This window comes from Paraburkholderia sp. JHI869 (assembly GCF_038900775.1).
In the GTDB taxonomy this organism is placed as follows: domain Bacteria; phylum Pseudomonadota; class Gammaproteobacteria; order Burkholderiales; family Burkholderiaceae; genus Paraburkholderia.
Genome location: NZ_JAYMSC010000027.1, coordinates 56183 through 111212, shown reverse-complemented (window position 1 = coordinate 111212; position 55030 = coordinate 56183). Strand labels below are relative to the sequence as shown.

At 65.6% G+C, this 55030-nt stretch carries 58 protein-coding genes and 2 pseudogenes (2 of these 60 cut by a window edge); 27 read left to right on the top strand and 33 right to left on the bottom strand.

Annotated elements, in window-relative coordinates:
• The 4 genes in view from VSR72_RS33405 to VSR72_RS33390 are tightly spaced (at most 44 nt apart) and all read left to right on the top strand, a layout consistent with a single transcriptional unit that may run on beyond the window.
• Positions 1-350, top strand: partial view of an isovaleryl-CoA dehydrogenase gene (locus tag VSR72_RS33405; RefSeq protein WP_342956527.1) — the 3' end only. The gene continues 832 nt to the left of window position 1, outside the view; only the last 350 of its 1182 coding nucleotides appear in the window; its start codon lies beyond the left edge, outside the window; its stop codon occupies positions 348-350.
• Between the two features lie 25 nt (positions 351-375).
• On the top strand, positions 376-1983 hold the full coding sequence (locus VSR72_RS33400; RefSeq protein ID WP_342956526.1) for a carboxyl transferase domain-containing protein: 1608 nt from the start codon (positions 376-378) through the stop codon (positions 1981-1983).
• 18 nt (positions 1984-2001) lie between these two features.
• The gene (locus tag VSR72_RS33395; protein WP_342956525.1) at positions 2002-2790 is read left to right on the top strand and encodes an enoyl-CoA hydratase/isomerase family protein; all 789 of its coding nucleotides are present in this window, start codon (positions 2002-2004) and stop codon (positions 2788-2790) included.
• 44 nt (positions 2791-2834) lie between these two features.
• Positions 2835-4844, top strand: a complete 2010-nt coding sequence (locus VSR72_RS33390; RefSeq protein ID WP_342956524.1) for an acetyl/propionyl/methylcrotonyl-CoA carboxylase subunit alpha — start codon at positions 2835-2837, stop codon at positions 4842-4844.
• A gap of 155 nt (positions 4845-4999) precedes the next feature.
• Here VSR72_RS33390 and VSR72_RS33385 read toward each other — a convergent pair whose 3' ends face one another.
• Together VSR72_RS33385 and VSR72_RS33380 are read right to left on the bottom strand one after the other, a co-directional pair.
• Positions 5000-5845: a helix-turn-helix transcriptional regulator gene (locus VSR72_RS33385; protein WP_342956523.1), complete on the bottom strand. Its 846-nt coding sequence runs from the start codon at positions 5843-5845 to the stop codon at positions 5000-5002.
• A gap of 37 nt (positions 5846-5882) precedes the next feature.
• A complete protein-coding gene (locus VSR72_RS33380) occupies positions 5883-6440 on the bottom strand; it encodes a carboxymuconolactone decarboxylase family protein (protein ID WP_342956522.1) in 558 nt (185 codons plus the stop codon).
• Positions 6441-6776: 336 nt separating this feature from the next.
• Between VSR72_RS33380 and galU the strand changes: the two genes are divergently transcribed.
• The 3 genes from galU (at position 6777) to VSR72_RS33365 (ending at position 9967) form a co-directional block, all read left to right on the top strand.
• Positions 6777-7721 carry a UTP--glucose-1-phosphate uridylyltransferase GalU gene (gene galU, locus VSR72_RS33375; RefSeq protein WP_342956521.1) on the top strand — a complete coding sequence of 315 codons (945 nt, stop codon included), beginning with the start codon at positions 6777-6779 and terminating at the stop codon, positions 7719-7721.
• A 180-nt stretch (positions 7722-7901) separates the two neighbouring features.
• On the top strand, positions 7902-8639 hold the full coding sequence (locus tag VSR72_RS33370) for a response regulator (RefSeq protein ID WP_028202613.1): 738 nt from the start codon (positions 7902-7904) through the stop codon (positions 8637-8639).
• Positions 8636-9967 (top strand): ATP-binding protein, encoded by a 1332-nt coding sequence (locus VSR72_RS33365; protein ID WP_342956520.1) that lies wholly within the window; start codon positions 8636-8638, stop codon positions 9965-9967. The genes VSR72_RS33370 and VSR72_RS33365 overlap by 4 nt, the downstream gene beginning before the upstream one ends.
• Positions 9968-10060: 93 nt before the next feature.
• On the opposite strand, the gene VSR72_RS33360 is transcribed toward VSR72_RS33365, so the two are convergent.
• Positions 10061-10204, bottom strand: coding sequence for a hypothetical protein (locus VSR72_RS33360; protein WP_342956519.1), 144 nt, complete (start codon positions 10202-10204; stop codon positions 10061-10063).
• Here VSR72_RS33360 and VSR72_RS33355 point away from each other — a divergent pair.
• The 3 genes from VSR72_RS33355 to VSR72_RS33345 are packed head-to-tail and all read left to right on the top strand — an operon-like array spanning position 10194 to position 10859.
• Positions 10194-10355, top strand: a complete 162-nt coding sequence (locus VSR72_RS33355; protein WP_342956518.1) for a hypothetical protein — start codon at positions 10194-10196, stop codon at positions 10353-10355. The two genes, VSR72_RS33360 and VSR72_RS33355, sit on opposite strands and share 11 nt — an antisense overlap.
• Positions 10356-10415: 60 nt before the next feature.
• Positions 10416-10604, top strand: coding sequence for a hypothetical protein (locus tag VSR72_RS33350; RefSeq protein ID WP_342956517.1), 189 nt, complete (start codon positions 10416-10418; stop codon positions 10602-10604).
• Between the two features lie 27 nt (positions 10605-10631).
• Complete coding sequence (locus VSR72_RS33345; RefSeq protein WP_342956516.1) at positions 10632-10859, top strand: hypothetical protein; 228 nt, start codon at positions 10632-10634, stop codon at positions 10857-10859.
• Positions 10860-11095: 236 nt separating this feature from the next.
• On the opposite strand, the gene VSR72_RS33340 is transcribed toward VSR72_RS33345, so the two are convergent.
• Positions 11096-11572, bottom strand: coding sequence for a carboxymuconolactone decarboxylase family protein (locus VSR72_RS33340; RefSeq protein WP_342956515.1), 477 nt, complete (start codon positions 11570-11572; stop codon positions 11096-11098).
• A 66-nt stretch (positions 11573-11638) separates the two neighbouring features.
• Here VSR72_RS33340 and VSR72_RS33335 point away from each other — a divergent pair, with 66 nt between their 5' ends.
• Positions 11639-12145, top strand: coding sequence for a MarR family transcriptional regulator (locus VSR72_RS33335; protein ID WP_342956514.1), 507 nt, complete (start codon positions 11639-11641; stop codon positions 12143-12145).
• A gap of 13 nt (positions 12146-12158) precedes the next feature.
• Here VSR72_RS33335 and VSR72_RS33330 read toward each other — a convergent pair whose 3' ends face one another.
• From VSR72_RS33330 to VSR72_RS33290, 9 genes and pseudogenes are all read right to left on the bottom strand, one after another.
• A complete protein-coding gene (locus tag VSR72_RS33330) occupies positions 12159-12920 on the bottom strand; it encodes a CDP-diacylglycerol diphosphatase (RefSeq protein ID WP_342956513.1) in 762 nt (253 codons plus the stop codon).
• Between the two features lie 130 nt (positions 12921-13050).
• Positions 13051-13323: a DUF6587 family protein gene (locus VSR72_RS33325; protein ID WP_342956512.1), complete on the bottom strand. Its 273-nt coding sequence runs from the start codon at positions 13321-13323 to the stop codon at positions 13051-13053.
• Positions 13324-13354: 31 nt separating this feature from the next.
• Positions 13355-13632 (bottom strand): annotated as a pseudogene (locus VSR72_RS33320) (ferrous iron transporter B); the annotation flags it as partial.
• A gap of 12 nt (positions 13633-13644) precedes the next feature.
• Positions 13645-15099 carry an indoleacetamide hydrolase gene (gene iaaH, locus VSR72_RS33315; RefSeq protein ID WP_342956511.1) on the bottom strand — a complete coding sequence of 485 codons (1455 nt, stop codon included), beginning with the start codon at positions 15097-15099 and terminating at the stop codon, positions 13645-13647.
• 70 nt (positions 15100-15169) lie between these two features.
• Positions 15170-16090, bottom strand: a complete 921-nt coding sequence (locus tag VSR72_RS33310; RefSeq protein ID WP_342956510.1) for a ferritin-like domain-containing protein — start codon at positions 16088-16090, stop codon at positions 15170-15172.
• A gap of 63 nt (positions 16091-16153) precedes the next feature.
• Positions 16154-16381: a transcriptional regulator gene (locus VSR72_RS33305; protein WP_342956509.1), complete on the bottom strand. Its 228-nt coding sequence runs from the start codon at positions 16379-16381 to the stop codon at positions 16154-16156.
• Between the two features lie 356 nt (positions 16382-16737).
• Positions 16738-17436, bottom strand: a complete 699-nt coding sequence (locus VSR72_RS33300) for an NAD(P)H-dependent oxidoreductase (RefSeq protein ID WP_342956508.1) — start codon at positions 17434-17436, stop codon at positions 16738-16740.
• Between the two features lie 409 nt (positions 17437-17845).
• A complete protein-coding gene (locus VSR72_RS33295) occupies positions 17846-18178 on the bottom strand; it encodes a hypothetical protein (RefSeq protein WP_342956507.1) in 333 nt (110 codons plus the stop codon).
• Between the two features lie 242 nt (positions 18179-18420).
• Positions 18421-19740, bottom strand: coding sequence for a cyanate transporter (locus tag VSR72_RS33290; protein WP_342956506.1), 1320 nt, complete (start codon positions 19738-19740; stop codon positions 18421-18423).
• 183 nt (positions 19741-19923) lie between these two features.
• Between VSR72_RS33290 and VSR72_RS33285 the strand changes: the two genes are divergently transcribed.
• Positions 19924-20649: a GntR family transcriptional regulator gene (locus VSR72_RS33285; RefSeq protein WP_342956505.1), complete on the top strand. Its 726-nt coding sequence runs from the start codon at positions 19924-19926 to the stop codon at positions 20647-20649.
• A 16-nt stretch (positions 20650-20665) separates the two neighbouring features.
• On the opposite strand, the gene VSR72_RS33280 is transcribed toward VSR72_RS33285, so the two are convergent.
• A complete protein-coding gene (locus VSR72_RS33280) occupies positions 20666-20878 on the bottom strand; it encodes a hypothetical protein (protein ID WP_342956504.1) in 213 nt (70 codons plus the stop codon).
• 103 nt (positions 20879-20981) lie between these two features.
• Positions 20982-21605: a glutathione binding-like protein gene (locus tag VSR72_RS33275; protein WP_342956503.1), complete on the bottom strand. Its 624-nt coding sequence runs from the start codon at positions 21603-21605 to the stop codon at positions 20982-20984.
• A gap of 78 nt (positions 21606-21683) precedes the next feature.
• On the opposite strand from VSR72_RS33275, the gene VSR72_RS33270 reads away from it, so the two are divergent.
• From VSR72_RS33270 to VSR72_RS33255, 4 genes are all read left to right on the top strand, one after another.
• Complete coding sequence (locus tag VSR72_RS33270) at positions 21684-22352, top strand: TetR/AcrR family transcriptional regulator (RefSeq protein WP_342956502.1); 669 nt, start codon at positions 21684-21686, stop codon at positions 22350-22352.
• Between the two features lie 115 nt (positions 22353-22467).
• Positions 22468-22662: a DUF1653 domain-containing protein gene (locus tag VSR72_RS33265; RefSeq protein WP_342956501.1), complete on the top strand. Its 195-nt coding sequence runs from the start codon at positions 22468-22470 to the stop codon at positions 22660-22662.
• A 43-nt stretch (positions 22663-22705) separates the two neighbouring features.
• Entirely contained in the window at positions 22706-22900 is a 195-nt protein-coding gene (locus VSR72_RS33260; protein WP_028209664.1) for a YqaE/Pmp3 family membrane protein, read from the top strand.
• Positions 22901-23027: 127 nt separating this feature from the next.
• A complete protein-coding gene (locus VSR72_RS33255; protein ID WP_342956500.1) occupies positions 23028-23417 on the top strand; it encodes a hypothetical protein in 390 nt (129 codons plus the stop codon).
• A gap of 160 nt (positions 23418-23577) precedes the next feature.
• Here the strand turns inward: VSR72_RS33255 and VSR72_RS33250 are convergent, their stop codons facing one another.
• Positions 23578-23841, bottom strand: coding sequence for a DUF4148 domain-containing protein (locus VSR72_RS33250; RefSeq protein ID WP_342956499.1), 264 nt, complete (start codon positions 23839-23841; stop codon positions 23578-23580).
• A gap of 389 nt (positions 23842-24230) precedes the next feature.
• Here VSR72_RS33250 and VSR72_RS33245 point away from each other — a divergent pair, with 389 nt between their 5' ends.
• Entirely contained in the window at positions 24231-24521 is a 291-nt protein-coding gene (locus tag VSR72_RS33245) for a DUF4148 domain-containing protein (protein ID WP_342956498.1), read from the top strand.
• Positions 24522-24606: 85 nt separating this feature from the next.
• Here the strand turns inward: VSR72_RS33245 and VSR72_RS33240 are convergent, their stop codons facing one another.
• The 3 genes from VSR72_RS33240 to VSR72_RS33230 form a co-directional block, all read right to left on the bottom strand.
• Positions 24607-24912, bottom strand: coding sequence for a 2Fe-2S iron-sulfur cluster-binding protein (locus VSR72_RS33240; RefSeq protein ID WP_342956497.1), 306 nt, complete (start codon positions 24910-24912; stop codon positions 24607-24609).
• Positions 24909-26051, bottom strand: coding sequence for a VIT1/CCC1 transporter family protein (locus VSR72_RS33235; RefSeq protein ID WP_342956496.1), 1143 nt, complete (start codon positions 26049-26051; stop codon positions 24909-24911). Before VSR72_RS33235 ends, VSR72_RS33240 begins: the two co-directional genes overlap by 4 nt.
• 91 nt (positions 26052-26142) lie before the next feature.
• Entirely contained in the window at positions 26143-28098 is a 1956-nt protein-coding gene (locus VSR72_RS33230; RefSeq protein ID WP_342956495.1) for a sigma-54-dependent Fis family transcriptional regulator, read from the bottom strand.
• Between the two features lie 265 nt (positions 28099-28363).
• Between VSR72_RS33230 and VSR72_RS33225 the strand changes: the two genes are divergently transcribed.
• Positions 28364-28585, top strand: a complete 222-nt coding sequence (locus VSR72_RS33225; RefSeq protein ID WP_342956494.1) for a DUF2964 family protein — start codon at positions 28364-28366, stop codon at positions 28583-28585.
• A 354-nt stretch (positions 28586-28939) separates the two neighbouring features.
• The gene (locus tag VSR72_RS33220; protein ID WP_158759258.1) at positions 28940-29230 is read left to right on the top strand and encodes a DUF1488 domain-containing protein; all 291 of its coding nucleotides are present in this window, start codon (positions 28940-28942) and stop codon (positions 29228-29230) included.
• 101 nt (positions 29231-29331) lie between these two features.
• Here the strand turns inward: VSR72_RS33220 and VSR72_RS33215 are convergent, their stop codons facing one another.
• The 4 genes from VSR72_RS33215 to VSR72_RS33200 all read right to left on the bottom strand — a co-directional run bounded on the left by VSR72_RS33215 (position 29332) and on the right by VSR72_RS33200 (position 33042).
• The gene (locus VSR72_RS33215) at positions 29332-29865 is read right to left on the bottom strand and encodes a cytochrome b/b6 domain-containing protein (protein WP_342956493.1); all 534 of its coding nucleotides are present in this window, start codon (positions 29863-29865) and stop codon (positions 29332-29334) included.
• A gap of 184 nt (positions 29866-30049) precedes the next feature.
• Entirely contained in the window at positions 30050-31351 is a 1302-nt protein-coding gene (locus tag VSR72_RS33210) for an NCS2 family permease (RefSeq protein ID WP_342956492.1), read from the bottom strand.
• 327 nt (positions 31352-31678) lie between these two features.
• Entirely contained in the window at positions 31679-31948 is a 270-nt protein-coding gene (locus VSR72_RS33205) for a DUF4148 domain-containing protein (RefSeq protein ID WP_342956491.1), read from the bottom strand.
• A gap of 74 nt (positions 31949-32022) precedes the next feature.
• Positions 32023-33042 carry an AraC family transcriptional regulator ligand-binding domain-containing protein gene (locus tag VSR72_RS33200; RefSeq protein ID WP_342956490.1) on the bottom strand — a complete coding sequence of 340 codons (1020 nt, stop codon included), beginning with the start codon at positions 33040-33042 and terminating at the stop codon, positions 32023-32025.
• Positions 33043-33268: 226 nt separating this feature from the next.
• Here VSR72_RS33200 and VSR72_RS33195 point away from each other — a divergent pair, with 226 nt between their 5' ends.
• The 4 genes from VSR72_RS33195 (at position 33269) to VSR72_RS33180 (ending at position 38150) form a co-directional block, all read left to right on the top strand.
• A complete protein-coding gene (locus tag VSR72_RS33195) occupies positions 33269-34402 on the top strand; it encodes an acyl-CoA dehydrogenase family protein (RefSeq protein ID WP_342956489.1) in 1134 nt (377 codons plus the stop codon).
• 66 nt (positions 34403-34468) lie between these two features.
• Positions 34469-36193, top strand: coding sequence for an AMP-binding protein (locus VSR72_RS33190; protein ID WP_342956488.1), 1725 nt, complete (start codon positions 34469-34471; stop codon positions 36191-36193).
• A 19-nt stretch (positions 36194-36212) separates the two neighbouring features.
• Positions 36213-36998, top strand: coding sequence for an enoyl-CoA hydratase (locus VSR72_RS33185; protein ID WP_342956487.1), 786 nt, complete (start codon positions 36213-36215; stop codon positions 36996-36998).
• A gap of 3 nt (positions 36999-37001) precedes the next feature.
• The gene (locus tag VSR72_RS33180; protein ID WP_342956486.1) at positions 37002-38150 is read left to right on the top strand and encodes an enoyl-CoA hydratase/isomerase family protein; all 1149 of its coding nucleotides are present in this window, start codon (positions 37002-37004) and stop codon (positions 38148-38150) included.
• A 15-nt stretch (positions 38151-38165) separates the two neighbouring features.
• On the opposite strand, the gene VSR72_RS33175 is transcribed toward VSR72_RS33180, so the two are convergent.
• Together VSR72_RS33175 and VSR72_RS33170 are read right to left on the bottom strand one after the other, a co-directional pair.
• Entirely contained in the window at positions 38166-39554 is a 1389-nt protein-coding gene (locus tag VSR72_RS33175) for a chloride channel protein (RefSeq protein ID WP_342956485.1), read from the bottom strand.
• 163 nt (positions 39555-39717) lie between these two features.
• Positions 39718-40038 carry a pyrimidine/purine nucleoside phosphorylase gene (locus tag VSR72_RS33170; protein ID WP_254316758.1) on the bottom strand — a complete coding sequence of 107 codons (321 nt, stop codon included), beginning with the start codon at positions 40036-40038 and terminating at the stop codon, positions 39718-39720.
• A gap of 247 nt (positions 40039-40285) precedes the next feature.
• Between VSR72_RS33170 and VSR72_RS33165 the strand changes: the two genes are divergently transcribed.
• Positions 40286-42547 carry a TonB-dependent siderophore receptor gene (locus VSR72_RS33165; protein WP_342956484.1) on the top strand — a complete coding sequence of 754 codons (2262 nt, stop codon included), beginning with the start codon at positions 40286-40288 and terminating at the stop codon, positions 42545-42547.
• A gap of 90 nt (positions 42548-42637) precedes the next feature.
• Here the strand turns inward: VSR72_RS33165 and VSR72_RS33160 are convergent, their stop codons facing one another.
• Positions 42638-43438: a family 1 encapsulin nanocompartment shell protein gene (locus tag VSR72_RS33160; RefSeq protein ID WP_342956483.1), complete on the bottom strand. Its 801-nt coding sequence runs from the start codon at positions 43436-43438 to the stop codon at positions 42638-42640.
• Positions 43431-44516 (bottom strand): Dyp-type peroxidase, encoded by a 1086-nt coding sequence (locus tag VSR72_RS33155; RefSeq protein WP_342956482.1) that lies wholly within the window; start codon positions 44514-44516, stop codon positions 43431-43433. The genes VSR72_RS33160 and VSR72_RS33155 overlap by 8 nt, the downstream gene beginning before the upstream one ends.
• Positions 44517-44660: 144 nt before the next feature.
• Between VSR72_RS33155 and VSR72_RS33150 the strand changes: the two genes are divergently transcribed.
• Positions 44661-44933: a hypothetical protein gene (locus VSR72_RS33150; RefSeq protein ID WP_342956481.1), complete on the top strand. Its 273-nt coding sequence runs from the start codon at positions 44661-44663 to the stop codon at positions 44931-44933.
• 16 nt (positions 44934-44949) lie between these two features.
• Here VSR72_RS33150 and VSR72_RS33145 read toward each other — a convergent pair whose 3' ends face one another.
• The 5 genes from VSR72_RS33145 to VSR72_RS33125 form a co-directional block, all read right to left on the bottom strand.
• The gene (locus VSR72_RS33145; protein ID WP_342956480.1) at positions 44950-47052 is read right to left on the bottom strand and encodes a VTT domain-containing protein; all 2103 of its coding nucleotides are present in this window, start codon (positions 47050-47052) and stop codon (positions 44950-44952) included.
• A 269-nt stretch (positions 47053-47321) separates the two neighbouring features.
• Positions 47322-48536, bottom strand: a complete 1215-nt coding sequence (locus tag VSR72_RS33140; RefSeq protein ID WP_342956479.1) for a CaiB/BaiF CoA-transferase family protein — start codon at positions 48534-48536, stop codon at positions 47322-47324.
• Positions 48537-48585: 49 nt separating this feature from the next.
• Positions 48586-49722 (bottom strand): acyl-CoA dehydrogenase, encoded by a 1137-nt coding sequence (locus tag VSR72_RS33135; RefSeq protein WP_342956478.1) that lies wholly within the window; start codon positions 49720-49722, stop codon positions 48586-48588.
• A gap of 10 nt (positions 49723-49732) precedes the next feature.
• Entirely contained in the window at positions 49733-50929 is a 1197-nt protein-coding gene (locus tag VSR72_RS33130) for an acyl-CoA dehydrogenase family protein (RefSeq protein ID WP_342956477.1), read from the bottom strand.
• Between the two features lie 18 nt (positions 50930-50947).
• The gene (locus VSR72_RS33125) at positions 50948-53071 is read right to left on the bottom strand and encodes a 3-hydroxyacyl-CoA dehydrogenase NAD-binding domain-containing protein (RefSeq protein WP_342956476.1); all 2124 of its coding nucleotides are present in this window, start codon (positions 53069-53071) and stop codon (positions 50948-50950) included.
• 150 nt (positions 53072-53221) lie between these two features.
• Between VSR72_RS33125 and VSR72_RS33120 the strand changes: the two genes are divergently transcribed.
• The gene (locus VSR72_RS33120; RefSeq protein WP_342956475.1) at positions 53222-54130 is read left to right on the top strand and encodes a LysR family transcriptional regulator; all 909 of its coding nucleotides are present in this window, start codon (positions 53222-53224) and stop codon (positions 54128-54130) included.
• Positions 54131-54151: 21 nt separating this feature from the next.
• On the opposite strand, the pseudogene VSR72_RS33115 reads toward VSR72_RS33120, so the two are convergent.
• Positions 54152-54319: pseudogene (locus VSR72_RS33115) on the bottom strand (Na+/H+ antiporter subunit G); the annotation flags it as partial.
• Between the two features lie 546 nt (positions 54320-54865).
• Here VSR72_RS33115 and VSR72_RS33110 point away from each other — a divergent pair.
• Positions 54866-55030 carry the beginning of a muramidase gene (locus VSR72_RS33110; protein ID WP_342956474.1) on the top strand. Its footprint extends 2748 nt past the window's final position, so 165 of the gene's 2913 nt are visible here — the first part of the coding sequence; its start codon is at positions 54866-54868; its stop codon lies beyond the right edge, outside the window.

Sequence of the window (55030 nt, the reverse complement as noted above, 5' to 3'; positions counted from 1 at the left end):
GCCAGGCCATTGGCGAATTCCAGCTCATTCAGGGCAAGGTCGCCGATCTCTACACGACCTACCAGGCGTGCCGCGCGTATCTCTACGCGGTGGGCCGCCAGCTCGACACGCTCGGCCGTGACCACGTGCGCCAGGTGCGCAAGGACTGCGCGGGCGTGATTCTCTACACCGCGGAAAAGGCCACGTGGATGGCGGGCGAAGCCATCCAGATTCTGGGCGGCAATGGCTATATCAACGAGTATCCGGTCGGGCGTCTCTGGCGCGACGCGAAGCTCTACGAAATCGGCGCGGGCACGAGCGAGATTCGCCGCATGTTGATCGGCCGCGAACTGTTCGCGGAAACCATGTAATCCTAAGTGATTGAGGAAGCACGAGATGCCGATCATTGAATCGAAGCTCAATCCGCGCTCGGAAGACTTCAAGGCGAATACCGCGGCGCTCGAATTGCTCGTCGCGGACCTGCGCGAGAAGATCCAGAAGCTGTCGCTGGGCGGCGGCGAGGCCGCGCGCGACAAGCACCTCTCGCGCGGCAAGCTGCTGCCGCGCGATCGCATTGCGCAGCTGCTCGATCCGGGCACGCCGTTTCTGGAGTTCTCGCAGCTCGCGGCCTATGGCATGTACAACGACGACGCGCCGGGTGCTGGCATCATCACCGGCATTGGCCGCATTGCGGGGCAAGAATGCGTGATCGTTTGCAATGACGCGACGGTGAAGGGCGGCACGTACTATCCGGTCACGGTGAAGAAGCACGTGCGCGCGCAGGAAATCGCGCAGGAAAACAACTTGCCGTGCGTGTATCTCGTCGATTCGGGCGGCGCGAACCTGCCGAACCAGGACGAGGTGTTTCCGGACCGCGATCACTTTGGCCGCATCTTCTACAACCAGGCGAATCTCTCTTCGCAGGGTATCCCGCAGATCGCCGTGGTGATGGGCTCGTGCACGGCGGGCGGCGCGTATGTGCCGGCCATGAGCGACGAGTCGATCATCGTGAAGAACCAGGGCACGATTTTCCTCGGCGGGCCGCCGCTCGTGAAAGCAGCGACGGGCGAGGAAGTGAGCGCCGAGGATCTGGGCGGCGGCGACGTGCACACGCGCCTTTCCGGCGTGGTCGACCATCTCGCGCAGAACGACGCCCATGCTCTTGCGATTGCGCGCTCGATCGTCGGCAATCTGAACCGCACAAAAACGCCGCCCGTGGTGCTGCGCGAACCGTTGCCGCCGCGCTTCGACGCGAAAAGCCTTTACGGCGTGATTCCCGTGGATACGCGCAAGCCCTTCGACGTGCGCGAGGTGATCGCCCGCATCGTCGACGACTCGGCTTTCGACGAATTCAAGGCGCGCTACGGCACCACGCTCGTGACCGGCTTCGCGCACATCTGGGGCCACCCGGTGGGCATCATCGCGAACAACGGCATTTTGTTTTCCGAATCGGCGTTGAAGGGCACGCACTTCATCGAGCTGTGCTGCCAGCGCAAGATTCCGCTCGTGTTCCTGCAGAACATCACGGGCTTCATGGTGGGTCGCAAGTACGAGAACGAGGGCATTGCGCGCAACGGCGCGAAGATGGTGACGGCGGTGGCCACGGCGAAGGTGCCGAAGTTCACGGTCATCATCGGCGGCTCGTTCGGCGCGGGCAACTACGGCATGTGCGGCCGCGCGTATTCGCCGCGCTTCCTGTGGATGTGGCCGAACGCGCGCATTTCGGTGATGGGCGGCGAGCAGGCCGCATCCGTGCTCGCGACGGTGCGCCGCGACGGCATCGAAGCGAAGGGCGGCACGTGGAGCGCCGAGGAAGAGAATGCGTTCAAGCAGCCGATTCGCGATCAGTACGAGCTGCAGGGCCATCCGTATTACGCGAGCGCGCGCTTGTGGGACGACGGCGTGATCGACCCGGCGCAAACGCGCGATGTGCTCGGCCTCGGCCTTTCCGCCACGATGAACGCGCCGATCGAAGAGACGCGCTTCGGCGTGTTCCGCATGTGACGCATTGAGGACGAGACAATGCAATACGAAACGCTCACCGTAGAAGTCGTCGGACACGTAGCGACGGTCACGCTCAATCGCCCGGACGTGCGCAACGCGTTCAACGAAACGATGATTGCGGACGTCACCGCCGCTTTCACGGCGCTCGGCGCGCGCGACGACGTGCGCGCGATCGTGCTCGCCGGCAACGGCAAGGCCTTTTGCGCAGGCGCGGACCTGAACTGGATGCGCAAGATGGCCGGCTATTCCGACGAAGAGAATCGCGCGGACGCAATGCGTCTCGCACAGATGCTCTCGGCCGTCTATCGCTGCCCGAAGCCGGTGGTTGCACGCGTGCATGGCGATGCCTACGCGGGCGGCATGGGCCTCGTATGCGCCGCCGACATCGTCGTGGCCGTAGAAACCGCGCACTTCTGCCTTTCCGAAGCGCGCCTCGGTCTCATGCCCGCCACGATCGCGCCTTACGTGATCCGCGCGCTGGGGGAGCAGGCTTCGCGCCGCTACTTCGTCACAGCCGAAGCGTTCGACTGCGCTACGGCTGCGCGCCTTGGCCTTGTGAGCGAAGCGGTGAGTGCAGAAGCACTCGACGCCACCGTGCAGCGCATTACCGAAACGCTTTGCGCGAACAGCCCGAACGCCGTGCGCGAATGCAAGCAGCTCGTGCAGGACGTCGCGGGCCAGACGATCGACAACGCCTTGATCGAAGACACCGCCGTTCGCATCGCGCGTATTCGCGCGAGCGAGGAGGGGCGCGACGGCGTGTCGTCGTTCCTTGAAAAGCGCACGCCGCGCTGGCGCGATCAATAAGACAAGATGCAGGCAAGAAGCAGGAAACGAAGCGAGGACAGCACATGTTCAACAAAATCCTGATCGCCAACCGCGGCGAAATTGCATGCCGGGTTGCGGCTACGTGCAGGCGCCTTGGCGTGAAGAGCGTAGCCGTGTACTCGGACGCCGACGCGAACGCCAAGCACGTCGCGGCCTGCGACGAAGCTGTGCATATCGGCGAAGCGGCCGCTGCGCAAAGCTATTTGCGCTATGAGCGCATCATCGAAGCCGCGCGCGCCACGGGTGCGCAAGCCATTCACCCTGGCTACGGATTTCTTTCGGAGAACGAAGACTTCGCCCACGCATGCGAAGCGGCTGGCATCGTCTTCATCGGGCCGCCGGTCGGAGCGATTGCGGCCATGGGTTCGAAGGCGGCTGCGAAGGCGCTGATGCATGCGGCGTCCGTGCCGCTCGTGCCGGGCTACCACGGCGACGACCAGGACCCCGCGCTCCTGCAGCGCGAAGCCGATGCCATGGGCTACCCCGTGCTGCTCAAGGCGAGCGCGGGCGGCGGCGGCAAGGGCATGCGCGTGGTCGAGCGCAGCGTTGACTTCGCAGCCGCGCTCGCTTCGTGCAAGCGCGAGGCCGCGAGCAGCTTCGGCAACGACCGCGTGCTGATCGAGAAGTACCTCATGCGGCCGCGTCACGTCGAAGTGCAGGTGTTTGCCGACAAGCATGGCGGCGCGGTCTATCTGTTCGACCGCGACTGTTCAGTACAGCGCCGTCACCAGAAAGTGCTCGAAGAAGCGCCCGCGCCGGGCCTCGAAGACAACGTGCGCCGCGCGATGGGCGAGGCGGCCGTGGCCGCGGCGCGCGCGGTGCATTACGAGGGCGCGGGCACCGTCGAATTCATCATGACGGGCGCCGACTTCTACTTCATGGAGATGAACACGCGCCTGCAGGTCGAACATCCGGTGACGGAAATGATCACGGGTCTCGACCTCGTCGAATGGCAGTTGCGCGTGGCCGCGGGCGAGCCGCTGCCGCTCGAGCAATCGCAGCTTTCGATCACGGGCCATGCGCTCGAAGCGCGCATTTACGCGGAAAACCCGGCGCGCGGTTTCCTGCCCTCCACGGGCACGCTCAAGCATCTGCGCATGCCGGAGGGCGTCGAGTTCCGGCTCGGCGACGCGGGCCAGCGCGCGAGCGTGCGCATCGACAGCGGCGTGCGCGAAGGCGACACCATCACGCCGTTCTACGATCCGATGATCGCGAAGCTGATCGTGCACGGTGCAACGCGCGAGGACGCCCTGGCGCGCATGGAACGTGCGCTCGAGGCTTGCGAGGTGGTGGGCCCGCATACGAACGTCGAATTTCTGCACCGGCTCGTGACCTGCGAGCCGTTTGCAAGCGCCGATCTCGACACGGGCCTGATCGAGCGTAACCATGACGCGTTGTTCTCACCGCAGCAGAAGCCGGTCCGCGAAGCGCTCGCGCTCGCCTGTGCGGCGCTGCTCGGCCGTGAAGGCGGCGCGGCGCATGGTGCGTCGCCGTGGCACGCGCTCTCGCATTGGCGCCTGAATAGCGGCTTCGCGCAGTCGCTCTCGTGGCGCGATTTCGAAAGCGATACCGCGTATGCGGTTGCGCATACGCATGACGGCGGTGTGGAAACGCTGGCCTACGCGGGACACGAGGCGCGTTATACGTGGTGGCGCGGCGAGGGCGTGGACGAATACGGCGCGACCATCGATGACAAGCGCGTGACGGGTCGCGTATTCGCCGACGGCGACGTGTTTCATGTGTTCTGCCTCGGCACGGCGATGGCATTCGAGTGGCAGAACCTGCTCGCGCACGCCGCCGATGCGGAGCACGGCGAAGGCCGGCTGACGGCGCCCATGCCGGGCAAGGTAATCGCCGTGCTGGTGGAGCCGGGCTCCGTGGTCGAGAAGGGCACGCCGCTCATCGTCATGGAGGCGATGAAGATGGAGCACACGATCGGTGCGCCGGCAGCTGGTAAGGTGACCGAAGTATTGTACGGTGTAGGCGACCAGGTGGCGGATGGCGCGCAATTGCTCGTGCTCGAAGCGGCTTGAAGTTGCTCGAAGAGGATTGACTTGCAGGGCTAATGAGTTCTTCCCGGTTTCCCTGTAGCCGGAGAACGACGTGAGAGTTTTGCCCTGGGGCGCTCTGCTGTGGCGGAGCGCCCTTCTTTTTTGCGGCTGCGTCTGCGGCTGCGTCCAGGAACCGCTCAACGCTCCTTCACATGCGCCGCGAGCAGCTCCCGATGCTGCGCTTCGGTGGCGTCGTCGGCAGGGAACATGCATTCGAGGCGCAACTCCTGGGCGGCGATGTTTTGCGGCGTTCCCACGCTCGTCACCATCGAGAAATAGCGAAGCACACTGCCGTCACTGATGAAACTCAGCGGAATGACCGGCATGGTGGGCGTGCCGGTCGATCCGTGATGCGCTTTCCAGTCGCCCGGCACGCCGGGGTACGCAAGCAATTCGTCGAGCAGCGTGCGTGTTTCATCGTCGATCACGCGGCCGACCGATTCGCGATAGACACGTTGCAGCAGGCTGCGCGAAACGTTCTCCCAGTCCGCGAGGAATGGGCGCATGCCCTGAGGGTCGAACATCAAATGCAGCATGTTGCGCGTGCCTTTGCGCGCTTGCATGTCGATGAAGTGGCCGAAGAAGCGCGGCGCGGCGTCATTGGTCATCAGCACGTTCCAGTGCCGGTCCATGACGATGGCCGGAAACGGATCGTGCTGGCGAATGACACGTTCGAGCGCCCGCACGACGTGCTGCATTTCCTGCGCATTCCACGGCGCTTCCGAATAAACGGGCGCGTAGCCGGCGGCGAGCAGCAGGGCGTTGCGCTCGCGCAGGGGCACGTCGAGTGTCTGTGCAAGGGTCAGCAGCGTGTCACGGCCCGGCACGCTGCGCCCGCTTTCGATAAAGCTGATCTGTCGCTGGGAGATTCCCGCGTCCAGCGACAAATCGAGTTGACTCACGCCACGCGCATCCCGCCAATAACGCAACAGGGTGCCAAGGTCGCTTTGCGGCGCGTGTTGGTCGGGATGCGTGGGGTTCATCGGCTCTCCGTGGTTGATGTCAGTGACGACAGCGGACTCAGGCCGCGTTCGCACGCCAGGCGTATTGCTCGAACTGCGCTTCGAGCGCCGGGTGTGTCACGCTCGCCGTGTAGTTCGTGATGGCCGATGCGGCGACCACCGCGATGACCTCCAGCGTCTGCTCGGCACTGAACCCTGCATCGAGAAAGCGCTGCTGGTCTTCGCCGGAAATGCGGCCGCGCTTTTCGATCAGCGTGCGCGCAAGCGTCGACAGGGCAGCCAGTTGCGCATCGGCGGGCAGGCGGCCGTGGCGCATCGCTTCGACGTCGGCGTGACTCACGCCTTCTTTCAATGCTAACGCCGTATGAAACGCAACGGGCCATTCGGATGCGTTCGTGACCGCGTTGGTCAGCAGCAGTGTCTGGATCTGCGGCTCGGTCAGGCTGCTCGAATGGACACGCTGGAACACGCTGATGAAGCCGTTGATCAGCACCGGCGAGCTGGCCATTTTCGCCGCGATGTTCGGGATGATGCCGAACGTCTGCTTCAGTTGCTCGAGTACGGGCTGCGATTGTGCGGGTGCGGATTGAATCGTGTGTCGAGGATAGACGGACATGCTGACTCCTGGGTGTTGAGCGCAACCGCATTGGCGACGCGACAGACGAAGAGTAGAAGCGGCGGCGCGGCCCGCCAATTACATGCCATGTAATCGCCGCGCGGCGTGGGAATTGCGTGACTTGCGCGTGGCGCCTGTGACTGCGCGTCGACTAACGCGCACTTCGCGCAAAAACAGTGCGATGATTAAGCTTGGCTTTTCGGCAGACCTTTCCGGCCGAACCCTGGGAACCTGTCGCGAGCTGATTCGCCACATGGGGAAATGCGGGGTCGGAATGCAAATCCGGCACCCTTCGCCATGGTCGTACCGCCTCTCTACCAGACAGGTGAGGTCATCATGCTTGGTGTTCGTAAAGCTGTGTTCCCAGTGGCGGGAATCGATATGAGCTTTCTGCCGGCAACGAAGGCGAGCCCGAAGGAAATGCTGCCGGTCATCGACAAACCGCTCATTCAATATGCTGTTGAAGAAGCCATCGGCGCAGGCATTACCGAACTGATCTTCGTGACGGGCCGCGGAAAGCGCGTCATTGAAGATCATTTCGACAAGTCCTACGAGGTCGAACACGTGCTGAGGGCGCGCGGCAGGCAGAATCTCGTCGAGCTCGTGCAGAGCATCAAGCCGGCCAATGTTGAGTGTATTTACGTCCGGCAAGCCGAACCGCTCGGTCTCGGGCACGCGGTGCTCTGCGCGGAGAAGCTGATTGGCGACGAACCGTTCGCGGTCGTGCTCGCCGACGACCTGCTCGACGGCACGCCTCCGGTTCTCGCGCAAATGGTCCATATATTCAGCCATTACGATTCATCGGTAATCGCCGTAGAAGAATTCGAGTCGTGCGAGTCGACGAGTCATGGCGTGATCGACGGCCGCCATTGGGACGAGCGCGTGATCAGCGTGAGCCGCATCATCGAAAAGCCGACGCCCGAACTGGCGCCGTCTAGCTTCGGTGTGGCCGGGCGTTACGTGCTCATGCCAAGCATCTTCGAACATTTGCGCGCGCTGAAACCGGACGCGAACGGCGAGATCCAGCTCACGCCCGCCATTCATGCGATGCGCGAAGAGGAGCAGGTGCTGGCCTACGAGTTCGTTGGCAAGCGCTACGACTGCGGCACCAAGCTCGGCTATGTGCAGGCGACAGTCGACTTCGCCCTGCGGCACGCGGAATTGCAGGACACTTTCGACGCGTGGCTGCGTGAGCGCATCGGTGTGCCGCAACTGGATGCGTGGGCAACGGGTTCGCTGCTGAACCAGCCGGCGGCAGTCGTGCAGGGACTCGCGCATTGAATCCGTGCCGTATTGCATAGGAGAATTGAGCGATCCGCACGAACGTGCTGCCTCCATCGCAAGACTTCGTGTTGAATGGGCGGGACAAGATGATTCCGCCCTTTTTCAATGTGATGCGAGGAAAGGAATGGTAAGAAACGGTGGAAGGTTCCGCCTGCCTCACTGCTTTAAAATCGCGGGATGAACCCCAGCGTCCTCATTGTCGACGACGATCCCGTCGTGCGCGATCTGCTGAGCCGCTTTTTGCGCTCGCATAACTTCGATACGGCCGTGCTGCACGACGGCGTCCACCTCCAGCGCCGCCTCGAGCGCGAACGTCCGTCCATTGTGGTGCTGGACATCATGATGCCGGAGACCGACGGCCTCGAGGCCATTGCCGCCTTGCGCGCGGCCGGCGACGACATTCCCGTCATTTTTGTCACGGCGCGCGGCGCGGTGAGCGACCGCATTCGCGGGCTCTCGCTGGGCGCGGACGACTATTTGCCCAAGCCCTTCGATCCGCACGAACTGCTCGTGCGCATCCAGAACATCCTGCGGCGGCGCGGCCCGTCCACCGCGAGCGCGCCCGAAGCGCGCCGGCGCTACCGGTTCGGCGACTTCGAGCTCGACTTCACGATGCGCACGCTCTCCTGCGGCGACACGCAAATCCCGCTGAGAGAAAGCGAATTCGCGTTGCTGAAGGTATTCGCCACGCATCCCTACAAAGTGCTTTCGCGCACGCTGATCCACGATATCGTGCATCGCGACGAGCGCGAGTTCCACGAACGCAGCCTCGACGTGCCGATCTGGCGCTTGCGCCGCGTGATCGAGGCTGATCCGTCGAATCCGCGCCACATCCAGACCGTGCGCGGGAAGGGCTATGTATTCGTGCCGGATCCGGCAAATTATTCGGAGGCGCACGGCGCAGCCATTCAGTGAGAAGTCCGTTGAATTCGCTGTTCGGGCGCATGGCGTTGCTCTCGGCGGCTGTTTTGCTTTCCATGCAGCTCGGCTGGTTTTTGCTGCTTGCGCGCCAGCCGCCGCGCCATGAAGTCGATGGTTTCGCGCGCGGCGTCCTGCTCGCGCTGCGCGTGGCGAGCGAGGAACACGTCGGCGGCGGCACGCTGACGCCGCCGGTGCATCTCGGCGGTTCTCTCGAGCCGCCGCCGAAGGAAGGCGACCTGAGCGACGTGCTGCGCGTGCACCGCGTGCCGGTGTGGAACGTGCCCAAGGACGTCCATCTGCACGAACCGACGCGCCGGCCGCTAGTCGACTTGACGCGGCATCTGCGCGAACAGTTGCCGCCCGGCACGCAGTTCGCCGTGGACGACGGGCGTCCGCCGCAACTGTGGGTGCGCTTTCCGGGCAGCACGACCTGGGTCGTCGTGCCGGTCGATATTCCGCCGCCGCCGCGCTTTGTCATCGAAGGGATTTCGATGCTGCTGGCGGCGCTCACGCTCTCGTTCCTTGCCGCCTGGCAGATCCAGAAGCCGCTCGCGAGCCTGGCGCAGGCGGCGCGCCGGTTCGGCACGGGCGAGCGCATTGCGCCGCTCGAAGGCAAGGGGCCGCGCGAATTGCGCGACGTGAGCGCGTCGTTCAACGACATGATGCGCTGCGTGAACGAAGCGGAAGACGATCGCGTGGTGATGCTGAGTGGCATTGCGCACGATCTGAAGACGCCGCTTACGCGCCTGAAGCTGCGTGCGACCCTGATGGCCGAGGAGTCGGAGCGCAACGGCATGCTGCGCGACGTCGATTCGCTCACTCACATCGTCCAGCAGTTTCTGGAGTTCGCGCAGCAGTCGCCCGACGCGGGCAGGCTGTTGGGCGTCGATGGCTTCCTGCAAAGACAGTTTGGCAATCCTGATGAAATCGAAGGCGGCAACGGGCCGCTGTTCGTGCTCGATTTGCGGGCGGGCCCTCGGTTCAAGCTGCCGCAGGTGACGCTCGACCGGCTCGTCACGAATCTGGTCGACAATGCGCTCGAGTATGGCGCCCCGCCGGTCGCAATTTCGACGGCCGTCGAAAACGGATCGTGCGTTATACGCGTGCGCGATCATGGTGCCGGCATCGAGCCGGAGCGCATTCCCGCTGCCATGAGGCCGTTCGTCCGCCTCAATGCCGCGCGTGGCGGCGAAGGCCACTGCGGCCTCGGGTTGGCTATCGTCGCGCGGCTCGCACGCGACAGCGGCGGCCAGTGCGACGTCAAGAACCATCCAGATGGCGGCCTGCTCGTGCAGCTCAGCTTTCCTGTCACCCACGGCTGATACGCCGCGCCACAAAAAAACGCGCCAGCCCTCGCGGGCTGGCGCGCAAACGTACCAATGCTTGAAAAAGCGGGTGCTTGTTGACGTACGGGGTCAAGCCGTCGTGCTAACGAACAGGCCGCTCGCCGCGCCCGAGCCCTGTTGCTGCAGGTTGCTCGCGAGCGTCGTGAGGAATTGCTGAAGCTCGGACGTCGTGCTGCTCGACGAACTGCTCGACGAGGCGCCCATGGCCGTCAAGAGGTTCTGGAAGTCGGACGTCAATTCGCTGTCCGAACTGCTGCTGCTCGATGAGCCGCTTGCCGTGCTCGAATCGGATGACGTGCTGCTCGAAGCCGACGAAAGCGACTGCGCGAGGTTCGAGATCGCCGAAGCGAGATCGCTGCCGTAACCACCTGCCGACGAGGGCGGAGGCGGAGGAGGAGGCGGCATCATCGCGGCTGCAGTGGTCGTGTCGCTCGTATTGCTCGACGTGGACGACGTGGAAGACGTGCTGGCGGTCGCGCTCGCAGCCGCGGTCGTTGCGGACGTCGCGCTTGCTGACGAAACCGCGCTGCTGTCGCTGCTGCTGTCCGTGCCCGTCGAGGTGATGCCGCTCTGTTGCGCGGCGGCCTGGAAAAGCGCGCCGAGGAATTGCTGAAGCGCGGCGGCAAGCGCATCGGGCGACGTGGACGACGTGCTCGACGTCGAATCGGTAGTGCTCGACGAAGAATCGGAACTCGTGGTGGCCGCGGACGCGCTGGCTGTGCTGTCCATGGTGAAGCCGAGCGCCGAGAGTGCCGAGGCGATCGCGGCAGCGAGCGGATTGATGTTGTTCGAGTCCGACGAGGCGTCCGATGCCATGGGCATGCCCGACATCTGGCTGTTGCTCGTGGTTTGCCCGTCTGCCTGGTAAGCCGCCCAGGTTGAAAACAATGAGTTGGAGCTGGATAACGCGCTTATCGACATGTTTAACCCCCCGGTGAATGTGCGATATGGTCGATTCCTGACCGAGAAGGCTGGTCAGGCCTCTCAGTCGGCGCAATCGTATGTCGTCTTTCGCCGTGGGGGGCGGCTTTGTAATTGGTGGAAAGGATTCAGGTAAGAAACTCGTGCAATCCTTACCTTTCCTTTCCTTTCCTCGGCGCGCTCTCAGCCTGCTTCGTCGCGCACGGGCGGCACAAAACGCAGCGCCACGGCAATGCGGTTCCAGGCGTTGATATTCGCCACGGCGGCGGTCAAGAATGCCATCTGCTCGCCGGGAAATTGCCGCGCCACGTCCTCGTAGAGTGCATCGCTCACGCCTTCATGAAGCTTCGCGCTCAACGCTTCCGTGTAAGACAGTGCCGCGCGTTCGCGCTCGCTGAAGCATTCCGGCGCCTCGTGCCATGCGGCCACGAGATCGAGCTTGACGCGCGGCACGCCTTTCTCCCGCGCGATGTTGAGGTGGTACTGAATGCAGAATGCACAGCCGTTGATTTGCGAAGCGCGGATCTTCAGCAGCTCGGTGAGCGGCTTTTCGAGCCCGGAAGCGTCGACGGCCTTGCTCATGGCGGAGAGCGCGGCGGCCACGGGGGCGGCGTCGCGCACGAAAGTTTCGTAAGCAATGCGGGTAGATGTGCTGGACATGACTGGACCTCGCGAAGTTTGGCCGTTAATATCAGAGCACGAACATCATATTCGAACTCTGACATCATGCGCAAGACAGCAAAGAAAGACCTGGACGTGAAGCGGGGCGAGCACACGAGCGCCATTCCCGAGGTCGGCGAGGGCAAGCGCGGCGAGGCGGGTTATTTCGGCTACCTGCTGCGCCAGGCGGGCGCGGCGCACCGTTTGCGCATGGAGCGGGCGCTCGACGATCTCGGCATCACGCCGCCGCAATTCGTGGTGCTGACCATGCTTGCCGCCTACCCCGGCATTTCGGGCGCCGATCTCGCGCGGCTCGCGGCGCTCACGCCGCAAACAGTGAGCGTGATCGTCGCGAATCTGGAGCGCGGCGGCGCGATCGTGCGTCGCCCTCACGCGGTGCATGGGCGCATTCAGCAGATCGACGTAACCGATGAGGGCGAGGCGCTGCTCAAGCAGTGCCGCACGCGCGTGAAGAAGCTGGAGGCGCGCATGGCCACAGGCTTCACGGCCGAAGAGGAGCAGGTGATACGCCGCTGGCTAGTGAGCGTCGCGCGCGAGGACGAAGCGGGCTAAGTGCTATCGCCTGCTACTGCGAGGCGCTTTTCTCTTGCGCGAGGCTGCACGAATGGTCGAGCAGGCCTTCCGCCGTGCCGGTCCCGCCATCCACATCGAGCCCGCTGTTCACGACGAGCCAGCCATTGCGCTGCGCATCGGGGCCCGCGCCTGTCACGAGTATCGTCTGCATGGCCATGGTCTGATTCGGACCGAGATCGCGCTCGACCACGCGAAACGGATTGTCGCGGTCGGAAAGGCTCGTTACGCGCGTGACGCGGTAGCGCGAGCCGTCGAGCGAGGTCCAGCGCCATGTGCCCGGTGCGATATCGCCATACGGTGCGAGCGCTTTCGTCATGTCGGGGCGCATGCAATCGACGTGAATGTGCAGTTGATTCTGCGTGCGGCGCTCGGAGGAATTGATCTCGATGCCGAGCTGGTTGCCGGCGAGCGGCATGCCGAGCTTTGCTTCCACGAAGCGCTTCGCTCCCCATGCGCCTACCCAGTACTCCGGTGCGCCGCCGTAGAGAATCTCGGGGCTCTCGATGCCGGCCACGCGGTCGGTGGGAATCACGAGATACTGCGCGCGCCCGGCAATGTCCTTGAGCACGGCATAGCGCTTCTGGAAGTCGACGGTGGTGCAGGGGCCTGGCTGGCCCCTGTCGCGCATGTTCGGCACGCACTGGCCGCCCACGACTTTCCAGAGACCGTCGGAGTCGACCGCGGAGAGGCGCACGCAGGCGCCGGTGGCGGCGAGCGCAATGACTGCCGTCGTGGAGACGGCAAGCCGGGACATCCGCATGAATGGGGCAAGGCGTAAGGATCGCATCGGCACGAAGGGTCCGGGTTCAGTCGATCGAGCGCGCCGCGGCGCGTAGTGTGACGCAATTCAGCGCGCAGTGTAGCGCAATGCCCGTGACAGTCGCTTACTTGCGGCGCGGATGAAACGCGACCGGCTGCGCGCTCGATGTGTCCGTTGCCGCTGGCGTGGGTCCACGCGTGCCGCAGGTGCCGCAGCCGTCGCCGCAATCGCCGGTCGCGCCTTTGGGCTGCACGAAGCGCCCGAGGCGCTGCGCGAATGCATTACGTTGTGGACGCAACAGGGTAGCGGGCAGGGCGGCCTGCACGCGCGAGGCCGTTTTCGGCGCGAGCTTGCGCAGTGTATAGACGAAGCTCGCGGCGACGAGCAGTGCGATCACGGCGTATTGCGCACGAGTCCGGCATTCATACTCAGTGCCTCGCGATCTGATACGTGGCGAACGACGCCGCATAAGCCACGACGAACATGTAGCCGAACGACACTACGACGGCGCGCCACGAGCGCGTTTCGCGGCGAATCACGGCGAGCGTGGACATGCATTGCGGCGCGAACGCGAACCACATCATCAGCGAGATGGGCGCTGGCGAGCGAGAAGTTCTGCGCGAGCGTGTGGCCGAGCGCGGCCACCGCCGTTTCGCGCGCGGCCCAGATAGCCGGCGATGGAGTAGTCGATGGCGGGCAGCGTCGCGCGACAGTCCGCTCAAATCTCGGGCGCAGGCAGCGTCCCCAGAATCGCTTCGAACGCGAGACCGATCGCAAGCAACCTGCGGTCGCCGCCGGCCGGTCCGTCGAGTTCGAGCCCGACTGGCAAGCGCGCGTCGATCAGGCCCGCGGGCAGCGCGAGCCCCGGAATGCCGGCGTTGCTCGCAGGATCGGTGTTGCGCAAATACGCCTCCATCTCATCGATCGGCGCCGCGCCGTCGATCGACACGCGCGACGAACCGTTCATCTCGTCGATCGGCACCGCGGCGAGCCGCGTCGTGGGAAAGAGCAGCGCGTCGAGGCCGCTAGCGGCAAAAGTCTGGGCGTACAACTGCTGGAGGCGCGGCCGCCACACCGTCATCGCAACGTGGTAGTCGCCGCCGCGTGCGTCGGCCAGCACGGCGTCGTACGCTGCGCGCACGTCGGGACTCGCGATGCGCGCGGCGACCTCGGCCACGGTTTGCACCGGCGCGTGATTCGCCACGAGCCACGCAGTGAGGTCGTCGATCGGCTCGTGCAGCGCGATGGCGTAGCTCACGCGGTCGTTTAGCGCGAGCAGCTCGCTCATTTCGACCGGCACGAGCGTGACGCCCGCGGCTTCGAGCTTCGCGAGCGCGGCGCGCGCCACGTCTTCAAGCGCGGCTTCGAGACCTTCCCACAGCGGCGCGGGCAGCCCAATGCGCAGATTCGTCACGGCGGCCGGCGAGAGCGGACCGTGCCCCGTAATCACGGCGTCGAGCAGCGCGACATCGGCTACCGTGCGGCCCATCGGCCCGACCGTGTCGCGCGTATGGCTGATCGGCACGACGGCTTGCGGGTCGTGATAGCGGCGTTGCGTGCCGCCATCGCCAACACTGGGACGCAAGCCGACAATGCCGCACAGCGCGGCGGGAATGCGCGTGGAGCCGCCCGTGTCGGTGCCGAGTCCCGCGGGCACGATGCGCGCCGCAATGGCAGCCGCCGTGCCGCCCGAGGAGCCGCCGGGAATTCGTTCGGGGTCCCAGGGGTTGCGCACGGGCCCCGCATGCGGCGCGAGATTCGTGCTGGTGATGCCGAACGCCAGCTCGTGCATGTTGGCTTTGCCGAGCAAGATCGCGCCGGCATCGACGAGGCGCTGCACCGAAGGCGCGTGGCGCGCGGGCACGAAGCCTTCGAGCGCGGGTGTGCCCGCCGAGGTCTGCAGGCCGCGCGTATTGATGTTGTCCTTCACGACCACGGGCAACCCGGCGAGCGGCAGACGCGCGCGCTCGTTTGCACCGAGCGCGTCGATACGCTGCGCGCAGGCGAGTGCGCCTTCCACGTCGAGCACGGTCAGCGCGTTGAGGTTGGAAAGCGCCTGCGCGCGCGCGAGCAGCGTGGCGACGTAGTCGGCGGCCTTCAGTTGTCCAGCGTGGATGGCCTCGACGGCTTGCGTCGCGCTCAAATCCAGTTGCTGGTCGACGGTCCATGTCATGCAGCGTTCTCCTCGTGCATCCAGGCAGCCATGCCAACAACGCGCGATACGCGCGTGATACGGTATGGCGCTACTTCTTCAACAGGCGCAGCGCAAAGCGTGCGAGCGTGGGCACGAACGTTGGCCGCAAGAGGCGCGCGTCGTAGCCGCTCATGCGCGCGTCGTTCTCCGCGAGGCAGAGTTCGATCAACTCGCGCGGTGCGAGCGAGTCGCCCAGCACCTCGCGGTTCGCGGGCAGGAAGTTCGAGTCGCGCGCGTGGCCATCGGCGTCGATGCCTCGCGCGATAGCGAGCCGCTCCCATACCAGCATGAACCAGATGGCGACTACGCGCACGGAGTGCCACGGCCTGCGCCACCAGGGCATGGTCTTGCGATACCACGCCACCCAGTTCACGAAGAAGAGGATATGGCGGGCCTCTTCCTGGATCACCGGCTCGAAGGTTTCGACGAGATCTGCCGGGAAAAAGCCCGAGCGCTGCGCCGAGCGAAAGAGGCCAAACGCGAAGAAGCTGTCGATGCACTCGCTATAGCCGGTGAACATCCACGCCCATTCCGCCTTTTTGGGCGGCGGGTATGCGGGTTCAGGCGCAAGTTCGATGCCATAGGCCTGCACGAGATTCGTGAGCACGACCTTGTGGCGCGCTTCCTCGGCGCCGTCCATTTCGATTGCCTCGCGCAGCAGCGGGTCGCTCAGGGTTTGCGCGTAAGTCTTCACGCGGATGGTGGCGCGGCCTTCGGTCTGCACGGCCATGTCCCAGATCGGCAGCGACGTGAGGCGGCTGAGCGCGTCGGGCTCGAGCTTTGGCCAGTCGAGCACGGCGGGGCGATACGGATCGTGGGTATCGAGCAGCATGCGGCAGAACATCTTGCGGTGTTCGTCCGATCCGATTTTGATAGGCCCTGGCGTGGCGTGAGTCCAGCGCCGCAGCGCGGCGTCCTGTTCGGAGATGAAGGCTGAGCCTTCGTCCGGATGCGTCAACGTTTCGGACATGAGCATCTACAGAGAACGGGGTATGACTCCTATTCTGTCACAACCGTAAGGAAGCATGCGCGCTCACGCGCAGCGGCGGTGCTGGTCGATCCACATGCGCGCCCAGCGGCAGGCGTACGCGAGCGCGTGTCTTTCTTCGAAGAAGTAATCGAGTTCGTCGAACGAATGTTGCATCCCCGGTTGCGCGCCCGCTAGCGTGCCAATGGTGAGATTGGCGGCGAAGAGGCCGTTCGGGAGCTGTTGGGCGCTTGGGGCGACGACGTAGCCTTTGTAGCGTAATGGTGTGTTCATGGCCGCGCTTCCTGCTGATCGACTGCTGATTTGCTCGGGTTCTCTTGTTGGGTGGCGCGTGTGCTTTGCTGTCCACTCACTGTGCCGACACGAACCAGCGTACGGACCGCCCCGTGTCGATGGAACCAATCATTCGTCGCAAGCAAATCACGAGTGGCCTGGAACGGTCAGCAGAATGATCCGGATGAGGCGAGGGTGAATCCGGCTTCAATGTGGACCGGACGCTATGCAGCGTCTGTGGGATGGCGCACGCGATGCGCGCCGCGCGCCGCCGGCAATGTGCGTTAGGGAACGTTTCCCGCCCCCGCGCGCGCGGCGGCGCGCGGGTGGGCACAGCCTAGAGGCCGGGCAGCGCGTCAGACAGCGAGGCTCAGGCGCTTTTCGGTGCGCGGCGCGTTGGCGGCCTGCGCGCCGCCAACGCTGTTCACGGCGCTCGCGAGCGGCGTCGTGTGATGTGCGAGGCCCACGCCCTGGCCGCCGAACGCGAGCGCGAACTGCGCCGCCTGGCGGCCGACCGTGGCGAGCTGTTCCGCGACTTTCGCGTCGGAGCACTGCTGCGCGCTCTCGAAGCGCGTCTCGAGCGTGTTGATGCCCGCGCCGAAGGGCGTGGGCCAGCCACGTAGCGCGTGCACGATCGAGCGCAGCGAAGTCAGCACCGAACCCGCGGCCTGCCAGCCGTAGGCCGTGACGACGCAGCCCACGGCGCGGCCGTCCAGGTAGGGGCGGTCGTCGGCACGCAGCTCTTCGAGCGTGTCGAGCGCGTTCTTCACGAGCCCGGAAACGCCGCCATGGTAGCCGGGCGTCGCGATGATGACGGCGTCGGCGGCGCGCACGGCTTCGATCAGCTCGAGTTGGGCGTCGGTGCGAGCGGGGTCTTCGGGCGCGTAGTGCGGCAGCGTGTGCAGGAATGTGCCGCCGAACAATTGTGTGCGCGCACCGGCTTCTTCAGCGCCGCGCAGCGCGAAAGCGAGCGCGCGCTCAGTCGACGAGGCGGCGCGCGTGGTGCCGCCGATGCCCACCACGAGCGGGCGGCGTTGCGAATCGGAAAGGCTCAAGGGGGCTCCCTGAAATGCGATGAGGCCTGGCTCGCGCGTGGCCGGCCACGCAGCCGCGAAGCCGAAAGGCTGGAAAGGGTCATCTTAGAGAGCGCGGCGCGCGGCGCGAAACGACTTTTTGTTCTATCCATATGCCCGCAGCGCTACGTTGGGCTGCGCCACGCGGCCCGAAATGCATATGCGAAACCATTGGTTGGGCGCGCGATGGCCCATGGCTAAGATGAAGCCGTCTCCTCCATGACATCTCCTTGACATGGGATTCGGCCCCGCACTTCTCCGGTGACGGGGCTGTTTTTTTTCTGGAGACGCAAAGTGGGGGAGCTTCGAGGCCTTGGAGGCCGTGATCGCGGCGCTTTCTTGCCGCGCGTTATGTCATGCGAGGTGCGGCTTAACGTGGCGCCGCGCTGGCTCAGACCGTGAGCACGTTGCCGTCGGGACCGATTTGCGGCGGAATTTCCGGGAGTGTCCCGTTGCCTGGCGCGGTGCGCGCGGGGGCGCCCGGCGTTGCCGGCAGCGTGGGCGCGGGCGCGCGCACGGCCGGTTCGGCGACCTTGCGTGTGGTGAGCTTGTCGGCGGAGGCGAGCTTGCGCTTCGTGCCGTGATGCGCCTTCTTGCCGGCATTGCCCGCGTGCGCCGAGGGCGTACGCGCTTCCGGCGGATTCCAGATCTCGATGTAATGTTCCCCGGCGACCGCGGTGGACGCGAGGACGCCCAGCAAGGTCCCCGTGATGAAGAATCGCACGTCGTGTTCTCCGTTTCGATGTTCCGGCCGGGGCCGCGCCATGCAGCGAGGTGCGATGGGGCGACGTGACCCGGTACGGCGACCGGGCGGCACGGAAGGCTGCACGCACTGTACATTCATACAGCCGCTTATGCAAACGTTTCACGACGTGCGTTGGGCGATGTGTTGCATGGGCGCGCCGTGGCCCGGCGCGGCGCCATCCCGGCCTTGCGCCGGTGCTCAAAATGACGTGGGCGGGAGGCTCAAGCGTCGAGCGCGGTCCGGGTCTGCACGGCTGCGCCGTCCGCGGTTGTGCCAGACGCGGACGGGCCGTGGGCGCCGAGCCAGCGGCCGTAGCTGCGCGGCGAGAACGCGAGCGTGAGCGCGATCATCGCGCTGATCGAAACGGCGAGCATGATCCATGCGCCGGTAAAGCCGCCCGTGAGGTCGCGCACGCGCCCGGCCACGATGGGGGCGAGCGCGGCGATCACGAAGCCCAGACCCTGGATGAAGGCGACGAGGCGCGCGGCCACGCGGTGGTCGGCCGAATGGTCGAGCGCGGTGACGAGCGTGACCGAGAACACGCCGCCGAGCCCCGCTCCCGCCGCCGCGACCCACAGCAGCGGTGCGGCCTCGGGCCAGGCGGCGAGGCCGATCACGCCGAACACCTGAGCGCACAGGCCGAGAACGAGCCACGGGCGACGATCCGTGAACTTCGCCGCGGCCAGCGGCAGGAGCAGCGCGCTGGCGGCCTGAAACACCGTCATCGCGGCGAGCAGCGAGCCGCTCGTTTCCACGCTCGCGCCGTGCTGCTGGTAATAAGCGGGCAGCCAGGCGACGAGACTCGTATAGCCGCCGTTGACGAGACCGAAATGCAGGCCGAGCGTCCATGCCCGGCGCTTGCGCCAGACCGGCGCCGTTGCCGCGTTGGCGTGCTCCTGCGAAGGCGCGGCGGCGGCCTGCCGCGCGCGCGCACCTGCGCCAAACCCGCCATTCAATGCCCCCCAGATCGCGAGCGCGACGAGCGCGGGCAGCGCCCACACGGCGAGCCCCGCATGCCACGAACAGGCGATGCGCGCGACGAGCGGGCTCAGGCTCGCGCCGAGCCCGCCGCCGCCCATGATCGACGCGGAAAACAGTCCCATTGCGAGCGGCACGCGCGCGGCGAAGCGTTGTTTCAAGACGGCGGGCAGCAGCGCCTGGATGGCCGCGACACCCGCGCCGGCCGCGGCTGCCGTGAGCATGAGCGCGCCGCCGCTCGCGGCGAACGCGCGGGCCGCGCAGGCCGCGGCAATCGCCACGAGGCCGAGCGCGACGCCGCGCGTCTCGCCGAGCCGGCGCGCGAGCAGGCCGGTGCCGAACGCGCCTAGCCCCATCGCGACGACGGGCAGGCTCGTGAGCAGCGAAGCGCCGTAGAAGCTCAGGCCGGTGTCGTGGCGAATGGTCGTCATGAGCGGGCTGATCGAGGTGAGCAGCGGCCGCAGATTCAGGCCGATCGCGACGATCGCGGCATACCACGCAAGCGCGCTGGCCGTCTCGCCGGGCGGCGTCTGGGAACGAATGGAGCGGGTTTGAGGGTTCAATGCGGTCAACCTTTTTACTGCCGTATGGTTGACCATTATACAAAATAATTGTCAACAATCTGGCGGGCTGCGCTATCCCCGGCATGGGCGTTCGAGTATGGGCGCGGGTCTATATCGTCTCGCCATGCCGCTCGCTACAATGCCACCTGACCCAGCGACCCGACCCAGCTAGCGCGCGTTTCCATGGCCCAATCCTCCCGCCTCGCCCCGCCCCGCGACACCGACGAACCGTCCGATGTCGAAGCGCATGTCTATGCGTCGATTTCTTCCGCGCTGCTCGAGGGCAAGCTCGCGCCGGGCCAGCAACTGGTGGAGCGCGAACTCGCGGCGGCGTTCGGCTGCACGCGCGGCGCGCTGCGCAAGGTGCTGGCGCGCCTCGGCTACGAGGGCAAGCTCGTGCTCGAACCCAATCGCGGCGCGTTCGTGCCGTCGCCCTCGGAGGACGACATACGCGCCGTGTACCGCGCGCGCCAGGTGGCCGAAGCCGGCGTGATGGTGAGCCTGTGCGGCGCGCTCGACGCCGCGATGCGGCGCAAGCTCGCGGCCCATGTGCGCAGCGAGAAGAAGGCGTTGCGCGAAGCGCGGGTGGACGAAGCGGTGCGCCTCGCGGGCCAGTTCCATCTGCTGCTGACGGAGCAGGCGGGCGGCGACGCGCTCGTGGAAGCGCTAGCGCAACTGGTCGCGAAAACGGAGCTTTACAAGGCGTTGTTCGATCCGTCGAAGGCGTCGATGTGCGCGCCCGACGAGCACGCGCAGATCATCGAGGCGCTCGAGGCCGGGGACCTGGCGGCGGCGCTCGCGACGATGCGCGCGCATCTGGGCGAGCTGGAGGAGCGGGTGGTGCAGCAGGCGCGTGCGCGCGCTGGGCGCGACCTCAAGGCGGTGTTCGCGGAGATTGCGAACGGTTGAACGTGCAGGGTGCGCGTCAGCCTTGGCCTACACGCCTGCGCAACTCCTTCGAAGCCGCGAGCGGAATGCGCGCATCGTCCCACGTGGCGAGCCATTCGACCTCTTTCGCGGCGAACACCTGGCCATGATTGCGCAGCGCGTACTGCAATGAATCGATAACGTGATTGCGGATGATTTCGGGCGTATGCGGATCGTCGAGGACGATGCGCAAGGCTTCGAGCGTGGCCATGGTGCGGCTCCGGCGAATGTGGCGACCGCAACGTTATCTCACGACAAAAAAGCACGACAAAAAAGCGCTTGCCGGGCGGGCAAAGATGCCCGGCTCGCGCGCCTTAGTGCCGCGTGCGCTTGAAGATCTCGTACTCCTCGGCGATGGCCCGCGCAACAGCAGGCCGCTCGCGCACGCGTTGCGCATAGGTCGCGATGGCAGGCCATTGCGACACATCGATGCCCACATACGGCGCCCAATTCAGTACGGTCACGAGATAGGCGTCCGCTACGCTGAATTCGTCGAGCAGGAAGGTGCGCGCTTCGAGATGATGCGCGAGCAAGTCGAAGCGGCGCGGGATCTTGCCGCGGGCATATTCCTTGACGGCCTCGTCCACATCCTTGCCGAGCAGCGGCACGAACACGGCCTTGTGCAGTTCGGTGCCGATGAAGCCCAGCCATTGCTGCAAACGTGCACGCTCGCGCGTGCCCGCTGGCGGCGCGAGCCGTGCTTCGGGAAAACGGTCGGCGACCCACGGCAACACCGCCGAGTTTTCGGTGAGCGTCCAGCCGTCGTCCTCGCGCAGGACCGGCACCTGGCCAAGTGCGTTGACGGCGAAGAAGTCGCCGCCTTCGGCGAGCTGCTTCGTGAGCGTATCGACCTGGATGTAGCGTGCCTGCGCGCCTGCCTCGTAGAGCGCGATGCGCGTGGCGAGCGAGCATGCCAGCGGGGCGAAATACAGATCCATCGTCATCCTCCATTGCATTTATCGGGGCTTTCGAATTTTTGTACTATAGTGAACAAAAATCGCCGATCCAATATTTATATGCAATCCAGTACAAAAAAGAATAGCCGCCCGCGTGGACGCCCGCGCGCCTACGATCCGGAAGAGGCGCTCGCCCGCGCGCGCGATACGTTCTGGCGCAACGGTTACGCAGGCACATCGCTCGACGACTTGAGCGAAGCGACTGGAATGAACCGGCCAAGCCTCTATGGCGCATTCGGCGACAAGCACGCGCTGTATCTGCAAACCATGGAGCGCTACGTAGAAGCCGGGCGATCGGCGATGGAGTCGGCGCTCGACAGCGCATTGCCGCTGCGCGACGCGCTGATGCGCGTATTCGACGGCGCGCTCGGCTGGTATTTGCCGGCGCACGACGCGGCGCGCGGCTGCCTGCTGATCGGCACGGCGGCGGTGGAAGCCGTCAACGACGACGCAGTACGCGAGCGTCTCGCCGCGGGCTTGCGCACGTTCGACAAGGCGTTCGAGCGACGCCTGCGCGTGGCGCTCGCGAAGGGCGAGTTGCCGCCCGATGCGAACGTGCCGATGTTCGCGCGCCTGGCCTCTGCGCTATTGCACAGCATGGCGCTGCGCGCGCGGGCCGGCGATTCGCGGGCCTCGCTGCGCGCCATGGCAGTGGCGGGCGTCGCGCTGATCTGTGGCGAAGCGCCGATCGCGGCCGATGCGCGTCCCGCGCGGCGGCGCGCGAAGTGACGCGACGCTGAACACGGCTCGACAGCACCCGCGGCACGGGTCCGCCCGCCGCTTTCCCTTGTTACACTGGCGCAGTCGCGCAAGGACGGCTTGCGCACTCGACGAGGGGAACACGATGGTGCGTTACAGGCACTACAAGGGTGGCATTTACGAACTGGTTTGCGAAGCGACGCTCGAATCGGATCCGACTGTCACGATGATTGTGTATCGTGCGGCGAACGGCACGATCTGGACGCGACCCTCCACCGTGTTCTTCGAACTCGTCGAGTACGAGGGCGGCCTCGTGCCGCGCTTCGCGCCCGTCAACTGATTCCATTCACACTCGTTTTTCTACGCTTTAGAGGTTTCGCCGAATGCGTTTACTGATTGCGCTGATCTTGCCCTGGCTCCTGTTTTTCACCATTGGGCGTCCGATTGCGGGCATCGTCTGCCTGATCCTGCAGATCACGCTAATCGGCTGGATTCCGGCCGCGATCTGGGCCGTGTACTCGCTCAGCCAGTACAAGACCGACCGGAAAATAGAGGACGCGCTCGGCCGCCGCGGCTAAATCGCGCGGTCGGTGCGTGTGCGCCGCGTACAGGCGGCTTCCGTCGGGGAAACGGTAATCCACGCTCACAATTCAATAAGAACTTAACGCTGATTCTCCTTTCTTACAGATAGAAAGGAGATTGGCAATGTTCAAGTTCGTTCTCACGGCGGGCGCTATCGCGCTCCTGGCCGGCTGTGCGGTGGGCCCCGGCTACGACTATGGCTCCGGCGGCTATGGCCAGCCGTACTCCACCGGTTATTACAGCGGCTACGCGCCGGGCTATGCGCCGGCCTATGGCAGCGTCAACATCGGCGTCTGGGGCGGTGGCGGCGGTCGCGACTATCACGGCGGCGACTGGCACGGCGGCGGAGGTGGCTGGCACGGTGGCGGCCCTGGCGGTCACGGCGGTGGACACGGCGGACCCTGGGGGCCGCCGGGCGGCAATCATGGAGGCGGCCCCGGCGGCGGAGGCCATGGCGGCGGCCACGGCGGTGGTGGTCATGGCGGAGGCGGTCACGGAGGCGGCGGCCGTTGACGCGGGCTTGTCGCGCGCACTGGCGCGGCTTTCATGACCCGCCCGCTATTCGCCCCTTGCGGCGCATCCGCTGCAAAACGAATCAGGCCCGCCACTCTCACGAGGGCGGGCCTGATGCTTTGCACGGGAACCCGGCGTCACAGCCGGGGTTGCCGCGAACTTACTGGCTCGACTGCGACGTGCCGTTCGTCGACGGGCCGTATGCCGTCGCGCGCTGCGCAGCGACCTTGGCTTCGGCAGCCTGAATGTTTTCCGGGTAGTGAATCCAGTCGCTCGGGTCGTAGCCGGCGGCGCGCAGCTGCGCGAGGTCGGCGCGAACTTCGGCGCGGGTCACGGGTTGTTGCTGGGTTTGCGCCTGTGCGAACGCAGCGGCGGGTACGGCGACGATAGCGGCAAGCACAGCTGCCTTCAGAAACGACTTCATGACGAACCTCCGATATCTTTTGTGAGAAGCCATCGCATTGCGTGGCCCATGGCGACAATGTATGTGGTCGGAGGGTCAGGGTAAATACTTAGAAAACGAATTCAGTGTTCTCCTGACGACAACAATCGGGTTTGAAATCTCCTGAAGTATTGCGCCGCGCGCCTGCAATAAGGAAAGAAGGCCACAGATAATCCGGCCCTAAATGCCCGCCGGATTGTTGCTAAATCCGTAATTCCAATTCGCCTGAATCGGTCTGTATCCGCCCGGGGCGCTTGCCTAGAATCCACTCACAGTCGGCCGTTGCGGCGAATCGCAGCGAGCCGGCCGAGCACGACACGATGTGTACCGTTGTCGCGCATCGACGTTAAATAATTCCGGAGGTTGTCATCATGAAGTCGCTTCTCAAGGCTGTTGCCCTTACTGTTGCCCTGGCCGCTCCGCTGGCCGCTTTCGCTCAAGCCGATCAAGGTCTGACCCGCGAGCAAGTGCGCGAGCAACTCGTCGAATTCCAGCAAACGAGCCGCAACCAGGCTGCAGTCGCCACCCAGACGGCCGCGCCCGTCGCCCAGACGGATGGCTCGTTCGGCGGCGTGAGCAACTCGACGTCGGTTGCGGGTGCTCGCTACGTGTCGGAAGCGGCGCGCACCGGTCCGCAATCGGTGTACTTCGGCGGCCAGTAAGCCTGTCGGCAGTGACAAGATAAAAAACGGCCCGCGAGTTCGCTTCGCGGGCCGTTTCGCATCTGGGCTCTGCATTCTGTAGCCGCTACATCGCTTCCGCTTCCGGCACGTCGAGCACGAGATCCGTGCGCGCGACGGCCACGCAGGTCAGCACATAGCCCTCGGCCTTTTCCTCGCGGCTCAATCCGGGCCATTCGATCGTGAAGCTCACTTCGCCGCTCATCACGCGGCACATGCAGGCGCGGCAGGTGCCGTTGCGGCACATGCGCGGCAGACGGATGCCCTCGAACGCCGCCGCTTCCAGCAAGGTCAGTTCGGGCGGCGCTTCGAAGCTGCGCCCAAGCGGCTCCACGCGGACGACAGGCACGGATTCGTGGCTCATGTCGCTCATGAAAGCGATACCCCGAGCAACCGCCCCGCGCCCGCCGTGAACGCCGCCGCGGCGAGCCCGATCACAATCTGCCGGAATGCCGAGAACGTTGCGCTGCGCCCATTGAAGAGCGACGTGAACACGCCGACGAGGGCGAGCCCGCACGCGCTCAACGCAATCGACTGCGCGATCGCCGTGACGCCGTGCGCCCACAGGAACGGTGCGGTCGGAAACGCCGCGCCAAGCGAGAAGAGGCAGAACGACACGGCGGCGGCCGACCACGGATTGCCGCCCAGCTCCTTCGGGTCGATGCCAAGCTCCTCGCGCGCGAGCGTATTGAGCGCCTCGTCCTTGTTGCGCATGATCTGGGCGGCCACGCGGCGCGCTTCTTCGGGCTCGACGCCCTTCGCCTGATAGATGAGCGCGAGCTCGTGCCGTTCGGCGTCGGGCGTGTGCTCGAGTTCGTCGGCTTCCTTCGCGAGTTGCGTGCGCGCAAGCTCCCGCGCGTTGGTCACCGAGAGCCACTCGCCGAGCGCCATGGAGCACGCGCCCGCCACGAGTCCCGCGAGCCCCGTGAGCAAGATCGTGCGATTGACGCTGCCCGCGCCCGCCACACCCATGATCAGGCAGAAGTTCGAGACGAGCCCGTCGTTCGCGCCGAGCACCGCCGCGCGCAGGTCGTTGCCCGAGGTCGCGCTCTTGTGCCACGACTCGGCCGCGCCGATTGTTTCGCCGTGGCCGTGGCGGTTGCCTTGTCCCGGCTCGCGCTTCTGCTCGACGATCGCCTGCACGATGGCGGCGTGCTGCTGCTCCTGGGCGGAAAGCTTCTCGGCGCCGGGTTCGCGCGCGTAGCGGTCGCGGTCGGCGTATTCGGCGGCAGCCACGGTGGGCAGCACGAGCGAAGGGCCAAACGTGCGCGTGAGCGTTTGCAGCAGGCGCGTTTTTGCACTGCGCCGATGCGGCCGGGGCGTGACGCCGTTAGCCTCGAGCTTCTCGCGCCAGACGCTCGCGTGCTCGCGCTCGGACTCGGCGAGTTCGGCGAAGATGCGGCGGCGCTCGTCGTCTTTCTCGACCGCGGATAGCGTGTCGTAGACGGCGGCGCTGTCGAGTTCGTCGGCGAGATTGCGCCGGAAGCGGTTGATTTCCTGGGCGGAGGCCATGGGGCGCAGTGCGGGAAGCGATTCACCAAGCTTACCCTGGCGCCGCTGTGGCCAGAAGCCGCGCCTCGAACGTCCCAGCTTGCCGGTTCGCTCAGCGCCGCTGACGCAAATGCCGGTAGACCGTGTTGCGCGCAAGCCCGAGTTCGCGGGCCGCCGCCGAAACATTGCCGCTGTGGCGCGCGAGGGTTTCTTCGATGAGCCGCGACTGCCAGACGGAAAGGCGCGCGGGTTCGTGTTCCGTGTCGCTCGTCTCGGCTTCGGCCGCGGCTTCGGCGGACGGCTCCGCGCAATCGCTCGCGGGGTCGCAATCGTGCATGAGGTCTTCGGGCAGATGCTCCATGTCGATGGCGTCTTCGCCTTCGGCCATGATCGCCGCCGTGCGCAGCGCGCTGGCAAGCTGACGCAGATTGCCCGGCCAGCGGCAGCGCGCGAAGCACGCCCGCACGGCCGGGGTGAGGCGCGCGGGCGCGCCCGGCACCTCGCGCCGCACGATTTCGAGCATGCGGGCCACGAGCGCGTCGAGATCGGTGCGCTCGGCCAGCGCCGGCAGCGTGACGACGAGGCCGTTGATACGGTAGTAGAGATCTTCGCGGAACGTGCCTTCGGCGATCATCGCGCGCAGATCGCGGTGCGTGGCGCAGACGATGCGCAAATCCACCGGCACCGCGCGCGTGCCGCCGAGCGGCACGACGGCGCGCTCCTGCAAGACGCGCATGAGCCGCACCTGTTGCGCGAGCGGCATGTCGCCGATCTCGTCGAGAAAGAGCGTGCCGCCATGCGCCTGCGCGATCTTGCCGGCGCTGCCGCGGCGCTTCGCGCCTGTGAACGCGCCGTCTTCGTAGCCGAACAACTCGGCTTCGATCAGCGTGTCGGGCAGCGCCGCGCAGTTGAGTGCGACGAATGGCCCGTCGCGGCGCGGCGAATCGCGATGCAGCGCCCGCGCGAGCCATTCCTTGCCGGTGCCGGTGCGGCCGAGCACGAGCACGGGGATATCGCGACCTCGCACGCGCGCCACGCGCTGGAGGGCGGCAGCGAGCCGTTCGTCGCCGGTATCGAGTTCGGCGAGCGTGGGCTGGGGTGTCGTATCGGCGGCGCAGGGCGCTTTCGCTGCCGCGGGCGCAGGCGTGTACGGTGCGCGCGGCGTTTCGACCGTAACAGTTCGCGTAAGTGTGGTGGCGCCGGGCGTGGCGCGAGCGATCACGCGCACGCCGCTTGGCAGCGCGAGCATGAGCGGTTCGCCGGGTGCGCGCATGAGCTGCTGCATGAACGCCGCGAACGGCTGGCCGAAGAGCGCCGCGAACTCGCGCTGCTGTAACTCTGCGAGCGGCGCGCCGAACTGGAACAGGGCGCTGCGATTCGCGCAGAGCAGGGTGCCGTCGGCTGAGAAGGCGGCCAATCCTTCGTACAGCGTACCAATGAACTCCGAGCGCGCGTGAAACTGGAGCCGGATGGCTTCGGCGAATTCGGTGTTGAACAGATGGTTCTCGATCATCTGCGCCGACATGCGCACGAGCGCGAGCGTGTGCTTGTGAAAGCCGCGCGACTCGCCGCTCACGTCGAGTGCGCCGAGCGTGCGCCCGTACGGATCGGCGATCGGCGCGCACGAGCAGGTGAGGATGTGATTGGCGCGCAAAAAGTGTTCGCCCGCGTGCACCGTGGTGGGCTGGCCTTCCACGAGCGCCGTACCGATCGCATTCGTGCCGCGATGCTGCTCGGCCCACGAAACGCCGGGGCGCAGCGCCACACGCTGCGCTTTCTCGACGAAGTCGCTGTCAGCGAAGCTATGGAGGATCACGCCGTTGCGGTCGGTGAGCAAGACCATGCTCTGCGTATCGACGATCTGCGCGTGCAAGGCGTCCATCACGGGCCGCGCCTGGTGATAGAGCGTGCGATTCGTGTCGATCAGATCGCGCAGGTCCGCGGCGGCCAGTGCGTCGAATTCGGGCGCCTCGGTGGCGCGCAGCCCGAGTGCGCGCGAGCGCGCGTGAGCCTGCGCGATGGCGTCCGCGCGGGCCGCGTCGTGCGGCGTGACGGGGCGTCGGGTCACTCGTGTCTCCAGTCGTTTTGGGCGCTACGCTGCGGCGCAGCATGGCAACAGTGCGGCAAATGCGCGAGCGGCGCCTCTGGGGCAGTTCATGGTACAGGATACGCGGCGGCTGCCAATTCGGGTTGAAGCCGGGTTGAAGCCGGGTTGAAGCCGGGTTGAAGCCGGGTCGGGCCACGTCAAAGCACCTTGAGTTTCCCGGCGCGAGTGCCATGATGAAGGTGAGGGCGCATTCGCGTCGCGCCCCCGCTCCATAACGGAGTTCGTCATGGTGCACGGCGAATTGAGGATCGTGGGGGCGTTGCTCGCCACGTTCGTTACGCTCTTTGGCCTCGGGTATGCACTCGATGGACTGATCTTCGACGAGAACAACGTCGTGCTGTCCGGAATGGTGACCGTGGCTCTTGGGATCGTCGCGTTCGTGTTGATGCTCACCCTGCACCCGAAAGACCTCGAACATCTCGATCAGCACCGGCATCGCGAAACCTGACGCGCTCGAGCGGCGCGCATGGTGCGATGCGGCAACCGGCGCAGCGCGTTGGCGCAGGGCCGGGGTGGAGGATGTGTGTGCGCGCAACGGCAAGCGAATGCTGCACACGCGAAAAAGGGCGCAAAGCGCGGCGCAGGCAAGGACCTCGCGGGCTATTTCAGGCATGTGACAACGTCGACCTTGCGGGCGGCAGGAAGTCGTCTAAAGTGAATCAAATCACCCTGCGCGAACGGGTCGTTCGCGAGGGTTGGTGTTGATCCGCGCATGCCGGATCGGGGTGTTCCCAGGCACTATGCCGGGGCAGTCCGGGAAGGTTGAACGCGGCCTTTTCACCCTCCACCAAAGGCGACTCCCATGCAGATCATGTTTCCGAATGAGGTGCCCGAGTACTCGGGCCCAGACCTGACCTTGGCGTTTCCGGCGATGATCGATGGCGAGCGGGTGGAGTGTCTGATCACGGCGGCGGCGCTGGAAGATCACTTCGGGGCGGCTTCGCCGCGTGCCGAAGACATGCTCAGCGCGTTCGACCATCATCGCGACCGCATCGAGGCTTGCGCGCGCCGTTTGCTCTCCGAAACACGTGCGCAGTGTCTCGTGCTGCGCAGCGGTTACGTGCGGTTCGTGCAGGCGCACGGCAGCGCGTAGTCAACTCGAAAGCGCCCGCACGGCGGGCGCTCTGCGTTCAACCGCATTGTTGCCGCGCCCCAAGGGGCGCGGCGCTCGTTTACGCGCGCGCCGCCTTGCCGCTAGATGATGCGGCGCAGCGTGTTGTCGCGGAAGACGAGGTGATGCGCGATGGCCGCGAGCGCGTGCAGCCCGATCACCCAATAGAAGAGATTACCGATCAGCACGTGCGCATCCTTGAGGAACGTGCGCGCGGCCGGATCGGGACCGACGAGCGTGATCTGCAGATCGAGCCCCGCGAGCGTGACCGGATGGCCGCCGGTGTTGATCATCAAGATGCCGAGGAGCGGCTGTACGAAGATGAACAGGTAGAGCGCGAGATGCACGAGCCGCGAGAGAAACGAAAGCAGCGCGTTCGAGTCGATGTCCGCGGGCGCGCCGCGCCACAAACGCCAGGCGAGGCGCAGCACGGCGAGCGCGAGCACGAGCGAGCCCGCCCAGAAGTGCACGTTGTTCCAGAGCACGCGGCTATCCGTGCCCTTGGGGCCGCGCACCTCGATCGCGAGATAGGCGAGCGCGACGAGCACGAAGATGGCCCAGTGAAAGAAGATGGCGGGCTTCGTGTAGCGTTCGGTTGCGGCGGGGTAAGTTGCCACGTGGCGGCTCCTGTATGCGAGGGATCTGGCGATAGATCCCTATGATAAGGACGACGCGCCGCGCGGGGCAGCTATGCGGCTGGGAAGTTTGATGCTGCGGGGTGGCGGCAGTGAAAAAGAGGCGCGTTGCGGGCGAACGGGCCGCTAAAACAAAAAGGGTGGCGCGAAGCCACCCTTTTGCGTTTTACGCGTTGCCGAGATAGAAATACCGGAACAGGAACACGGCGGCGATGATCCACACGACCAGTTTCACGTCGCGCACACGGCCCGTGAGGAGCTTCAGGCCCGCATACGAGATGAAGCCGAACGCCACGCCGTTGGCGATCGAGTAGGTGAACGGCATGACAAGCGCCGTGAGGGCGGCGGGCACGACTTCGGTGGCGTCGTCCCAGGGCAGATCGGCGAGTTCGCGCAGCATCAGGCACGAGACGTAGAGCAGCGCCGGCGCCGTGGCGTAGCCCGGCACCACGCCCGCGAGCGGCGCGACGAACAGGCACGCGAGGAACAGCACGGCAACCGTCAACGCGGTCATCCCGGTGCGGCCGCCTGCCTGCACGCCCGAGGCGCTTTCGATATACGCCGTGGTCGACGAGGTGCCGAGAACCGAACCCGCGAGAATCGCGGTGCTATCGGCGAGCAGCGCGCGGTTCAGGCGGTGCATCTTGCCGTGCACGAGCAGGCCCGCGCGGTTCGCCACGCCCATCAGCGTGCCGGTCGCGTCGAACAGCTCGACGAGGAAGAACACGAGCACCACGTTGAGGATGCCGGTCGAGAGCGCGGTCTTGATGTCGAGCTGAGCGAAAGTCGGGGCGATCGACGGCGGCGGGGAGAAGATGCCGTGGAACTGGTTGCCGCCGAAGAAAAACGACAGGACCGTGACGCCCACGATGCCGATCAGGATCGCGCCGCGCACCTTCAGCACGTCGAGCGTGACGATCGCGAAGAAGCCGATGATCGCGAGGATCGTATGCGGATCGTGCAGGTTGCCGAGCTCGACGAGCGTGGCCGGGCTGCCGACCACCACGCCCGAAGTCTTGAGCGAGATGATCGCAAGGAAGAGACCGATACCCGCGGTGATCGACACCCGGATCGAATGCGGAATGCCATTGACGATGGCTTCGCGCACGCGCAGCAGCGTGACGATGAAGAACAGGCACCCGGAGATGAACACCGCGCCGAGCGCGGCCTGCCAGGTAAAGCCCATGCCCTTCACGACCGTATAGGCGAAATACGCGTTCAGGCCCATGCCGGGCGCGAGCGCGATGGGGTAGTTCGCGTAGAGGCCCATCACGAGCGAGGCGAGCGCCGCGACGAGGCAGGTGGCGACGAATACGCTTTCCTTCGGCATACCGGCGTCGCCGAGGATGGCCGGATTCACGAAGATGATGTAAGCCATCGTGAGGAAAGTGGTGAAACCGGCGAGCAGTTCGGTGCGCAGGTTGGTGCCTGCTTCTTCGAAACCGAAATAGCGTGAGATGGCGTCCATGAAGATCGGGCCCTTGAGAGTCGAGCGGGTTGTTCGCTGCTTGTTGTGTGGGTTCTTGCGTGTAATCGGCGCCGGCAAATGCGCGCTGCACGCACGCGCGCTTGCCGTAGCGCGTGGCTACGGGCGCGATTGTAAACAATTGTCCGTCGAGTGCAGAAAAGCCGTTGTGAGCGTGGACCGGGTACAACAGCACGCGTGGCGGCGGCAAGCGTGAAAGCGGGCGGCGAATGCGCCCGTGGCGCGAGGAAACGGGCACAACCGCACTCGGGCGCTGGGCGTTGCATCCGCCGGGCGCCGGGTTACGGCGGCTGTGTTGCGATCAAGCGATTACTGCGTCATTTGACCGGCGGGAGCGCCATATCCGGTGTGCGCCGCGCGATGTTGCGCGACGATCGCGCCCGCGCGTTGCGCGTTTTCCGGATAGTCGATCCAGTCGAGCGGGTCGTAGCCCGCCTGACGCCATTCGATCAGATCCGCACGGACCTGGGCTCGAGTCAGCGGTTGCGACGGATCGTACGGCTGGGCCACCGCCGCAGCCGACGCGAAGCAGCACGCTGCGGCCACGATGCCGAGCGCTACACGCGGAAGGGAGTTCATGGCAAGGCCTTTCGTATTAGGGATATCCCTAAAATTATAGGCGCTATCTCGTTAACTCAAAGGGCGATCGAGGGCTACTTTGGTGGCTCGGGATGTTTCGAAAAGTGATTGCGCGCGCTTGCCGTGCGGTAGTCGGTCGGGCGCTGTCCGGTCCATTTGCGGAACGCGCGATGAAACGCGCTCGGCTCCGCGAACCCGACCGCCGCTGCGACATCCGCCACTGAGCGGCCCGGCTCCTGCAGCGCCGCGATCGCGAGGTCGCGGCGCAATTCGTCCTTGATCGACTGGCAGCTGTGACCCTCCTGGCTCAGCCGCCGGCGCAGCGTGGCGGGCGCCACGTTCAGACGCTGCGCGATGGCGTCGGCATCGGGCCAGGCGGTCACGGGCAGCGCTCGCAGCACACGTCGCACGCGCGCCGCGAACGCGCCCGGATTGCGGTACTTCACGACGAAATTTCCGGGCGCGTTGCGCAGGAAGGCCCGCGCCGAGCTGGCGGTCTGGATCACGGGCAGTTCGAGAAAGCCGGGCGCGAATTCGAACCACGTGGCCGGCTGGTCGAACGTCATGTCGTCGCAGAGCATGAGTTGGTACTCGTGCACGGCGCCCGGCTGCGGGCAGCGAAAACGCGCTGCGAGAAGCGGAATGCGCCGCCCCACGAGCCAGCACACGAGCCCGTAGACGAGGATGAACCAGGTGGCGTACGCGAACATCGTGGGCGTGCGTTTGTCCGCGCGATGCGAGAGCGTGACGCGCACGCGCGTGGCGTCGATGTCGATCTCGCCCGCCAGATCGTCGAGCACGAGCCGCATGAAGTGCACGGCGCGCTGCAGCGCCTGGCGGCCCGTGCTCGCGCCGAGCGCCGAGTGCGTCATGGCGATGAAGCTGCCGCTTTTCATCGCGTGCGAGTCCTGACCGAAGAACTCGTCGTCGAGCCCGCGTGCGATGCCCGACCACAACTGGCCATATTGCGCGGCGCTCACGCGCGCCTCGGGCGCGAGCAGCACGGCGGGCGCGATGCCGGCGGCGTCGGTGAGCGGCGCTGTTTCGAGGCCGCCCGCGCGTGCCAGCGCGAGCGTCTCGTTCACCAGGCTCATCGAGATCGTGCCTTTTTCGCTCAGTGTGTTCGTCCTCGCCGGTTGCAATTGGGTCGCCTTCCAAGGGGTTGTCGCAGCCGATATGGTAAATCCGATCAGTGACTTTGAGCGTGGCGGGCATCGAATACGACCGCTCGCCTGCCTACACTTTTCGCAAGCCTTGCAGCCGGGGCCGCATCGCGCCACAGTGGAAGGCAAGCGCAAGAGACACAGGAAGGGGACACACATGGACGAGTTCTACACCGACGACCAGCGCATGATTCGCGACGCCGCGCGCGACTTTGCAAGCGAGCAGCTGGCGCCGAATGCGGCCCAATGGGACCGCGACAGCAAGCTGCCCGACGAAGTCGTCAAGCAACTGGGCGAAATGGGCTTTCTCGGCATGATCGTGCCGCAGGAGCAGGGCGGCTCGTACACCGACTACGTGGCCTACGCGCTCGCCATGGAGGAAATCGCGGCGGGCTGCGCCTCATGCGCGACGCTCGTGAGCGTACACAACTCGGTGGGCTGCGGGCCGATCCTGCAGTTCGGCACCGACGCGCAGAAGGACCGCTGGCTCGGCAAGCTCGCAAGCGGCGAGCTGATCGGCGCGTTTTGTTTGACCGAGCCGCAGGCGGGCTCCGAGGCGAACAACCTGCGCACGCGCGCCGAACTGCGCGACGGCAAGTGGGTGCTCAACGGCAACAAGCAATTCGTGACCAATGGCTCGCGCGCGAATATCGCCATCGTGTTCGCCGTGACCGATCCCGACGCGGGCAAGCGCGGCATTTCCGCGTTCATCGTGCCGACCGATACGCCGGGTTTCAACGTGGGACCGCACGAAAAGAAGATGGGCATTCGCGCTTCGGACACCTGCCCGATCTCGCTCGTGGATTGCGCGATTCCCGAGGCGAACCTGCTCGGCCAGCGCGGCGAAGGGTTGAAGATCGCGCTCGCGAATCTCGAAGGCGGACGCATTGGCATTGCCGCGCAGGCGCTAGGCATCGCGCGCGCGGCCTTCGAAGCGGCGCGTGCCTATGCGCACGAACGCGTGCAATTCGGCGAGCCCATCATCAAGCACCAGAGCGTGGCAAACATGCTGGCGGACATGCATACGCGCATCAACGCCGCGCGCCATCTCGTGCATCACGCGGCGCGGCTGCGCACGCTCGGCAAGCCGTGTCTTTCGGAGGCTTCGCAGGCGAAACTCTATGCTTCGGAAATGGCCGAGGAAGTGTGCTCGCACGCCATTCAGATTCATGGCGGCTATGGCTTCCTGAACGACTATCCGGTGGAACGCCACTATCGCGATGCACGGATCACGCAGATTTACGAAGGCACGAGCGAAGTGCAGAGGATGGTGATTGCACGACAGCTTTGATATGCAGTGAGGATGACGAAGCAATAATAAGCGAGCGCATATGCGCCGATGTAAAAGGAGACGACGATGACCGGGTTCACCCCTTCCGCGCAGGCCTTCATCGACGCACGCGAGTTGCTGCTGCGTCATCGCACTGACTATGCGCGCGCTTACGACGAATTCACGTGGCCGAAGCTCGATACGTTCAACTGGGCGCTCGACTACTTCGACGTGATGGCGCGCGGCAACGACAATCCGGCGCTCTGGATCGTCGACGACCTAGCGAATGGCGGCACGCGCTATTCGTTCGCGCAGATGTCCGAACGCTCGTCGCGCATGGCAAACTTCCTGCGCGAGCAGGGCGTGGCGCGCGGCGACCGCCTGCTGTTGATGCTGCCGAACCGCGTCGAACTCTGGGACGTGATGCTGGCGGCGATGAAGCTCGGCGCCATCGTGCTGCCCGCCACCACGCAGCTCTCGCCCGACGACGTGCGCGAGCGCGTGGAAACGGGCGGCGCAGGCTACGTTGTCGTGGACGCCGCCGAACTCGGCAAATTCAATGCGCTCGACCAAAGCGTGAAGCGTATTGCGGTGGGCGCCGCGCCCGAAGCATGTGAAGGCTGGATCGACCTCTCGCGCGCGTACGCAGCGAGCCCCGCGTTCGAACCCGACGGCCCGACGCGCGCCACCGACCCGCTTCTGCTCTATTTCACCTCGGGCACGACCTCGAAGCCCAAGCTCGTGGAGCATACGCACGAGAGCTACCCCGTAGGGCATCTTTCGACGATGTACTGGATCGGCCTGATGCCGGGCGACATCCACTGGAACATCAGTTCGCCGGGCTGGGCCAAGCACGCGTGGAGCTGTTTCTTCGCGCCGTGGAATGCGCAGGCCTGTGTGTTCGTCTACAACTACGCGCGTTTCGTGCCGAAAGACACGCTCGCCGCAATCGTGCAATGCGGCGTGACCACGCTGTGCGCGCCGCCCACGGTGTGGCGCATGCTCGTGCAGGAGCCGCTCGCAACGTATTCGGTGAAGCTGCGCGAGATCGTGGGCGCGGGCGAGCCGCTCAACCCCGAGATCATCGAGCGCGTGCGTCACGCGTGGGGCATTACGATTCGCGACGGCTACGGCCAGACCGAAACGACCTGCCAGATCGGCAATTCGCCGGGTCAGCCCGTGGTTGCGGGCTCGATGGGGCGGCCGCTGCCGGGCTATCGCGTGGAACTTGTCGATGCGGACGATCATCCCGCGACCGAAGGGGAGATAGCACTCCCGGTTGGGCCAAATTCGGTGCATCGCCCGCTCGGCCTCATGACGGGCTACGCGAACAACGCGAAGGCGAGCGAATACGCCATGCGCAACGGCTACTACCACACGTCCGATGTCGCCTTGCGTCGCGACGACGGCTACTACGTCTACGTGGGCCGCGCCGACGACGTGTTCAAGTCGTCCGACTACCGCCTGAGCCCGTTCGAACTCGAAAGCGTGCTGATCGAGCACGAGGCGATCGCCGAGGCGGCGGTCGTGCCGAGTCCGGACGAATTGCGCCTCTCGGTGCCCAAGGCTTTCGTCATCGTGCGCCAGGGCTTTGAGGCGGGCCCCGAACTCGCGCGCGAAGTGTTCCGCTTCTCGCGTGAAAAGCTCGCGCCGTACAAGCGCATTCGCCGTCTGCAGTTCAGCGACTTGCCCAAGACCATCTCGGGCAAGATCCGCCGCGTGGAGCTGCGCCGACGCGAAATGGAGCGCAGCGCCGAACCCGCGCGTCAGCCCGACGAGTACTGGGAAGAGGATTTCCCCGAGCTGCGTTGATATCAAAACGGAGTCCGAAATGATCGAATTCGAGTACGCGCATGAGGGCGCGGTGGTCCTGCTCACGCTTTCGCGGCCGCCGGCGAACGCCTTTACGATCGATGGTCTGCGTCAGCTTCAGCAGGTCATCGAAGCGTTCGATCGCGAGCCGCAAGTGCGCGCCGTCGTCATCACCGGCAGCGGGCCGAAGTTTTTCAGCGCAGGCGCCGACCTCAATGCCTTTGCCAGTGGCGATCGCGAGGTCGCGCGCACCGCGGCGAGCGCATTCGGCGCGGCATTCGAGGCGTTGCAGAAGGCGCGGCCCGTGGTCATTGCAGCAATCAATGGCTATGCGATGGGCGGGGGCCTCGAGTGCGCGCTCGCGTGCGACATTCGCATTGCCGAGGAACATGCACAACTCGCGCTGCCCGAGCCCGCTGTGGGGCTGCTGCCCAGCGGTTGCGGCACGCAGACCTTGCCCTGGCTCGTGGGCGAAGGCTGGGCCAAGCGCATCATCCTCACGGGCGAGCGCGTGAATGCGCAAACGGCGCTACGCATCGGTCTGGTGGAAGAAGTCGTCGCAACCGGCGGCGCGCGCGAGGCGGCGCTCACCATGGCCGCGCGTGTTGCGGGCTTGAGCCCGCAAGCGGTCACCTTCAGCAAATCGCTGATCCATCAGGCGCGCAATGGCGTGCCGCGCGGCGCGGCGCTCGCTGTCGAGCGCGAGCGCTTCGTCGATCTGTTCGACTCGCCCAACCAGCGCGAAGGCGTCAACGCGTTTCTGGAAAAACGCAAACCGCGCTGGCATATTGAAATGGAGAACTAAGCAATGAACGCAACACCCGCTTCTGCTCAGGCGGCGACGGAAGCCGAACAGGGCGTGCTGTATCGCGTGGTCAATCGCGTGGCGATCGTCACGCTCAATCGTCCGGCAGCGCTCAATGCGCTTTCGCACGCCATGGTGCGCGAACTAGCCACACTGCTGGAGCGCGTGCGCACGGACGACGATATCGTCGCGCTCGTGCTGGAAGGCGCAGGCCCGAAAGGCTTTTGCGCGGGCGGCGACGTGCGCGCGATCTATCAACTCGCACGCGAGAAAGCACGCGAAGGCGCGAACGGCTGGCAGCAATTCTTCGTCGACGAATATCGCCTCGATTTCGCGCTCCACACGTTTTCAAAGCCGCTCGTCGCGCTGCTCGACGGCGTGACGATGGGCGGCGGCATGGGCCTCGGCCAGGCGGCGGCGCTGCGCGTTGCGACCTCGCGCACGAAGATCGCGATGCCGGAAACGCGCATCGGCCTCTTGCCCGATGTGGGCGCGACGCACTTTCTCGCGAAGATGCCGGTGGAGTTGGCGCTATACGTGGGCTTGACCGGCGCGATGCTCAGCGGCGCGGACGCGGTGCATTGCGGCCTCGCGGATGCCTGCGTGCCGGGCGAATGGCTCGATGGCTACGAGGCGCGTCTTTTGGCGGCGCAATGGTCAAGCGACGTGCATGCAAACTTACGCGAAGTATTCGTCGCGCCGTGTCATGAGGCTAACGATGGCGCGCTCGCTTCGTTCACTCCGCTCATCGTGCGGCACTTCGACCACCGCCTGCGTGTCGAGCAGATCGTCTCAACGCTGCGCGCCGACCTCGAACGCGAACACTCGCAAGGCGAGCAAGCATGGCTCGAAGCCACGCTCGAAGCGCTTACGCACTATTCGCCCACCATGCTCGAAGTCACGCGCGAAGCGCTGCTGCGCGGCCGCCATATGACGCTTGCCGAGTGTTTCCGCATGGAGCTTGGCATCGTGGGCCGCGCGATCGAGGAAGGCGACTTCTGCGAAGGCGTGCGCGCGCATCTCGTCGACAAGGACCGCAAGCCGCGCTGGGCGCCCGCCACGCTCGTCGAAGTGCGGACCGAGCGCGTGCAGCAATTTCTTGCGTCGCCGTGGCGCGGCGAGGCGCATCCGCTGGCGGACCTTGGCGCTTGAACGTTCGCGATTTCCTCAGTCGGAGGACTCGCGCGCTGACGGCTCGCGCAGCGCGGCGAGCCGCAGTTCACGCTCAGCGCTGACTGCGTGCGCGCCGTGAGAAGGACCCTGCGCACGCGTAAGCAGACGTAGCGTGGCAACAGAACCCGCCACGGCGAGCAACAGCGGAATCGCCAGATCGTGATTCACGTGCGTGAATTCGAGAATCAGCACGGTGGCGGTGATGGGCATCTGCATCGAGGACGCGAGAAACGCACCCGCGCCGATAATCGCAAAGGCGCCTGGCGAAAGACCGGGCCACACGTGATTCACAAGCCCAGCAATGACGATGGCAAGCAGCGCGCCGTTCGCGAGCCCCGGCGTGAGCAGGCCGCCCTTGGCGCCCGCGCGCAACGTGGTGGTCGTGATGAACACGCGCAGCACGAGCAGCGTGGCCGCGAGGCCGATGCCGAGATTGTCGTCGAAGCTCAGACCAGCCGGCCCCTTGCCGTTGCCGAGCAACTGCGGGAACCAGATGGCCAGCAGGCCGATGCCCGCGAAATTCACCACCGTATAGAGCGGCAAGCGCCAGTCCTTGGGCGAGGCGTTGCGCGCGCGGCTCGTCACGCGTGAGAAGCCGTGTGCGGCCGCGCCGAACAGCGGCCCGCAGATCACCGACCACACCACGAGCTGCGCATTGATGCCGTAGGCGGGCACGTGGTACTGCTGCGCGTCGCCGAGACCGATCCATGCAATCACGGCCGCAATGGCCGAGGTGGTGATCGCCGGCACCGCCACCGACCAGCCGAACGTGCCGAGCAGCACTTCGAGCACGAACATCGCGCCGCCCAGCGGCACGTTGTAGACCGCCGCGAGCCCCGCGCCCGCGCCGCACGCGATCATCACGCGGCGCTCCGCGGCGGTGAGTCCCGTGCGCTTCGCGAGCCAGCTCGCGAACGCAGCGCCGATCTCGCGCGGCGCGACTTCGCGTCCGAGCGGCGAACCCATCGCGACGGTCACGATCTGCAGCAATGCATGCACGGTGGTCGCGAAAAAGGGCATGCGCTTGCCGCCCGGCTTGATCGCCGCGCTGATGCTCACGAGCGGACGCGCATAGCGATAGAGCGCCCACCATCCGCCTCCGCCGATCAGCCCGCAGGCCACGAGCACCGCCACGCGCCGCCAGGGCGCGGTATCCGTCACGCCCTGCAGGAAGCTCTCCGCGCCGACGATGTGCCCCGCGCCGTAGCCATAGGCGACGTGCTGGATGGCATGCAGCAGCAGCGCGAGCAGCATGCCGCCGAGACCCGCGCCGATGCCGGTGAGCACGGTCACGATCGCGAGCGTGACGAGCGGGCTGCGCGGCGGCGGACGAACGGCGTTGGCGCGAGCGCGCGGCTCGGGAAGGGGAGTGAGGGATGACACGGCGGGAAGGCGAGCGTGGTAGTCGCGGGGCGACGGGGTGGCGCCCATTGTAGCGAGCGCATGAGGGCGGCGCGTCCAGCACGTTCAGTGCGCCCGGCACGGCCCGCGCAAACGAAAACGCCCGCCGCGAATCACGCGGCGGGCGTTCGAACCGAAGCAGCGCTTACAGGTAGCTGCAAACGTAGTCGAGCGTCTCGACCACTTCGATGTCGAAGCGGCTCTTTCCCGGCACCGAGAATGACTCGCCGGCGCTGTAGGTCTTCCACTCGTCGGTGCCTTCCAGGCGGATGCGGCACTGGCCGGCCTGCACTTCCATCAGTTCGGCGGCGTCCGTGCCGAAGTTCAGCGTGCCCGGCAGGATCACGCCGAGCGTCTTGCGCGAGCCGTCGGCGAACAGCACGGTGTGCGAAACGCACTTGCCGTCGAAGTAGACGTTGGCGCGTTTGATTACGGAAACCTGGTCGAATTGTGCTGCTGCCGTCATGGCGGTCTTCCTCTGTCTTCGTGAATGGAACCGGGCGCCGGGACGACGCGTCGTCCGGGGCGAGGCCGCCATCATACCGGCAGTCGGGCGCGGCCGGCGCATGGCGTCGGCGACGAAACCGACGAATTGCGAATTGAATATTTACAAAAAAATAACATGTTATTACAATCGCAATGACGAATGAGAATCATGCGCATTCGTAACTACGACCATAAATACGTCAATACGCCGACCAACTCGCTCACTCATGTCCGTCCATTTCCAGACGCGGATGCGCGCCATCGCCTCCGTCGCTGCACTCTATTGCTCCGGTTTCGTCGCATCGCCTCTCGTTCACGCGCAAACCGCGCCCGCTGCCGATAGTCCCGCCGCCGCTAGCGCCGCCGCAGCAACGGCTGCTTCGTCCACGGCCGCCGCCGAAAGCACGCTGCCCGCCGTGAAGGTCGTTTCGGGGCCCTCCGACATGCAGACCAAGGCGCTCGACTCGTACAAGTTCACCGCGCCGCTCATCGACACGCCGCGCTCCGTCACGGTGATCCCCGAGGAAGTGCTCAAGGAGAAGAACGTCACGACGTTCCAGGACGCGCTGCGCACGGTGCCCGGCATCACCTTCCTGGGCGGCGACGCGGCGGCGAATCCGTCTGCGGACCGCCCCGTGATTCGCGGTTTCGAGTCGCGCAACTCGATCTTCGTGGACGGCATGCGCGACTCGGGCGTGCAGAACCGCGAAACCTTCGACGTGCAGAACATCAGCGTCATCAAGGGCCCGGACTCCGTGTATGCGGGGCGCGGGTCGGTCGGCGGCAGCATCGACATCCAGACGAAAACGCCGCAGGCCGACAACTTCATCAATGGCAGCGTGGGTCTCGGCACCGATAGTTACCGCCGCGCCACCATCGACTGGAACCAGACGCTCAACGACACCACCGCGTTCCGCCTGAACGCCATGGGCCACGACGCCGACCAGGCGGGCCGCACGGATGTGTACAGCAAGCGCTGGGGCGTGGCGCCCTCGATCGCGTTCGGCCTGAATTCGCCGACCACGGTCACGGTGAGCTACTACCACCTCAACACCTACGACATGCCCGATTTCAGCGTGCCGTTCCGCTCGACGGGCGGCACGCCGGTGTCGTCCAATCGCGGGCAGTTCTACGGCCTGAACTCGCGCGACTACCGCTACGGCCAGACCGATACGGGCGAAGTGAAGGTGGAGCACCGCATCAACGACGCGTGGAAGATCAAGAACACGACGATGTTCGGCCGCTCGACGCTCGACTACGTCGCGACCAATCCGCAGTTGACGAATGCGACCTCGAACATCCTGAGCCTGCAGGCGAAGAGCGGCAAGTACGCGACCAACAGCGTGGCCAACCAGACGGAAGCGACCGGCAAGTTCGACCTGTACGGCATGCGCCACACGTTCACGGCGGGCGTGGAATTCAGCCACGAGCAGGACCTGTACGAAGGCTATCTCGTGAGCGATTCGGCGGGCAACAACATCCGCTCGGGCGGCCCGTGCTCGGTCGCGTACAACTGCGCGTCGATCAACAACTGGAATCCCAACAACCCGTGGACGGGCAGCATCGTCCTGAACGGCGACAAGAGCTTCCCGGGACCGGCCACGCATACGCAAACGAACATCGCCTCGGCATACATGTTCGACAGCGTGCAGCTTTCCGAGCGCTGGATCTTCAACGCGGGCCTGCGTTTCGACCGCTATGACGTGACCGCACAGCAAGCAGGCGTGGCCGATCTGTCGAACACGTCGAATCTCTTCAGCTACCAGTTCGGCCTCGTGTTCAAGCCGGTGCCGACCTTGAGCCTCTATGCGTCGTACGGCACCTCGGCGAATCCGCCGGGTTCGAACTCGGGTCTCGGCGGCGGCACGGACCAGATCACGGCCACCAACAAGGACCTCGCGCCCGAGCGCTCGCGCAACATCGAAGTGGGCGCGAAGTGGGATGTGCTCGATCAGCGCCTCTCGCTCACCACGGCGTTGTTCCAGACCGACAAGACCAACGCGCGCGTCAGCGACGGCCTGGGCGGCACGATCAACGCAGGCTCGCAACGCGTGCGCGGCTTCGAGTTTGGTTTCGCGGGCAACGTGACGAACAAGTGGTCGGTGTTCGGCGGGTACTCGTACCTCGACGCGATCACGACCGATGCCGGCCCGGCGAGCCCGACGCTTTCCGGCCTGCCGATGGTGATGGTGCCCAAGCACAACTTCACGCTGTGGACGAGCTACGACGTGCTGCCGAAACTCACGGTGGGTGCGGGCGCAACGGTTTCGAGCCTGACGTATGCATCGGTTTCCGCGACGTCGCGCAAGTGGATTCCGGGTTACGCGCGCTTCGATGCTTCGGCTACGTGGCGCGTGTCAAAGAAGATCGACCTGCAACTGAACGTGAACAACATCTTCGACAAGGAGTACTACCAGAGCGCGTACCCGATTTACGCAACCTGGGCGCCGGGCCGCTCGGCGATGGTGACGGTGAACTTCTATCAGTGATCGCTAAAGGCTGATCAAGGCGAGTCATGAAAAAAGGGGCGCTCGATAAGGAGCGCCCCTTTTTTATCGCCTGCAAAAATCAGCGCAAGCTCACTCCGGCTTCACCGCCACCGAAGCCTCGGAAGTCAGCATCATGAAGGTGAAGCTCTCCTGCAGATACAGCTTCACGTTCTTGTCGTCATGCGACGCATATCCGATCGACACATCCTGCCCGAGGTGGAACGCGAAATCGCCGCCACGCGTGCTCAGGATCGCGCCGCCTTCGATGGCCGGCGCCCAGATGATCTCGCCGTTCACGAGACGGCGAATGTGCTCGAGAACTGGATAGCCCTGGTCGCTCGCTTCGCTCACCGCCGTATAGGCATCGGAGCCGAGCAGCACCGCGTACGGGCCGTCCACGCCTTGCAGACGCAACTGCTCGAGCGCCTTGGCGATGACCGTGGGGTAATCGGCGATATCGGCCGGCATCGTCAGGATCGGGTTCGACGAGCCTTCGCGAATGCCCGTGATCTGCGCGGCCGTGTAGCCGTCGAAAATCGCGCGGTCTTCCGCGAATGCGAGGCGCGTGGCTGCGTCCTTGGCCGGCTGCCAGTCGGAGTCTTCGGCGCCGCGCTCCACGTCGTCGATGGCCTCGCGCGAAAGCTCGAAGGGCACGCGCAATTCCACGATCGCCTTCACTTCGCGCTGGCGCGCGCGAATGCCTTCCAGCGGCGCCTCGATGCCGTTCTGGTGGCCGGTGCCGACCGCCGCGAGCGCCGGACCGCCGGGGCCCTCGACGTCCACGACGCGGCGGCCCGCGAGCGAGCGCTTGAAAGTGCGCGCAACTTCTTCTTCGATTTGCGACCACGCGGCCGTGGAAATGGGCGCCAGCTCGCGATGGAGGTTATTCATACCGGGGTGCTCCTTTGAGGGATCCGATGGCGAGCGAGCCGTCCGCGCTGGGCGCGGCGGCAGGCTCCGTTTCTGATTGTGACGGGTTGGCGGCGTTCACCTCGACGGTGGGCGCGGCGCCCGGATCGACTTCGGCGAGCGCTTCGAACAGCGTTTGCGACGGCACGAAAAAGAGGCCGCCTGTGACGGCGCGGCTGAAGTCGAGCAGCCGGTCGTAGTTGCCGGGCGGGAGACCCACGAACATGTTTTCGAGCATCTGTTCGATCGGCTCGGGCGAGCGCGCGTAGCCGATGAAGTAGGTGCCGAATTCGGCCGAACCGGGCCGGCCGAACGGCATGTTGTCGCGCAGGATCTTGATCTCGTTGCCCGCGTCGTCTTCGAGCGTCGTGAGCGAGCTGTGCGACCAGCTTGGCTTCACGGCTTCGTCCAGTTCGATGTCCTGGAGCTTCGTGCGGCCGATGATGTGCTCCTGCGCCTCCACGGAAAGCGCGTTCCAGCCTTTCATGTCGTGCATGTACTTCTGCACGAGCACGTAGCTGCCGCCGCAGAATTCGGGATCTTCGTTTTCGCCGATCACCGTGAAATGCACGGCTTCGTTGCCCGTGGGATTTTCGGTGCCGTCGACGAAGCCGATCATCGCGCGCATGTCGAAGTTGCGAAAGCCGTGCACTTCGTCCACGGTCGTGACGGCACCTTCCAGGCGCGTCATGAGCTGGGTGGCCAGCTCGAAGCACAGGTCGGTTTCGTCGGCGCGAATGTGCAGCAGGATGTCGCCGGGCGTCGCGATGGCTTTGCGCTCGCCCGTGCCGAATTCGCGGAACGGGTGCAGTTCGGCCGGGCGCGGCTCGCCGAACAGCTTGTCCCATGCGTCGGACGAAAAGCCCACCACGCACGAGAGATTGCCGGCGGGCACGCGCTTGCCCACCGCGCGCACGAGGTTGGCGACATCGGCGCACCAGGCGCGCACGGTGGCGCGACTCGCGGCGTCTTCGTTGACGGTGGCGACGATGAAGAAGGCATTGCGCGTGACGGCGCTGGAGACGGACTGCGGTTCCTGCGTGAGAGAGGCCGGCGTCATGATGTGGGGTATATCGCCTGGAAGTCGGGTGGAATCGGCTGTGCCCGCATAGTTTAGCCAAACTCGGCGAAAAGGGCCGTTTGCAGGCGAGTGGGGTGCCGTGCGAGGATAGTTACCGTCATGGCCATCGTGGAGAGACGCACCATGTGGGACCACACCGAACATGAAGGCTTCGAGATCTGGGTGCTGCCGATTCCGGCGTTCGGGCCACGCGCGCCCGAGCCGTTGTTCCACTACAGCGGCTACATCTGCCGCCACGGCGCCGACGCCCATGTCGAAGGGCGCAGCGTGCGCTTTCACGACATGATGCGCAACTACACCGGCTCCGACGCCGCGCTCGACGCCGCCTATGCGGACGCGCGCAAACGCATCGACCGATTCCATGCCACGGGAAGCTGGGGCGAGAGCCCGGCCTGAGCTTTCAATTTCCCTTTCAGCGGCCGCCCTGCACGATCAGCTTCACGGCCCGGCCTTCGCATCCCGCCTGGCCCGGCAGCGCGAGCGTGCGCCAGCCTGCTGGCTGGCCGGGGGCGCTCAGGTCCGATGCGTCGTCGGGGTAGCTCGCGACGACGTTGAACGGCCACGACCCGCGGAGCAGGCGCTCGTGCACGAGCGAGCCGACCCAGACCGGCGTGGGCTGCCCGTCGGCCGCGTGGGCATGGCCGTCGGCGTTTCCAGCGCTGGTTCCCGCATGACGCGGCGCGAGCGCGTAGCCCGACGGCCAGAAACGCAGCACGTCGCGGCGGCTGCCCGGCGCGATCGTTTCGTCCGTGGCGCCCCGCTCGGCGGTGAGGCGCGCGCGGGCGAACACCAGCGGCGAGGGCAGGCCGTTGTTCAGCTTCGGCAACAGCGGCAGCGACATCACGTCCACGTTGGGCGCCACGAGCGATAGCACGCTCCTCACCGAGATCTGGGGACCCTCGGCCCAGCCGGCGTCGCGCAGCGCCGCGCGCAGGTCGTCGGCGCTCGCGGCCCACTGGATCGTCATCGGCTCGCGGCGCGCGCCTTTCATGTCGAAGCGATAGCACGCAAGCGTCCTCCACAGCGAATCGCTCCACTGCAACTGCGTGATGACGATGGGCGGCGCCGCCGTCGCGGTCGTGGGCGGCGCGGGCGTGCTCCCGGGCATCATCGTTTGCAGGAGAAAGGCGCCGACCAGCACGATCAGCACGATGGGAGGCACATAGGTGCGTTGCGGCGGCCGCTTGGGGTAGCGCCAGAGCGAGGTGAGCACCACGATCGCCACCCAGATCGCGGCGAAGGCCGCGCCGCCGATGGCGTCCGAGAACAGGAAACGGTCGAAGTAGAGCCCCGCGAACGCCACGGTCACGATGATGCCGTTGCCGAGCGCGGCCACGAGTGCGGCCTCCAGCATGCTCGCGCGGCGCACGAGCAGGAACATCACGAAGCCGTAGACGATCACCATCGACGCCACGCGGTCGCTCGGGAACACATAGGCTTCGACGGCCTGACCGCCGCCCGGCGCGGTATGGTGGATCACGAAGCGCAGGATCAGGATGAGCAGTTGCGACACGGCCGCCGCAATCATCCAGTAAGCGATGGTGCGCCAGCGCCGCTCCAGCACCATCCATACGCCCATCGTCGCGACGAGCGCCGCGAGCGTCCAGGTGCTCCCAAGCGTCTCGACGCGCGCGAGCGCCACGTCGGCCCATGTCGTGCGGACCGACTGCAGGAACTGGCGCACGGACTGGTCGAGCTGCACGAGCGGCGCGCCGCGCAGCACGTTGCCGAGCACATAGGAAAACACGGCTGCGCTTACCGGCACGAGGCCCGTGATGACGATGACGGGCCCGAGCGCGGGCTGCGCCGGATCGAGCAGGCGGGCGATGCGCTTCGAGGCGCGCCCGGGATGCTGCGCCGCCCACTGCGCCGCGCTGCGCCGCGACGCGCCGGCCCAGTTGTCGATGTGCAGGAGCAGCATGCGCACGAAGCGCCAGATGAGCCAGACCGCGAGCGCAACGATGCCGATGACGACCACGAGCCGGAACGACACTGCGCCCGCGAGCTGGAGCGAGGCGCCGAACACCACACCGGGCACGATATGCGCGGGCGCCCAGATGAGCGCGGAGATCACGTTCATCATGAAGAAGCGCATGGGCTTCATGCCGGCCATGCCCGCGACGATCGGCACCACGGCGCGCAGCGGCGCGATGAAGCGCGCGAGGATCACGCTGCGCGTGCCGTGGCTCACGAAGTAGGCCTGCGCGCGCTCGAGAATGGCGGGGTGGCGGCTGAACGGCCACATCTGGCCAAGCGAGCCGCGGTAGCGATGGCCGATCCAGAAACTCACGCCGTCGCCGGCCACCGCGCCCGCAATGGCGTAGGCGAACAGCCAGCCGAGGTTGATCGTGCCGGTGGCCGCGAACGCGCCTGCAATGAACATCGCCGTGCTGCCGGGAATGAACGTGCCGATGAACGCAAGCGACTCGAGGAAAGCGGCGACGAAGACAAAGGCGAGCGTCCACGTAGCGTGCGCGGCGAGCAGATGCAGCAGGTGATCGTAGGCGTGCTCCATGAGCGGGGCGGGTTCGTTTGCTGAGGCTCGTGCTAAGGGTGCGAGATTGGGCGGGTGCTGGTCCGCGACTGGCCGTCCGCGACTGGCCGTCCGCGAGTCGTAGCAAGCGGCGTGCGGGACCATCAGGCGCAATATAACCGGGCACGCGCAACTACGTGCGACGCGAGGCCGGGCGGGGCGAAGAGCGGGGGAACGTAGGCGGGGCCGCGTCGCGCGGTGGCGACGCGGCAGGCTGGCGGCGTATTAGCCGATTGTGGCGGCGAGCGTGCCTAGATAACGCCTTTGTCTTTCAACCCAGCAAGCTGATCCGTCGAATAACCGAGCAGCGATTGCAGGACTTCCTGCGTGCCTTCGCCCAGTTGTGGAGGCGCGTGCCTCACGGGCATGCGTTCGCCGTCGAAGCGCCACGGCGGCGCGAGCACGGGCGTCGTGCCGCTTTCGGTATGCGGATGCGGCTGCTGCGTAACGAGCCCGCCTTGTGTCGCGCGCGGCGAGAGCAGCGCCTCGCGCAGGCCCGCCACTTCGCCGCACGGAATGCCCGCGCGCGCGAGGCGTTCGAGCAAGAGCTTGCGCGGACGGCTGCCCAGCTCGTGCGTGAGTTCGGGCACGAGCGTTTCGCGGTTTTGCCCGCGCAGGATGTTGGTCTTGTAGCGCGCGTCGTCGGCGAGGTCGGCGCGCTCGATCACTTCGCGGCAAAAGCGCTCGAACTGCGCATTGTTGCCCACGGTGATGACGAGCGGACCATCGGCGGAGTCGAACACGCCATACGGCACGATCGACGGGTGCGCGTTGCCGTAACGCGGCGGGTCCTCGCCGATCAGCAGCGCTTCGAGGCCGTAGTAAGCGGTGATCATGAGACCGCAATCGAACAGCGCCATTTCGATGTGACGTCCGCGCCCCGTGCGCTCGCGCTCGTACAGCGCGGCGAGCATCGCCTGTGCGGAGTACATGCCCGTGAACAGATCTACGGCTGCCACGCCGAACTTGAGCGGCGCCTGGTGGGCTTCGCCGTTCATCGCCATGAGGCCCGTTTCACCCTGCACGACGAGGTCGTAGCCGGGGCGCTTCGCTTCGGGTCCAGTCCGGTCGTAGCCCGAAATCGAACAATAGATGAGCCGCGCGTTCTCCGCGCTCAACTGTTCATAGCCGAGACCGAGCTTTTCCGCGCCGCCGAACTTGAAGTTCTGCACGACGATGTCGCTCGTCTTCGCAAGCTCCCGCACGATCTGCTGGCCTTCGGGCGTTTGCAGATCGAGCGTGATCGAACGCTTGTTGCGATTCACGCTGTTGAAATACGCAGTCTCGGTCTTGCCGACTCGCACGCCCCAGTCGCGCGTGTCGTCGCCGCGGTCGGGATGCTCGATCTTGATGACTTCCGCGCCGAGGTCGCCGAGCACCATCGCGCTCCACGGTCCGGCCAGCACGCGCGAAAGATCGAGTACGCGCACGCCCGATAGAGGCAAGCTGTTGTTGTCCGTCTGCATCTACAGGCACTCCTGGTTCGTTGTTGCGGCAACCCCGCCCCATGATGGCTCACGCCGCCTCGCGTCCCAATGCAATGTAGCGCGCGAGATGATGGTCCTCGTCGCCAAGCTGATGATCGATCATCACGAGCCGCTTTGCATAATGCGCGAGCGGCAATTCCCACGTCATGCCAATGCCGCCATGCAGCTGGATCGCTTCTTCGGCCACGCGCGCGCCATTGCGCCCGATCGTGTACTTCGCTGCCGAAAGCGCGCGCTCCCGTTGCGCACGCGGCGCGTCGATTGCCGCCGCCGCATTGATGACCGCCGAGCGCGCCTGCTCGATTTCGAGCAGCACGTCCGCCATGCGATGCTGCAACGCCTGGAAGCTGCCGATGGGCATGCCAAATTGCTTGCGCGTGCGCAGGTATTCGAGCGTGAAATCGCGTGCGATATCCATCGCGCCCACGGCTTCCGATGCGAGCGCAACGATGCCGTATCCGCGTGCGTGTTCGAGCGTAGCGAAACCGCTGCCTTGCGCGCCGACGAGCGCATCGGCATGCACCTTCACGTTGTCGAGCATCACTTCCGCTGCGCGGCCGCCGTCGATCTTGCCGTAGCCACGCACGCTCACACCCGCTGCATTGCGCGGCACAAGGAAGAGGGAGATGCCCGCTTCGTCGAATTCATTGCCCGAGGTGCGAGCCGAAACGAGCAGCACATCGGCATGCTCCGCATGCTGCACTACGCATTTCGCGCCTTGCAGCACCCAGTCGTCGCCGCTTTTCTCTGCGCGCGTCGTAACGCGTGCGTCCTCGTAGTGCGAACCCGGCTCGTCGTGCGCGAGCGCGGCAATTTGGGAGCCGTCGATGAACGATGCAATGCGCGAGCGCTGCGCCTCGCTGCCCGCATGGGCGAGCGCGCGGCCGACGATCAGCGTATCGAGGAACGGCTCGACCACGAGCCCGCGTCCGAGCGCCTCGAACACCACGGCGACGTCGAAGCCCGCGCCGCCAAATCCGCCATCGGCTTCGTCGAACAGCGCGCCGATCACGCCGAGTTCGGCGAAGCGCTGCCACATCTCTGCGCTAAAGCCTTCCGTGGAGCGCGCGATTGTATCGCGCGTAGTGAAACCGTACTGCTCCGTGATGAAGCGGTTGAGCGTATCCGCAAGCATGCGGCGGTCTTCAGTGTGCTGGAAGTCCATGGCGTGCCTCTCAAAGACCGAGAATCATCTTGGAGATGATGTTCTTCTGGATTTCGTTGGAGCCGCCGAAAATCGACAGCTTGCGGTTGTTGAAGTATTGCGCTGCGGCGCTGGCGGCGTCGTCGGGGCCGATCGCATCGCCCGCGTAATCTTCATTGAGTGCTTCTTCGACGAATGGCACGGCATACGGTCCCATCGCGCGACGCAGCAACGAGGAAATCTCCTGGCGGATTTCGGTGCCGCGAATCTTGAGCATCGAGCTTTCCGCACCGGGCACGCCGCCGCCCGCCACCGCTGCGATCACGCGCAGATTCGTCGTCTTCATATTCTCCAGATCGATCTCGACTTTCGCGAGGCGCGCGGCGAATTGCGGATCGTCCGCGAGCGGCTTGCCGTTGCGCGTGATTTTCTGCGCGGCGCGCTTCAGGCGCGCGAGCGCCGCCACCGAAAAGCCCACGCCCGCGATATTGGTGCGTTCGTACGTGAGCAGATATTTCGCGTAGGTCCAGCCTTTGTTTTCTTCGCCCACCAGGTTCGCCACGGGCACACGCACGTCGGTGAAGAACACTTCGTTCACCTCATGTTCTCCGTCCAGCGTGATGATCGGGCGAACCTCGATGCCGGGCGTATTCATGTCGATCAGCAGGAAGCTGATGCCCTCCTGCTTGCGCACGTCGGTGGCGGTGCGCACGAGGCAGAAGATCATGTTCGCGTAGTGGCCGAGCGTGGTCCAGGTCTTTTGGCCATTCACCACGTAGTGGTCGCCGTCGCGTACCGCTGTCGTGCGCAGCGAAGCGAGATCCGAGCCCGCGCCCGGTTCCGAGTAGCCCTGGCACCACCAGTCCGAGCCGTCGAGAATACGCGGCAGCCAGTAGCGCTTTTGCGCCTCGCTGCCGTACTTGATGAGCACAGGGCCGAGCATGTTCACACCGAACGGCACGATGCGCGGTGCGCCTGCAATTGCGCATTCGTTCTCGAAGATGAACTTCTGCACGGCAGTCCAGCCGGGGCCGCCGTATTCCTTTGGCCAGTGATTCGCGAGCCAGCCCTTTTCGTGGAGGATGGCGTGCCATTGCGCCATGTCGTCGCGCGTGAGGTGTTTGCCGTTGCTCACCTTGCTGGCGAGGCGCTGCGGCAGGCGCTCCTTCAGGAACGCGAGCACTTCGCTGCGAAACGCCTCTTCTTCGGCGGTGAATTTGAGGTCCATGTGTCATTGCTCCTTGCTTCAGGCCGATTGATTGAGGCTCGCGAAATTCTCGCCGCGCTCCACGAGTTCGACGAGCAGCGGCGAGGGACGCCAGAACAGCGGATCTTCCTTCGCATATTCGCGGATATCGGCGAGCACGTTGGCGAGGCCCACGGTATCGGCGTACTTCATCGGGCCGCCGCGATAGCGCGGGAAACCGTAGCCGTAGAGCAGCGTGACGTCCACGTCGAGCGGGCGCAGCGCGATCTTTTCATGCACGACGTTCGCGCCTTCGTTGATCATCGCGGCCATGTAGCGGCGCATGATCTCTTCGTCGCTGAAACTGCGCGGCTCGATGCCCGCGCGCTCGCGCTCAGTGCGGATGATGGACTCGACTTCGGGGTCGGGCGTGCCCGTGCGTGCGCCTTCGGGGTAGAGATAGAAGCCGCGGCCCGTCTTCTGGCCGAACCAGCCGCGCTCGCAAATGCGGTCGGCGATCTGCACGTAGCGCGCTTTCGGGTCGCGCGTGGCGGCGCGGCGCTTGCGCGTGGCCCAGCCGATGTCGCCGCCCGCGAGATCGACCACCTGGTACGGGCCCATCGGAAAGCCGAAGTCGCGCACGGCCTTGTCGATCTGGTACGGCGAAGCGCCGTCTTCCATCAGATGATCGGCGGCGGTGCGGAACACCGCGAGAATGCGGTTGCCGATGAAGCCGTCGCACACGCCCGCGCGCACGGGCACCTTGCGCAGCTTCTTCGCCAGCTCGAATGCGGTGGCGACCACATCGGCGCTCACCTGTTTCGGCACCACGATCTCGAGCAGCTTCATGATGTTGGCAGGCGAGAAGAAGTGCAGGCCCACCACATCCTGCGGGCGCTTGACGCTGGCCGCGATGGCGTCGATGTCGAGGTACGACGTGTTGGTCGCGAGCACGGCGCCGGGCTTGCACACGCGGTCCAGTTCGGCGAACACGGCCTGCTTCACGGCCATGTCCTCGAATACGGCTTCGATCACGAGATCGGTGGTCGCGAGCGCGTCGTACGAAGTGCTGCCGTTGAAGCGCGCGAGGATCTGCGCTTTCGCTTCAGGCTTCATGCGGCCCTTGGCGATGAGGCCGTCGTAGACCTTCTCGACATGCGCGCGGCCGCGTGCGAGCGAGGCGTCGTCGCGCTCGATCATCGTCACGGGCAGGCCCGCGTCGAGCACGGCCACGGCAATGCCCGCGCCCATCGTGCCGCCGCCGATCACGCCGACGGTTTCGATCGCGCGTGGTTTTGCACTCTTCGTTTCAGGGGCTTTCTGCACTTCGCGCTCGGCGAAGAACGCATGCACGAGGCCCGCGCGCTGCGGGCTTTCGAGGCATTCGAGGAACTGCTTGCGCTCGAAGCGCAGGCCTTCGTCGAACGAAAGATCGAGCGCGACCTGCACGCAGTCGACGATCTTCAGCGGCGAGAAGAGGCCGCGCGACTTCTTCGCGGTGTCGGCGCGTGCAGCGTCGATGGCGGCTTGCGCTTGCGTGCGATCGGCGAGTGCCTGAGCGTCACGCGTGCGCCGCACGTGTGTGTGGCCCGCGAGCAGTTCCTGCGCATAGGCGAGGCCTTCGGCAAGAATGTCGTCGCTCGCGCCCACGCGATCGACGAGACCGAGCTTGTGCGCTTCCTGCGCGCTCGCGTGACGGCCGCTCAGCATGAGCGAGAGCGCGGCTTCGGCGCCGATCAGGCGCGGCGTGCGCTGCGTGCCGCCTGCGCCGGGCAGCAGGCCCAGTTGGACTTCGGGCAGGCCGAGCTTCGCGCCGGCCACGGCGAGCCGATAGTGCGCCGCGAGCGCCACTTCGAGCCCGCCGCCGAGCGCCGCGCCGTGAATGGCCGCGATCACCGGCTTGTGGCACGCTTCGATGCGGTTGCACACGTCGGGCAGCGCGGGCGGCTGCGGCGGCTTGCCGAACTCGCGAATGTCCGCGCCGGCGATGAAATTGCGCCCCGCGCCGACGATCAGCACCGCCTGCACGGCGGCGTTCGCCTCGGCGTGCTCGATGGCGGCGGCGAGGCCGCGGCGCACGTCCACGCCCAGCGCGTTGACGGGCGGATTGTCGACGGTGACGAGCAGCACCTTGCCGCGCAGTTCATGGGTGACGGGGGAGGCGTTGACGGGATCGGATGCCATGAGGTTTGCTGTCTCCAGAATGAGGGCCGGACTGGCATGCCAGGCGGCATGTGTTCCATGTTCGCGTCGATTCTCAACGCGTCAGGGGGAATTGACAATCCCATGGCTCGTTGACAGACTGTCAAAATATCTTTGACAGTGGACCTTGCCATGGACGTCAACGCGCTGACCCTGCTCGTCGAGATTCTCGACGCGGGCAACCTGAGCGAGGCGGCGCGCCGGCTCAAGATGAGCCGCGCGAACGTCAGCTACCACCTCAACCATCTGGAGAAGTCGATCGGCCTGCAACTCGTGCGGCGGACCACGCGCCGCGTCGAGCCGACCGAAATCGGCCTGAAGCTCTACGAGCATGGGCGCGCGATCCAGAATGCGCTGCTCGCCGCGCGCGAATCCGTCTCCACCCTCGGCCAGAGCTTGCAGGGGCGCGTGCGGCTTTCGGTGCCGAGCGGCTATGGGCAGCTTGTGATGTCGGACTGGCTCATCCAGTTCAAGCGCATGTACCCCGGCATCGTGCTCGACGTGATGTTCGAAAATCGCGTGGAAGACCTGCTGCGCGACGAAGTGGACATCGCCGTGCGCGTGATGCACGAGCCGCCGCAGAATCTCGTGGCGCGCGACATGGGGCCAGTGAGGTACATCGTCTGCGCCTCTACGGAGTGGGCCGAAAAACATGGCATGCCGCAAACGCTGGAAGACCTCGCGCGCGCGTCCGTCATCACGGCAACGGTGGTGGGGCGGCAATTGCGCCTGGCGGGCTATCTGGACGAGGACCGGCACGAGGTGTTGCTCGAGCCCTCGATCATTTCGGAAAACTTTCTATTTTTGCGGCAGTCGATTCTGGCGGGACTCGGCGTGGGCATCGTGCCCGACTACGTGATGCACGACGACATACGCCAGGGCGCCGCCGTCACGTCGCTCGACGCGTGGCGTTTGAGCATCTTCGGCACGCATATGTACATGCTCTATATGCCGAACCGGCACCACACGCGGGCGGCGTCCACCTTTATCGATTACGTGCTGGGCGAGGCTCGAAAAACCGGGCGCGGCGCGGACGCGTGAGCGGCGCATGTAGCCGCGCTCTTACTCTTCGCGTGCCGACTTGTCGTCCTGGTTCGCCTCATGCGCACTGGCGCCGGCGGCATCCGGCCGTCCGCGTGTGACCGACGAAACGGCTACGCGTTGCTGGACGCCAGCCTTCGTGAGCATATGCGCGCTGATAGGCGCGGTGAGAAACAGAAACGCGGTAACACTTTGCAGCTGGCCGTGGAGTACAACAACACCCTCCCGGGGCAAATTGTTCGTTGTGCGAGCAACTTGATCGACGCATTGGGGCGCGCTACCGCGCCTCCCATGCGGCCGCGCCGCGCCCGGTCTTGTGGGCCTCGCACAGTACGCAATCGATGGATGTGGGCGCCGCCCACGTGTGGTGGCAGTTCGGCATATAGAGCATGTACATGTGTGTGTCAAAGATGCTCAAACGCCACGTGTTGAGTGACGCGCTTGTACACAATGTTCGTCTGAAGGGAACTGCTGTTCACGGGGAAATCGATATTTGGGCCGCACGGCCGGGCTGAGGACGGCGCAGTCGATGGGCCGCTGCGAGTGGTCTGCCGGTTAGATTGCGATCAGTCAATAAATACGTCACTTTTGAACTTCGTCTGATTGAGGCTGCGCCAGCCGTAGGCTAGAAACGCGAGTGGGGCTGAAATCCAGCTCCGCATCACGCGGCCTTCCGGATTCCTGCTGTCCTAATACGGGCTGCGTCTCCCATGAAACCAGCAAGGAGGCCCGCCTATGACATCACGTCACGGCCACGTCCATCATCCGGCAGCACCCGCAACACAGCCAGCGCCGCAATGGCAACCCCTGAACTGGAGTTTCCCGTTTCCTCCCGCCAGCGGCGACTCAGCCAACCCACAGACCTGGCTCAGGGCGCTCGCCAATACGGACGGCGGTTTC

Coding starts and splice junctions, on each gene's coding strand:
- VSR72_RS33145 (WP_342956480.1), bottom strand. CDS start 47,052: ATGGAGCACGCCTACGATCACCTGCTGCATCTGCTCGCCGCGCACGCT.
- VSR72_RS33245 (WP_342956498.1), top strand. CDS start 24,231: ATGAAGTCGCTTCTCAAGGCTGTTGCCCTTACTGTTGCCCTGGCCGCT.
- VSR72_RS33125 (WP_342956476.1), bottom strand. CDS start 53,071: ATGGCATCCGATCCCGTCAACGCCTCCCCCGTCACCCATGAACTGCGC.
- galU (WP_342956521.1), top strand. CDS start 6,777: ATGCTTGGTGTTCGTAAAGCTGTGTTCCCAGTGGCGGGAATCGATATG.
- VSR72_RS33340 (WP_342956515.1), bottom strand. CDS start 11,572: ATGTCCAGCACATCTACCCGCATTGCTTACGAAACTTTCGTGCGCGAC.
- VSR72_RS33395 (WP_342956525.1), top strand. CDS start 2,002: ATGCAATACGAAACGCTCACCGTAGAAGTCGTCGGACACGTAGCGACG.
- VSR72_RS33150 (WP_342956481.1), top strand. CDS start 44,661: ATGTGGGACCACACCGAACATGAAGGCTTCGAGATCTGGGTGCTGCCG.
- VSR72_RS33270 (WP_342956502.1), top strand. CDS start 21,684: ATGCAATCCAGTACAAAAAAGAATAGCCGCCCGCGTGGACGCCCGCGC.
- VSR72_RS33130 (WP_342956477.1), bottom strand. CDS start 50,929: ATGGACCTCAAATTCACCGCCGAAGAAGAGGCGTTTCGCAGCGAAGTG.
- VSR72_RS33165 (WP_342956484.1), top strand. CDS start 40,286: ATGTCCGTCCATTTCCAGACGCGGATGCGCGCCATCGCCTCCGTCGCT.
- VSR72_RS33205 (WP_342956491.1), bottom strand. CDS start 31,948: ATGAACTCCCTTCCGCGTGTAGCGCTCGGCATCGTGGCCGCAGCGTGC.
- VSR72_RS33250 (WP_342956499.1), bottom strand. CDS start 23,841: ATGAAGTCGTTTCTGAAGGCAGCTGTGCTTGCCGCTATCGTCGCCGTA.
- VSR72_RS33335 (WP_342956514.1), top strand. CDS start 11,639: ATGCGCAAGACAGCAAAGAAAGACCTGGACGTGAAGCGGGGCGAGCAC.
- VSR72_RS33305 (WP_342956509.1), bottom strand. CDS start 16,381: ATGAACACACCATTACGCTACAAAGGCTACGTCGTCGCCCCAAGCGCC.
- VSR72_RS33225 (WP_342956494.1), top strand. CDS start 28,364: ATGGTGCACGGCGAATTGAGGATCGTGGGGGCGTTGCTCGCCACGTTC.
- VSR72_RS33220 (WP_158759258.1), top strand. CDS start 28,940: ATGCAGATCATGTTTCCGAATGAGGTGCCCGAGTACTCGGGCCCAGAC.
- VSR72_RS33155 (WP_342956482.1), bottom strand. CDS start 44,516: ATGACGCCGGCCTCTCTCACGCAGGAACCGCAGTCCGTCTCCAGCGCC.
- VSR72_RS33390 (WP_342956524.1), top strand. CDS start 2,835: ATGTTCAACAAAATCCTGATCGCCAACCGCGGCGAAATTGCATGCCGG.
- VSR72_RS33210 (WP_342956492.1), bottom strand. CDS start 31,351: ATGGACGCCATCTCACGCTATTTCGGTTTCGAAGAAGCAGGCACCAAC.
- VSR72_RS33190 (WP_342956488.1), top strand. CDS start 34,469: ATGACCGGGTTCACCCCTTCCGCGCAGGCCTTCATCGACGCACGCGAG.
- VSR72_RS33240 (WP_342956497.1), bottom strand. CDS start 24,912: ATGAGCGACATGAGCCACGAATCCGTGCCTGTCGTCCGCGTGGAGCCG.
- VSR72_RS33330 (WP_342956513.1), bottom strand. CDS start 12,920: ATGTCCCGGCTTGCCGTCTCCACGACGGCAGTCATTGCGCTCGCCGCC.
- VSR72_RS33235 (WP_342956496.1), bottom strand. CDS start 26,051: ATGGCCTCCGCCCAGGAAATCAACCGCTTCCGGCGCAATCTCGCCGAC.
- VSR72_RS33260 (WP_028209664.1), top strand. CDS start 22,706: ATGCGTTTACTGATTGCGCTGATCTTGCCCTGGCTCCTGTTTTTCACC.
- VSR72_RS33275 (WP_342956503.1), bottom strand. CDS start 21,605: ATGGATCTGTATTTCGCCCCGCTGGCATGCTCGCTCGCCACGCGCATC.
- VSR72_RS33255 (WP_342956500.1), top strand. CDS start 23,028: ATGTTCAAGTTCGTTCTCACGGCGGGCGCTATCGCGCTCCTGGCCGGC.
- VSR72_RS33185 (WP_342956487.1), top strand. CDS start 36,213: ATGATCGAATTCGAGTACGCGCATGAGGGCGCGGTGGTCCTGCTCACG.
- VSR72_RS33355 (WP_342956518.1), top strand. CDS start 10,194: ATGGCCGTCAAGAGGTTCTGGAAGTCGGACGTCAATTCGCTGTCCGAA.
- VSR72_RS33370 (WP_028202613.1), top strand. CDS start 7,902: ATGAACCCCAGCGTCCTCATTGTCGACGACGATCCCGTCGTGCGCGAT.
- VSR72_RS33200 (WP_342956490.1), bottom strand. CDS start 33,042: ATGAGCCTGGTGAACGAGACGCTCGCGCTGGCACGCGCGGGCGGCCTC.
- VSR72_RS33310 (WP_342956510.1), bottom strand. CDS start 16,090: ATGTCCGAAACGTTGACGCATCCGGACGAAGGCTCAGCCTTCATCTCC.
- iaaH (WP_342956511.1), bottom strand. CDS start 15,099: ATGACATGGACCGTCGACCAGCAACTGGATTTGAGCGCGACGCAAGCC.
- VSR72_RS33280 (WP_342956504.1), bottom strand. CDS start 20,878: ATGGCCACGCTCGAAGCCTTGCGCATCGTCCTCGACGATCCGCATACG.
- VSR72_RS33170 (WP_254316758.1), bottom strand. CDS start 40,038: ATGACGGCAGCAGCACAATTCGACCAGGTTTCCGTAATCAAACGCGCC.
- VSR72_RS33385 (WP_342956523.1), bottom strand. CDS start 5,845: ATGAACCCCACGCATCCCGACCAACACGCGCCGCAAAGCGACCTTGGC.
- VSR72_RS33140 (WP_342956479.1), bottom strand. CDS start 48,536: ATGCAGACGGACAACAACAGCTTGCCTCTATCGGGCGTGCGCGTACTC.
- VSR72_RS33195 (WP_342956489.1), top strand. CDS start 33,269: ATGGACGAGTTCTACACCGACGACCAGCGCATGATTCGCGACGCCGCG.
- VSR72_RS33400 (WP_342956526.1), top strand. CDS start 376: ATGCCGATCATTGAATCGAAGCTCAATCCGCGCTCGGAAGACTTCAAG.
- VSR72_RS33380 (WP_342956522.1), bottom strand. CDS start 6,440: ATGTCCGTCTATCCTCGACACACGATTCAATCCGCACCCGCACAATCG.
- VSR72_RS33180 (WP_342956486.1), top strand. CDS start 37,002: ATGAACGCAACACCCGCTTCTGCTCAGGCGGCGACGGAAGCCGAACAG.
- VSR72_RS33285 (WP_342956505.1), top strand. CDS start 19,924: ATGGCCCAATCCTCCCGCCTCGCCCCGCCCCGCGACACCGACGAACCG.
- VSR72_RS33135 (WP_342956478.1), bottom strand. CDS start 49,722: ATGGACTTCCAGCACACTGAAGACCGCCGCATGCTTGCGGATACGCTC.
- VSR72_RS33160 (WP_342956483.1), bottom strand. CDS start 43,438: ATGAATAACCTCCATCGCGAGCTGGCGCCCATTTCCACGGCCGCGTGG.
- VSR72_RS33265 (WP_342956501.1), top strand. CDS start 22,468: ATGGTGCGTTACAGGCACTACAAGGGTGGCATTTACGAACTGGTTTGC.
- VSR72_RS33120 (WP_342956475.1), top strand. CDS start 53,222: ATGGACGTCAACGCGCTGACCCTGCTCGTCGAGATTCTCGACGCGGGC.